This is a genomic window from Protofrankia symbiont of Coriaria ruscifolia (assembly GCF_900634745.1).
Lineage (GTDB): Bacteria > Actinomycetota > Actinomycetes > Frankiales > Frankiaceae > Protofrankia > Protofrankia californiensis.
Genome location: NZ_CAAAFR010000198.1, coordinates 1 through 43,572 on the forward strand (window position 1 = coordinate 1; position 43,572 = coordinate 43,572).

General features: G+C 69.8%; 34 protein-coding genes and 2 pseudogenes. 24 read left to right on the forward strand and 12 right to left on the reverse strand.

Annotation, left to right across the window (positions count from 1 at the left end):
• The 3 genes and pseudogenes from CV1CTNOD_RS22750 to CV1CTNOD_RS22760 form a co-directional block, all read left to right on the forward strand.
• Positions 1-300: pseudogene (locus tag CV1CTNOD_RS22750) on the forward strand (hypothetical protein); the annotation flags it as partial.
• Between the two features lie 234 nt (positions 301-534).
• Positions 535-2,178 carry a replication initiator gene (locus CV1CTNOD_RS22755; RefSeq protein WP_347402975.1) on the forward strand — a complete coding sequence of 548 codons (1,644 nt, stop codon included), beginning with the start codon at positions 535-537 and terminating at the stop codon, positions 2,176-2,178.
• 31 nt (positions 2,179-2,209) lie between these two features.
• A complete protein-coding gene (locus CV1CTNOD_RS22760) occupies positions 2,210-2,404 on the forward strand; it encodes a helix-turn-helix domain-containing protein (RefSeq protein ID WP_131787999.1) in 195 nt (64 codons plus the stop codon).
• A gap of 6 nt (positions 2,405-2,410) precedes the next feature.
• Here the strand turns inward: CV1CTNOD_RS22760 and CV1CTNOD_RS22765 are convergent, their stop codons facing one another.
• On the reverse strand, positions 2,411-2,590 hold the full coding sequence (locus tag CV1CTNOD_RS22765; protein WP_131788000.1) for a helix-turn-helix transcriptional regulator: 180 nt from the start codon (positions 2,588-2,590) through the stop codon (positions 2,411-2,413).
• Between the two features lie 164 nt (positions 2,591-2,754).
• Here CV1CTNOD_RS22765 and CV1CTNOD_RS22770 point away from each other — a divergent pair, with 164 nt between their 5' ends.
• The 4 genes from CV1CTNOD_RS22770 to CV1CTNOD_RS27120 all read left to right on the forward strand — a co-directional run bounded on the left by CV1CTNOD_RS22770 (position 2,755) and on the right by CV1CTNOD_RS27120 (position 4,834).
• Positions 2,755-3,039, forward strand: coding sequence for a hypothetical protein (locus CV1CTNOD_RS22770; protein ID WP_131788001.1), 285 nt, complete (start codon positions 2,755-2,757; stop codon positions 3,037-3,039).
• A gap of 266 nt (positions 3,040-3,305) precedes the next feature.
• Positions 3,306-3,515, forward strand: a complete 210-nt coding sequence (locus CV1CTNOD_RS22775; RefSeq protein WP_131788023.1) for a hypothetical protein — start codon at positions 3,306-3,308, stop codon at positions 3,513-3,515.
• Positions 3,515-4,264, forward strand: coding sequence for a site-specific integrase (locus CV1CTNOD_RS27115; protein WP_242606942.1), 750 nt, complete (start codon positions 3,515-3,517; stop codon positions 4,262-4,264). Before CV1CTNOD_RS22775 ends, CV1CTNOD_RS27115 begins: the two co-directional genes overlap by 1 nt.
• A gap of 87 nt (positions 4,265-4,351) precedes the next feature.
• Positions 4,352-4,834: a tyrosine-type recombinase/integrase gene (locus tag CV1CTNOD_RS27120; protein WP_242606950.1), complete on the forward strand. Its 483-nt coding sequence runs from the start codon at positions 4,352-4,354 to the stop codon at positions 4,832-4,834.
• 289 nt (positions 4,835-5,123) lie between these two features.
• On the opposite strand, the gene CV1CTNOD_RS22785 is transcribed toward CV1CTNOD_RS27120, so the two are convergent.
• Together CV1CTNOD_RS22785 and CV1CTNOD_RS22790 are read right to left on the reverse strand one after the other, a co-directional pair.
• Entirely contained in the window at positions 5,124-7,268 is a 2,145-nt protein-coding gene (locus tag CV1CTNOD_RS22785) for a winged helix-turn-helix domain-containing protein (protein ID WP_165485683.1), read from the reverse strand.
• Positions 7,269-8,059: 791 nt separating this feature from the next.
• Complete coding sequence (locus CV1CTNOD_RS22790; protein WP_131788003.1) at positions 8,060-9,358, reverse strand: ATP-binding protein; 1,299 nt, start codon at positions 9,356-9,358, stop codon at positions 8,060-8,062.
• A gap of 412 nt (positions 9,359-9,770) precedes the next feature.
• Between CV1CTNOD_RS22790 and CV1CTNOD_RS22795 the strand changes: the two genes are divergently transcribed.
• A complete protein-coding gene (locus CV1CTNOD_RS22795) occupies positions 9,771-11,675 on the forward strand; it encodes a DNA cytosine methyltransferase (protein WP_242606943.1) in 1,905 nt (634 codons plus the stop codon).
• Here the strand turns inward: CV1CTNOD_RS22795 and CV1CTNOD_RS22800 are convergent.
• The 6 genes from CV1CTNOD_RS22800 to CV1CTNOD_RS22825 are packed head-to-tail and all read right to left on the reverse strand — an operon-like array spanning position 11,603 to position 23,753.
• On the reverse strand, positions 11,603-12,127 hold the full coding sequence (locus CV1CTNOD_RS22800) for a very short patch repair endonuclease (RefSeq protein WP_207386624.1): 525 nt from the start codon (positions 12,125-12,127) through the stop codon (positions 11,603-11,605). The genes CV1CTNOD_RS22795 and CV1CTNOD_RS22800 overlap by 73 nt on opposite strands.
• Before the next feature lie 18 nt (positions 12,128-12,145).
• Entirely contained in the window at positions 12,146-14,140 is a 1,995-nt protein-coding gene (gene dcm, locus CV1CTNOD_RS22805) for a DNA cytosine methyltransferase (protein ID WP_131788005.1), read from the reverse strand.
• Complete coding sequence (locus CV1CTNOD_RS22810; protein WP_131788006.1) at positions 14,130-15,902, reverse strand: AIPR family protein; 1,773 nt, start codon at positions 15,900-15,902, stop codon at positions 14,130-14,132. Before CV1CTNOD_RS22810 ends, dcm begins: the two co-directional genes overlap by 11 nt.
• Positions 15,899-18,799: a sigma-70 family RNA polymerase sigma factor gene (locus CV1CTNOD_RS22815; RefSeq protein WP_242606944.1), complete on the reverse strand. Its 2,901-nt coding sequence runs from the start codon at positions 18,797-18,799 to the stop codon at positions 15,899-15,901. Before CV1CTNOD_RS22815 ends, CV1CTNOD_RS22810 begins: the two co-directional genes overlap by 4 nt.
• Positions 18,796-20,595, reverse strand: coding sequence for a DUF1998 domain-containing protein (gene drmB, locus CV1CTNOD_RS22820; protein WP_131788007.1), 1,800 nt, complete (start codon positions 20,593-20,595; stop codon positions 18,796-18,798). The genes CV1CTNOD_RS22815 and drmB overlap by 4 nt, the downstream gene beginning before the upstream one ends.
• The gene (locus CV1CTNOD_RS22825; RefSeq protein ID WP_131788008.1) at positions 20,592-23,753 is read right to left on the reverse strand and encodes a helicase; all 3,162 of its coding nucleotides are present in this window, start codon (positions 23,751-23,753) and stop codon (positions 20,592-20,594) included. The genes drmB and CV1CTNOD_RS22825 overlap by 4 nt, the downstream gene beginning before the upstream one ends.
• Positions 23,754-24,157: 404 nt before the next feature.
• Here CV1CTNOD_RS22825 and CV1CTNOD_RS22830 point away from each other — a divergent pair, with 404 nt between their 5' ends.
• A complete protein-coding gene (locus CV1CTNOD_RS22830; RefSeq protein ID WP_242606946.1) occupies positions 24,158-26,317 on the forward strand; it encodes a UvrD-helicase domain-containing protein in 2,160 nt (719 codons plus the stop codon).
• Positions 26,318-26,884: 567 nt separating this feature from the next.
• Here CV1CTNOD_RS22830 and CV1CTNOD_RS22835 read toward each other — a convergent pair.
• The gene (locus tag CV1CTNOD_RS22835; RefSeq protein WP_131788009.1) at positions 26,885-27,121 is read right to left on the reverse strand and encodes a hypothetical protein; all 237 of its coding nucleotides are present in this window, start codon (positions 27,119-27,121) and stop codon (positions 26,885-26,887) included.
• Between the two features lie 312 nt (positions 27,122-27,433).
• On the opposite strand from CV1CTNOD_RS22835, the gene mobF reads away from it, so the two are divergent.
• The 4 genes from mobF to CV1CTNOD_RS22855 all read left to right on the forward strand — a co-directional run bounded on the left by mobF (position 27,434) and on the right by CV1CTNOD_RS22855 (position 33,675).
• Complete coding sequence (gene mobF / locus CV1CTNOD_RS27490) at positions 27,434-31,465, forward strand: MobF family relaxase (RefSeq protein WP_278043974.1); 4,032 nt, start codon at positions 27,434-27,436, stop codon at positions 31,463-31,465.
• A 251-nt stretch (positions 31,466-31,716) separates the two neighbouring features.
• Entirely contained in the window at positions 31,717-32,091 is a 375-nt protein-coding gene (locus CV1CTNOD_RS22845) for a PadR family transcriptional regulator (protein ID WP_047223938.1), read from the forward strand.
• On the forward strand, positions 32,088-33,452 hold the full coding sequence (locus CV1CTNOD_RS22850) for a permease prefix domain 1-containing protein (protein ID WP_131788011.1): 1,365 nt from the start codon (positions 32,088-32,090) through the stop codon (positions 33,450-33,452). The genes CV1CTNOD_RS22845 and CV1CTNOD_RS22850 overlap by 4 nt, the downstream gene beginning before the upstream one ends.
• A 10-nt stretch (positions 33,453-33,462) precedes the next feature.
• Positions 33,463-33,675 carry a hypothetical protein gene (locus CV1CTNOD_RS22855; protein ID WP_131788012.1) on the forward strand — a complete coding sequence of 71 codons (213 nt, stop codon included), beginning with the start codon at positions 33,463-33,465 and terminating at the stop codon, positions 33,673-33,675.
• Positions 33,676-33,764: 89 nt separating this feature from the next.
• On the opposite strand, the gene CV1CTNOD_RS22860 is transcribed toward CV1CTNOD_RS22855, so the two are convergent.
• Positions 33,765-34,640, reverse strand: a complete 876-nt coding sequence (locus CV1CTNOD_RS22860) for a DUF2637 domain-containing protein (RefSeq protein ID WP_131788013.1) — start codon at positions 34,638-34,640, stop codon at positions 33,765-33,767.
• 19 nt (positions 34,641-34,659) lie between these two features.
• Complete coding sequence (locus CV1CTNOD_RS22865; RefSeq protein WP_131788014.1) at positions 34,660-35,343, reverse strand: hypothetical protein; 684 nt, start codon at positions 35,341-35,343, stop codon at positions 34,660-34,662.
• A gap of 440 nt (positions 35,344-35,783) precedes the next feature.
• On the opposite strand from CV1CTNOD_RS22865, the gene CV1CTNOD_RS22870 reads away from it, so the two are divergent.
• The 11 genes and pseudogenes from CV1CTNOD_RS22870 to CV1CTNOD_RS22920 form a co-directional block, all read left to right on the forward strand.
• Entirely contained in the window at positions 35,784-36,431 is a 648-nt protein-coding gene (locus CV1CTNOD_RS22870; RefSeq protein ID WP_131788015.1) for a hypothetical protein, read from the forward strand.
• Positions 36,401-37,282, forward strand: coding sequence for a hypothetical protein (locus tag CV1CTNOD_RS22875; RefSeq protein ID WP_242606947.1), 882 nt, complete (start codon positions 36,401-36,403; stop codon positions 37,280-37,282). The genes CV1CTNOD_RS22870 and CV1CTNOD_RS22875 overlap by 31 nt, the downstream gene beginning before the upstream one ends.
• The gene (locus CV1CTNOD_RS22880; protein WP_131788016.1) at positions 37,279-37,953 is read left to right on the forward strand and encodes an SAF domain-containing protein; all 675 of its coding nucleotides are present in this window, start codon (positions 37,279-37,281) and stop codon (positions 37,951-37,953) included. The genes CV1CTNOD_RS22875 and CV1CTNOD_RS22880 overlap by 4 nt, the downstream gene beginning before the upstream one ends.
• Positions 37,950-39,362, forward strand: coding sequence for an ATPase, T2SS/T4P/T4SS family (locus CV1CTNOD_RS22885; protein WP_242606948.1), 1,413 nt, complete (start codon positions 37,950-37,952; stop codon positions 39,360-39,362). Before CV1CTNOD_RS22880 ends, CV1CTNOD_RS22885 begins: the two co-directional genes overlap by 4 nt.
• Positions 39,359-40,195 carry a type II secretion system F family protein gene (locus tag CV1CTNOD_RS22890; protein ID WP_131788017.1) on the forward strand — a complete coding sequence of 279 codons (837 nt, stop codon included), beginning with the start codon at positions 39,359-39,361 and terminating at the stop codon, positions 40,193-40,195. Before CV1CTNOD_RS22885 ends, CV1CTNOD_RS22890 begins: the two co-directional genes overlap by 4 nt.
• Positions 40,192-41,088, forward strand: a complete 897-nt coding sequence (locus CV1CTNOD_RS22895) for a type II secretion system F family protein (protein WP_131788018.1) — start codon at positions 40,192-40,194, stop codon at positions 41,086-41,088. Before CV1CTNOD_RS22890 ends, CV1CTNOD_RS22895 begins: the two co-directional genes overlap by 4 nt.
• Before the next feature lie 49 nt (positions 41,089-41,137).
• Positions 41,138-41,371 (forward strand): hypothetical protein, encoded by a 234-nt coding sequence (locus CV1CTNOD_RS22900; RefSeq protein WP_131788019.1) that lies wholly within the window; start codon positions 41,138-41,140, stop codon positions 41,369-41,371.
• Between the two features lie 56 nt (positions 41,372-41,427).
• Positions 41,428-41,811 (forward strand): hypothetical protein, encoded by a 384-nt coding sequence (locus CV1CTNOD_RS22905; RefSeq protein ID WP_131788020.1) that lies wholly within the window; start codon positions 41,428-41,430, stop codon positions 41,809-41,811.
• Positions 41,808-42,308 carry a TadE/TadG family type IV pilus assembly protein gene (locus CV1CTNOD_RS25125; protein WP_165485684.1) on the forward strand — a complete coding sequence of 167 codons (501 nt, stop codon included), beginning with the start codon at positions 41,808-41,810 and terminating at the stop codon, positions 42,306-42,308. The genes CV1CTNOD_RS22905 and CV1CTNOD_RS25125 overlap by 4 nt, the downstream gene beginning before the upstream one ends.
• A complete protein-coding gene (locus CV1CTNOD_RS22915; RefSeq protein ID WP_242606949.1) occupies positions 42,305-42,757 on the forward strand; it encodes a pilus assembly protein TadG-related protein in 453 nt (150 codons plus the stop codon). Before CV1CTNOD_RS25125 ends, CV1CTNOD_RS22915 begins: the two co-directional genes overlap by 4 nt.
• A 39-nt stretch (positions 42,758-42,796) precedes the next feature.
• Positions 42,797-43,572 (forward strand): annotated as a pseudogene (locus CV1CTNOD_RS22920) (hypothetical protein); the annotation flags it as partial.

The following is a 43,572-nucleotide window of genomic DNA, read 5'->3' on the forward strand; positions in this document are numbered from 1 at the left end:
CTGCCCGGCGACGACACCCCGACCCCGCTGGGACTCGGCCCGCTCCTCGTCCTCGACGGCGACGGGACGCTGCTCAGCCCCTTCGACCCGGACGCCTGGACCGCCTGCCACGCCTGGGCGCACGCCCAGACCAGCCAGACCGGCATCCGCCTGCCCGTCCAGATCGACGACCCCCGCAACCGCCAGACCTGGCAGATCACCCCCACCCGCTGCACCCACACCCTCTGGCTCCCCGACGATCACCCCAGCACCACCTACCCCTGCCCCCTGCTGCCCAACACCCGGCCGGCGGACGGCTGACACACCCCACCAGCAGCCGCCAGGGCAGGATGTTTCGGCAACCACCCCCACACACCGCAGGACAACCCGCAAACAATTCTGTGAAGATTCTTTTCCGTGAATGCTGGTAAGCAGTGGACACCAGCGGACGACTACGGACACCGGTGGACGTCCATGGACATCAGACGATTCCGGTGATCCGTACACGGGTATGGGAACGGGCATTCTGGACCGGTGACAGACGTTGTGCGGACGATGAACACCACCCGGGCGGAACGCATGCGTTTTCCACTGGCCCGTCACGTCATCGAAGCCGTTGCGACGGAGAATGGAGTGTGCATTCGCCCGCTGGCGATACGCCGGGTTGATACCCACACCGGGGAAACAGCCGTGCTTCCCATGCCGTGCGGAGCCACCCTGGCATCGAAATGCCCGCCGTGCGCAGAACGGGCGCGGAAACTGCGGATGGCGCAGTGCAAGGCCGGCTGGCATCTCGATGATGAACCGTTGCCTGACCCGGACCCGCCTGGCGACGAGGCGAAAACCCTCGTCCAGCTACGGGCGGATCTCGAAGCCGTCCGCACCGACGCCGCTACCGGCCACGACGTGGAGCAGATCACCGAGGTAGACGATCTGATCTCCCAGGTGGACGCGGCGTTGAACGATCTCGGCGTGCGTGGGAAGACCGCGCCGGACACCCGGGACCGGCCCCGGCGGACCCGATCCACCCGGCGGCGCCAGGACGCCCCCGACCTGCCCCGGCTGCCGGTTGACCAGCGCACCGTCGGGCGGACGTTCACCGCCGCGGACGGCACGGTGTGGCGGCCGTCGATGTTCCTGACGTTGACCTGCGACAGCTACGGCCGGGTGAACAGCGACGGCACCCCGGTGGACCCGACGTCGTACGACTACCGGCAGGCGGCCCGCGACGCGATCCACTTCCCCAAGCTCGTCGACCGGTTCTGGCAGAACCTGCGCCGGGCGGTCGGCTGGGACGTGCAGTACTTCGCCTGTCTGGAGCCACAACGGCGCCTGGCTCCGCACCTGCACGCGGCGATACGCGGGACGATCCCGCGGGTGCTGCTGCGGCAGGTGGCGGCGGCCACCTACCACCAGGTGTGGTGGCCCGCCTGTGACCGGGCTGTCTACAGCATCGATCGGCTGCCCGTCTGGGATGAGCAGACCGGCAGCTACCACGACCCGGACTCGGGGGCTGCGCTACCGAGTTGGGATGAGGCGCTGGACGCGCTCGGTGACGATGCCGAACCCGCCCACGTGGTCCGCTTCGGCGTCCAGGTCCGCGCCGATGGGGTGACCGCGAACAACGCCAACACCGGCCGGTTGATCGGCTACCTGACGAAGTATCTGACCAAGTCGTTGGACGCCTGCCACGCGGTGGACACCGACGCGCAGCGGGCGCATGTGGACCGGCTCGCCGACGCGCTGCGCTACGAACCGTGCTCGCCGGGCTGCGCGAACTGGCTGCTCTACGGGGTGCAGCCGAAGAAGCCGCGGGCCGGGCTGGTGCCCGGACTTTGCAAGGGCAAGGTCCACCGGCGGGAAACCCTCGGCTTCGGCGGACGCCGCGTGCTGGTCTCCCGGAAGTGGTCCGACAAGACCCTCGCCGACCACAAAGAAGATCGGAAAACCTGGGTCCGGCAACAGCTCGCCGTGCTCGGCCACACCGGCGACAGCGACCCCGTGGGCGGCTCGTCCGACCGTGTGGTCTGGCAGCTTCTCCGCCCCGGTGATCCGGCCACCCCTCGCCGGGAACACCTGCTGCTGCGCGCGGTCGCCGACCGGCACCGCTGGCGCGCCGAACTCGACGCGGCAAGGGCGGCCCGCGGACATCCCGGAGCGGTTTCGGCAATCGATCCGGGCATGCCCGGCGCGGCCTGAGCCCTACCCCGACGATCACCGGAGAGCGACCGTGCACAAGCTTCTTCTCACGACCACGGAAGCGGCCGAACTGCTCGGCGTCAGCCGCACCACCGTCTACGAACTCCTCAACACCGAACAGATCGAATCCGTCCGCATCGGGCGGGCACGGCGCATACCGCGGACGGCGCTCGTCGCCTATGTCGATCGGCTCCGCGGGCTCTCCGGCGGGGAGGCAGCAGCGTGATCGCGGTCAGGTCCGGCCATCAGACGGCCGGTGTTCGGCAATCCAGGCTTCCACATCTTCGGTGTTCCAGATGTGACCGGCAGCCAGTGTGGCAGCCGGCTTCGGGAAGGTCGGGTCTTCCTTCAACAACTGGTTCACCCGCGTGCGGCCCACCCCGAGCCGTTTCGCGATCTCCGCCGCGCCCATGAGGTGATCCGACATAACCCGACACTACTGGACGACCGTCCAGAAGGCGCGTACCGTCGCCATCGACTGGACGACCGTCCAGTCCGTCAGGCGGTCCCGGTGGGTGCGCCAACACCACACCGGGACCTTGATCCCGACCCTTCACACCAAGGGAGCGAGACCCGATGCCCATCATTCCGCCTGCCCACGGCCCGTGGCGCACCCCGTCCGACCAACCGGCGTTCGTGACCGTTCGACGGTCCCGCTCCGGCGACTACGCGGTCACCGTCCGGCCGGGCGCCGACCCGGCCGACGTGAGCTCGGCGCTCGGCACAGTACCGGTGGACACCGTGTTCACCGAATCCTTCGGCGACGTCGACATCACCCTGATCTTCCGAATCATCCCCGGCACACCGGCGCTGCTGCCAACGGGAATCGGGAACCCGCCAGTCATCCCGGCGATGCGCTGACCCGCGCGGTTCTTTCCTCCATTTCTTTCCTGTTCCTCTGGTAGGCGCTTGACCTGCCGGGGAGCCGGACGGGTCCAGGGTCGGCGAAGCCGATCACGCAGTGACGCGCAGCGCCCTGGACGCGGCCGGTTCCCCGGCAGACCCTCCCGCGCTCCAGAGGAGCGGGACACCCGTGCCACACGATGTGAGTACGCGGCGTTTTCCGGTGCTTCTCCCGCCTCCTTTTCCTCTCCGTTTCATTTTTTGGCAAGGAGTGATCTTTCGTGCTGCCTGAACCCGACGACGGACCGCGGACGGTGTCCGTGGTCGCAGCTCTGCATGAGCATCTCGACCGTGCCAACCGTGGTCAGGGCCGCTGGTTCGAGGACTCGACCGGGCATGAGGTGTTCGCCTGCGACATGGGCGACAGCCGGTACGGCTGCCCGTGGTGCGACCGGATCGCCTGGCCGGACGGCAACCCGTTGGACGGTGCCTGATGGCGAAGAAGCGGCGTAGAGGCCACGGCGAGGGCGCCATTTACAAGGGTTCTGACGGCCGTTGGCGTGCCACGGTGGATCTCGGATGGGTCGGCGGGAAACGGCAACGCAAGTACCTGTCGGGCCGTACCCGCGCCGAGGTCGCGGACAAACTCCGCGCCCTCCACCGCCAGCAGGAAGACGGCGTGAAAATCGTCATCGGTGACAAGCCGCTCACCGTTGAGCAGTGGCTGACGCACTGGGTCGACCACATCGCGCCGGGACGGGTCCGGCCGTCCACTCTCGCGGGCTACCACGGGTACGTACGGAACCGGATCATTCCGGTTCTCGGACGGCACCGCCTCGACCGGCTCGAACCCGAACACGTCGAAGCATGGCGAAACGAACTCCTCGCCGCTGGCCTGGCGGCGGCAACCGTGCTGCAGTGCTTCCGCATCCTGAGCCGGGCACTCAAGGTCGCCGTCCAGCGGGGCAAGGTCACCCGGAACGTCTGCACCCTCGTCGACGCGCCGTCCGTCCACCGGGACGAAGTACAGCCGTTGGCCGCCGGACAGGCGCGGCAGGTGCTCACCCTCGCGGCCACCCGGCCCAACGAGGCGCGCTGGTCGGTGGCGCTGGCAATCGGGCTGCGCCAGGGCGAAGCGCTCGGCCTGCCATGGGACGCGGTCGACCTGGACGCCGGGACGTTGACCGTCCGACAGGCGCTGCAACGCCGGCCCTGGCAACACGGCTGCGCCGACGACCCGTGAGGACGCAAGCGGGGCGGGAACTGCCCGAAACGGCACGACGGCGGCTTCGTCATCGTCCGGCCCAAGAGCCGCGCCGGCCGACGCACGATCACCCTCCCCCCTCCCCTGGTCACGGTCCTTCGCACCCACCGCAAACACCAGGATGCCGAGCAGGACACCGCCGGGGATCTCTGGAACAACGAACACGGGCTCGTGTTCACCCGGCCGGACGGGCGTCCGATCGACCCGGCGGCGGACTGGCGGGAATGGAAAGCCCTCGCCAAGGCTGCCGGTGTGGCTGCCGCACGCCTGCACGACGCCCGCCACACCGCGGCGAGCCTCCTGCTCGCCCAGGGTGTGCCCGCCCGGGTCGCCATGGAAATCCTCGGCCACTCACAGATCAGCCTGACGCTCGGGACCTACAGCCACGTAGCGCCCGAACTGCGCACCGACGCGGCGGCACGCATGGGCGAGGCGCTGTGGGGCTCCGACGACAAGCCGACCGCCGACGAACCCGACAACGGCGACCCGACGAACGACGACCAGGCAGACGACCGAAAGCCCGACGAAGAAGACCAGAGCGCGACATGACACTTTGGCTGCCAACGTGGCTGCCAGCCCTGATCAAAATTGCCGGGCGAAGCCCGGCAGCGGGGGTCCGGGGGTCGCCCCCCGGGCAGACATAACGGCTGGTGGCGAAGCTGATCGCAGATCAGCGAGCAGCCGAAACCAGCGCGTGGGGCGGGTGGGACTCGAACCCACGACCGACGGATTATGAGCGCTGCCCCCGCGATGTTGCAACATGCCATTTACCGTCACGTCGTGTTATCTCAGCTGGTCAGAGCAGATCCACAACCTTGATCAGCGTTTCTCCGTACCGTCACGGTTTGGCCTGATTCAGTCCGTTCGGCAGCACCATGGCAGCACCAGAGATGATCGCAATCATCGAAAACCGTAACGGCAAGCAGCAACGGACAAAAATTGACACGCCGCTTCGCGACCGTTGATATCGCATGCTGCGCTTCTGTCGGCTACTTGCGGCGTATCTGCAACACGAGACGAACCGAACGTTCACGAAGCTCGTCGGGGTACTTCCTGGGAGCGGGCACGACTCGATCCTCAACAGCTCCACCGTCTCCACCAGCCAGTCGTGATCGACCAGTAGCCGCCCGGCCAGCTCCACCGTCGGCACCGGCAGGTCCTCCAACGGCGGGGTCTCTACCACAACCGTGGTCGGCCGCGGCACCACATCAGCCACCGCCAGCTCGGCCGGGATGACATCCGCACCCGCATCAATGAACGGACCGGTGGTGTCCACCGCGCCTGCGGTGTCGATCTCGTCGAGCCCCACCAGGTCGGCGATCTCCCGGGCAACCTCCCCCAGCTCGACGACAACCGCCTGTCCCGACAGCCGGTCCTGGGCGGTGTCGGACAGGTCGGACCGGTGCAGCGCCCCGGTGTCCAGGTCCAGCCAGTGGACGGCACGCCAGTGATGCGCGGGCGTGGCCTCGACACCGGCCACCCACGTCACCTCGCCGGCGAGGACACCGACATGCACCCGGGACTCGTTGACCGTCACCACCAGATCCCCGAGCTTCATCCGGGTGAGGAACCGGTCGAGCAGCGCGACCCGCGTCTTCTCCTGCGCCGGGCTCAGCTCCGGCTCCACCGTCCGGACGATCCCCGCCAGCGCGTTGCGGGACAGCCCCACCTCCACCCGCGGATAGTCAGGCAGCGTGATTGAGCAGTAGCCATCCCGCAGCCATTCCGGGACGAGATTGCGTCCGAATACGTTCGCCCCACGCACCAGCCAGCCGGGACGGTAGGCCGCGGCCCCCGGCTCGGCCGTGGACGCGTCCCGGCCCCACACCTGAACCCACGGCGGGCGCAGAAAGTTGATCGGCCCCTCCCGGGCCTCCAACACCGCCCGGATCGCGGCGAAATCCCGCTCGTCGTCGCCGGTGAGTACGTCCACCTCGTCGGCGAAGGTGTCGACGATGGCACGCAGATGGTCGGCGCGCAGGCTGTCGAGGAACACCCCGGGGAACGCCAGCCGCAGCAGCGTCCGCCGCTGCCCGGCCGCGGTTGTCGTCGGTACCGCGTCGACCAGAGCCCGAAACTCCCACGGATCACCCAGCGCGGTGCGCACCACCGCCTGCGGCTGGGCTTTCACATGGGCGACGACCTGGGCCAGCCAGGTCACCTGCTGAGCCCGGTAGGTCTTGAACGCCACCCCGACCCGCATGAAACCCTCATCGAGCACGGCGTCGAGCCCGGCAGGAAGGGTGACCGGCCGGGAGGCCGCGGCGAGAACGCCCCGCAGCCCAACCCGTTTCGTCGACCCCTTGATGTCGGACGCCGGTAGATAGTGCAGGAACAGGATCTCCGCGGCGAGCTGCACCACCTCGTCCCGGGCACCGGCCAGCTCGGCGCGCAGCTTCTCCAGGAACGTGCCGGACGCGTCGGGGGGCGGGCGCTCCAGCCGGAACGCCAGATCCTCGGCGTTCTCCCGCGTCCACACCGCCCGTCCCGGCGTGAACACCGAATCGTCCGTCCCGAACCCACGCTCCAGCACCTGCCGGGCGGCGGCGTAGACGGCCTCACGACCGACCGCTGCCGGTTCGGCGACACCGTCGGCGGGATCCGCTCCCACGCCGGCCGGTGTAGGTGTCCTCTTCGCCCGCGCGGCGCTCAAAGCGCGTCTGACCTCAAGGTTCATCGCGGGGATGTCCGTTTCGTCGACGGACCATCCCGCTTCCAGCAGCGTCCACACACCACGGCTGCTGTTATCCACCAGACCCATCATCTTCAGATGAGTCCGCGCCCACGCCAGCCGATACTCGATCTCGGTCCGCGGCCCGTCCCCATGCAGCTGGCCCCGCTGCTCCGGAGTGAACCCCTCCTGCTCGAAGACCCGTTCGTCGATCTCCGCGATCGTGCCGGACCCACCAAGCTCCCGCAACGCGCTGACCGCCGGCCAGAGCAGCTGGTCATACGTCGGCACACCGACATCAGGAGTTATCACCCGTCCACTCCCCCGGACCCCCGCGACAACGGGCGTGCGATCTGTGCAGTGAACCACCCGTCGGCCGTAGTCACAGGAGCCGGGCAGCGCCAGGAATCCGGCCGGCCCTTTACCGGGACACCTCTTCGAGCGTGCGAGCATCGATGCTATGACGCTCTGACCAGGATGCCCTGCCGTCCAACACCGACAACTTGATAACTGAAGACCGCACTGCCGGGAGGCACTGGGGTAGGGACGTCGGGAAGCAGGGATACCGGCACCCAGCGATCGACGAAAGATCATTTCACCGACTCGCTGGGGGTGCCCGATCATGAGTCTTTCATCTGCTTCCATCGTTTGCGCTATTGCCGTCGGGCCCGTCACAGTACTGCTTGCTTTCGCGCTGTGGCTACGGTTCAACCGCGAGATAGCCGAGAAGCACGGTGCCGAGGCGTTGAAACTGACGCCGGCCGTCGGCGCGGCCTTCAAGGCCCTGCTTCAGGTACAGTCCACCTGTCTGGAACGTTCGTTGAACTGTGCGACCGGCATGGGGTACGTCGCTCTGTCGCTCACCCGCCGAAAACGCGGCGAGATCGCCAACGCCATCTCCCGCTACCACGTCGATCAGCCCGCCAGCAACCGGTCGCCGCAGTCACGACACCGTTTCCTACCGCATCCAAAAACGGAGCGCGCAGCTCCATCCGTCCAATCCGGGATTTTTCTCACCGAGCAGACAGTCGCCACCCCGGCCTGCCTGACGACCCCTGTATGCGCGGACCGGTCGCTGTACGTAGAGCGAACAGGTACGCGACTCAGCTGGCGAGCCCCAGAGCGGCTGCGATTTCGGGGGCGTCGCGACGGATGATCGTGAAGATGGACTGGAGTGCGTCGTACTGGCCCGCCTGCATGGCCGCCGAGCGCAGCGCCAAGCCCGCGAGAGCCAGGTCCGTGCTTGGGGCGCTGGCGGTCTGGTCTGCGCCGAGATGCAGCGGCATGTTCCCGCGAGCCGAGGCACGGCGGTAGGCAGCGTTGGCTGCCAGGCAAAGCTCGTTTAAGGAAGCCTCGATCATCTGGCGCAGTTGCGGGGGCATCGAGACCCGCATCTTCGACACGTTGATATTGAACACAGAGTCCAGGGACGTGTCGAAGTCGAGGGAGGCTCGGGCGAGCTTGGTGTGCTCGTCGATCCCGCGGATCCCGGCCCAACCACCCCACTGGACGAGGCGGTCGGCCCGGTACACGTAGAGCCCCTGCTGACGGTTCCAGTTCAGCGGGCCGGAAAGACGCTCGAACTCCTCCGGCGACGAGAACTGCGTCCGTGCCGGCAGGACGAAGCGCCGTAGCCGCGCGGTACCCGAGGTCTCGCCGACATTGATTTCGAACTGCTCGGCCGTCAGCTCGCGGCAGTGCTCCTCGTCCACCGCGAACGGGTTCCACTGGCGCACCTTCTCGCCGTTCACGGAGATCGTGATCTTCCGTGCGTCGGGCAGGCCCTCAAGGAACCGGTGGAAGACGACGGCGAGATGCTCGGCGGTCTTGCGAGCGTAGTTGTCAATACGGCGACGCGCCCAGCCGCCTTCGGGCCGCTTCTCGGGTAGCACACGGTCCAACAGCCGCCAGAGGACGACCGTGCCGGTGCTGTCACCGAGGATCTCGCGGGCCCGCGCAATGTCCTTGTCCGGCTTCGGCGCGATGACGAGCCACTCGTCGAGCTCCTCGATGAGGTCGAGGTTGAGTTCGCGGACGAATACACGGTCGGCCGACGCGCTGCGACGGGTCGTGACGGTGACGGACCGGCCCTGCGACAGTGAGGCGGTCTTCAGCCCAAGGCCGTACCGGCCGAGATCGCCCGCGTTGTAGTCCCTGCGAGACCCGAAGCGCAGCGCCTCGACCAGCGCGTTCTCGCTCATACCGTGGCCGTCGTCGGCGATGAAGACCCGCGAGTCGGTGCCGTCGAACTCAATGATCACTTGGATGTGGCTGGCTCGGGCCGAGATGCTGTTGTCCACGAGGTCCGCCACGGCGGTCGGGAAGTCGTAGCCGATGTCCCGCAGGGACCGGGTCAGCCGCGCCGCGGATGGAGTCACCTCGTACGTCCTGCGGCCCGTCACCTGATCCTCCTTGCCCCTGCCCAATGCAGGCGTTGGCCAGGTTCCCACATGCGATCCGGCTGGTGCAGGTGGCCGCGCCGGACATGATAAATTTGTCTTAATCCTTGTGCTGCGGCTGGCGTAGGGGAGCGGCGGGTGCGGCAGACGCTGACCTGCGGCGATGGCGGTTGGCAGGATCTTGATGGTGGGACGCCTCGGATTGTCGGATCCTGCGGCTAGAACACGCGTTCGACGCGGTGGGGTGCGGCCCCTCAGGCGACTCCACCAGCCTGCGGCACAGGTGGTGACGCCAAGCAACGGCACAGCATGTCCCGACATCGGCCCCGGCCGACGGTTGTTAACTACTACCGGGCGTCGATGGCCGAACTGGCTGCGACGGACCGGTCGGAACGCGCGATGGGGGAAGCGGGCAGTGGCAACCTACGGCGTCCAGCTGGAGCGCAGCGATCTGCTGCGGCTCCCTCCACATGAGGGGAGCCCCTCGGACGAGGAGTTCGCAGACTGGTGCCACGCGACGGCCCGTGGCCAGCGTCTGGCTGTCGACCTGTTCAGCGGCGCTGGTGGACTGAGCCTCGGCCTGGAGCAGGCGGGCTGGACGGTCGTCGTCGCTGTCGACCACGACCAGCGCGCCATCGAGACCCATCGGGCCAACTTCCGCGGTCGCGCGCTGCAGCTCGACCTGGCGGATCCCGACGCAAGGGACAGCCTGATGGCGTCCCTGGCCGGACTCGAGATCGACCTGGTAGCCGGCGGTCCGCCCTGCCAGCCATACAGCAGAGCCGGTTCGAGCAAGATCCGCAGTCTGGTCGACCAGGGAGCACGCGACCGCTTCGACCCACGTCGCGAGCTCTGGCGCGCATACCTCGCGCTGGTCCTCGAACTGCGCCCCCGCGCGGTACTGATGGAGAACGTCCCCGACATGGGGCTGGCGGATGATTTCCAGACGGTTCGGCGCATCGTCGGCGATCTGGAGCAGTCTGGCTATCGCACCCAGGTTCGGATCATGGAGACATGGCGGTACCGGGTTCCGCAGCATCGTCGCCGGCTGATCGTCCTGGCCCGGCGTGATGGCGCTGGGTTCACCTGGCCGGAGGACGCCGAGGCCCAGGTGACCATTTACGACGCCATCGCGGATCTGCCCCGGCTGGGCGAGGGCACCGGCTCCCGGGAACTGCCCTACGCCGAGGGCGCCAACCTCAGCGAGTTCGCCCGCGAGATGCGGCGGGGCGCGACCGAGGGGTCCGTCCACGACCACTTCACGCGGCCGGTCCGCGAGGACGACCGCCAGGCGTTCGCGCTCATGGACTCGGACACCCTCTACAAGGATCTTCCGGACGAGTTCAAGCGGTACAGGGACGACTCCTTCGACGACAAGTACAACCGGCTGGGTTGGGACGAGCAGAGCCGCACGATCACCGCGCACATCGCGAAGGACGGCTACTGGTATATCCATCCGGAGGAGTTGCGGACGCTGACGGTCCGCGAGGCCGCCCGGATCCAGACCTTCCCGGACTGGTTTCGCTTCGCGGGCTACCGCAGCGACGCGTTCAAGCAGATCGGCAACGCTGTACCGCCGCTGGCGGGTGCTGCGGCGGCCCGGGCGGTCGCTCCGTCCGAGCCTGGTCAGACGCCGGCGGTGGAGCCGGGCTGGTCGGACGTGTACCAGCGTCTGGAGAAGCTGGCCAGTGACCTGGGCGCCAGCGACTGCTGGACGGCGGTGCCCGGCACGGCGATGACACCGCTTGTCGCCGCGGCCTGTGCGCTGCTCTCCAGACCGCAGCCGATCGGGCCGGACGACCTGCCCGCTCTCCAGGCGTTGTGTGGCTGTGACCGGCTGGACGAGAAGACGCTCGATGCCTGTCTGCACCTCGCCCCGCACAACAGCCGCCGGCGGCTGGAGCGGCTGCGTCGGCTCGTCGACGAGGACCTGCCGGACGACGCGGCCGCCTTCGTGAAGCTTCTCGGGCTACGGCCCGCCGAGGCGAAGATCTTCAGGCTTCTCCGGGGCTACGACGTCCTGATCACCGGTGCCACGGCGGTCCGGGTCGCTGCTCGGTTCCGCGGAAACGAGTCCTACGAGCAGAAGCTGCTGACAGACGGGCGTATCGATCTAGCCCGGCTCGTCGGGACAGGCGAGCAGGCACCGGCTCGTATGGCCGCGATCCGACACCTGGGGATGACCGTGTGCGATCCGGGCGGCTCGCCGAACTGCGCTGCCTGCCCGCTGGCCGGCGCCGGCTGCGTTTATGCCGAGGAACTGGCTGCCCGGCTCGAGGCCGAGCGGGAAGCCGCCATGAGGGTCGGCCTGTTCGCCTGAGCCGCGTCCAGTACCAGGAGCGCGGCGTCCGCCGCGCTCCGCCGCACCTGGCACTCCCAGATTCGGAGCACCTTCCAGCCAGCGGCGGTGAGCGTCGTGTCGTTGCGGCGGTCGCGGTCGAAGTTGGTCTGCATCTTGGCGCGCCAGAGCTCGGCGTTCGGGCCGCGGAACTGCTTCATGCCGTGCTCGGGGCAGCCGTGCCAGAAGCAGCCGTCCACGAACACCGCGAGCCGCCATCGGGAAAGCACGAAGTCAGGCGTGCACCGGGGCGCGATCGTCTGATGTACGCGGAAGCGCAGCCCAAGACCGTGAACCGCCCGGCGCAGCGCGATCTCGGGTTTCGTGTTCTGTGCCTTGCGACCGTGCAGGTGGCTACCAGCCTCGGTCGGAACCCAGCCAGGTCTGGCTGACGCCTTCGGCTCAGCCGTGGTCCCGTCGCCCTTGCCTGTCACGTCTCGATTCTTTCAGCGTCAGGCCGTCTGGCGCGTGGCAGGCTCCTTTGACCTACCGGGCCCCGCCATCGCCATGGTGCAGCCGGCGGAGAGAGGGCACTCGTCGCAGAGCGGGTCGGACGGTCTACAGACCGAGTTCGTGAGGGCTATCAGGGCCAGGTGGGCTTCGCGCGCCGTGCCCGGGCCGCCGACAAGACGGGCGATCGCCATCCGGCCGTCGGACATCCGGTTGTGGTGGTCGACATCGCTGCCGTAGTACCGCGCCGCCAGGCGCAGCACGCCCCTGCCGCCGAGGACTGGCTCGGGACTGCCGTCGACGTCGGTCGTCCGAACCGTGAGAACCGCCAGGTCGAGCACCGACGGCGCGACATGCGGAATCCGGCCGGTCGGGTCCGGCGCGTCGAGTACGTCCGGATGCCCGATCAACCAGCGAGCGACGTCCAGCAGCAGCTCGGCCCGTGGCTTCCGACCGATCCAGCTCGCCGACTCCAGGAAGCTCCCTGCGGCCTCGACGGTTGCCGCCGGCGTCTCCCACGCCGAGACAAGCGGCCACAGCAGCCGGATCTGGTCGGTGGACGCCCGCTCGAATAGGATCTCACCGACGATCACCTGCCAGCGTGTGCGCGCCGCCAGCCACGGGATCGGCAGCGCTGCTTCCTTCTTCTCGTTGAACCAGGCCGTCAACCGGGCTGCGAGCTCGGTTGTGCTCGGCCGTGGCGCGGCGGGCTCCGTCGTGAGGCTCGCGAGCAACGCGCCGCCAAGGTGTTCGCCGAGGCGCGGTGGGACCGCGTTTCCGATCTGCCGGAACGCGGCCGACGGCGGGCCCGCGAACCGGATGTGGTCGGGGAAGGTCTGCAGGCGCGCGGCCTCGCGGATCGTCAGCGTCCGGCTCTGGCGGGGGTGGATGTACCAGTAGCCGTCCTTGGCAATGTGGGCGGTGATCGTCCGGGAGAAGCTGTGCTCGTCGAGCTTCTTGTACTTGTCGTCGAAGATGTCGTCGCGATAGCGCTTCATCTCGTCCGGCAGATCCGAGTACAGCGTCGTCGAGTCCATCAGCTCGAAGACGGCGCGGTCGTCGTCCCTGACCGGTCTGGTGATGTGGTCGTAGACCCGGTTACGCTGCCCCCGCGGAATCCGCGCACGCATGGCCTGCTGGAAGGCCGTCAGCGGCCCGGTCGGCTCGTAGACGGACCAGCCGTCCGCACCGCCCTCAGGACGCCAGCCGCCCTCCACCTCGGGAAGGTCGCCGATCGCGTTCCAGAGCGGGACCCGCTCCGGCGTGCCCTCCGGCCAGACGAAGCGCGCACCGCCACGGACCGCCGCGACGATCAGCCGCTGGCGGAACTGCGGAACGCCATAGGTGGACGTGTCGACGAGCCGTGCCTCGACCGAGTAGCCAAGGTCCTCGAACGTGTGGACGACGGTCCGGAAGATGAACATCTCCCGGTCGAGCGCCATGTCCGGCACGTTCTCCATGAGCACGCAGGTCGGCTCGACCTGGCGCACGACCGCGAGGAACGACTCCCAGAGGTCCCGCCGGCGGTCATGCGCCTCGGCCAGGCCGAGCCGGACCCTGTGCCGGATCTTCGACCGGCCGGCCCGGGAGAACGGCTGGCAGGGTGGCCCGCCAACCAGGACCTCAAGCCGCAGGGAGCGGATCAGTTCGGCGATCGCGTCGACCTTCGCGGGGTCGAAGAGATCCTCCTGAAGCGTCAGCCCACCAAAGTGATGCCGATGCGTCTCGGTCGCCTCGGGATCGTGATCCACCCCGAGCACGACCTGCAACCCGGCATGCTCCAGCCCTAGACTCAGCCCACCGGCGCCGGAGAAGAGATCGGCCGCGAGTAGTTGACGCGGATTCTCAGCGCGCAGGCGCCCGACGTAGGCCGCCAGTTCCCCGGCGTCCGCGCAACTGTCCGCGTGCGGCTCCAGCCGCACGAACGGCCCTCGAACGAGCTTGACCCCGTAGCCGCCCCGCTTCCCTGCGGCCCGGTGCCGAACCTCAGGCGGCATCGGACCTGGTTACCGCAAGATCGGCCACCAGGCTGGCCGGCGGCGCCCACTCGATCTGTTGAACCGCCTGCCAGCTCGCTTCCTTCTTGCACCACTCCGTGACGTTGCCATTGCCAGGCGGGTTCGTGATGACCTCACGCACCTTCGACGCCAGCGGCGGGACCGCCTTCTCAAGGGAGTCCGGAACGGCCTGCATCCGCCAGATCCGGTTGAGGTCGATCTCGCCGTCCAGTCGGTTGACGATCAGTGAGATCGTCGCCGCGGTGATGTTGGCGAGGTAGCCGCCGTAGCCCTGCTGCTGCACGAGCTTGCGTACTCGGTTGTACAGGATCGACTTGGCGACCAGATCGCGGAACTCCGCGTCGCTCGGAGTCTCGTTCCGGCTTGGCTCGCCCACCGTCGACCATGCCTGGAAGCACTTCTGCCCGCCGAGGCTCGCGACGTGCGGCTGCTGGCGGTAGGCGTACTCGTACTTCGCGGCATCGGTCTTCGTGATCTTCTGGGTCCGCGGGTTGTCAGCGTCGAACTGCTTACGCGCGGACTGCGTCGTCAGGCGTGAGCGGTCGACGTCGTACTGGCCGCGCACACGTTCGTAGTACCAATGCGTCTGCTTGGCGGCGACACCTGCGGCCGGGGTCCAGATTGAGCGCGAGTGCTTCTCCATCTCGATGTGGTACGGGCTGTTGCCCTCGAAGTCGGCGGCGGTGATCGCGTTCTGCGAGTTGGCGTACCTCGAGATCTTCGGGACCAGTTCGTCGAGCATGCGGTCGCCGACGACGGTGAACTTGGTCGCGACGTGGACGTCGGACAGTCCGGGGACCTCGGCCTTGAAGGCGACGTGCAGCGACGCCGTGGTCTGGCCGCCGTTCACGATCTGGAGGTCCCGGATCGTTCGGATCACTCGGCGGCCGTCGGCGGTGGTCTCGAACTCCATGGCTGTCGCCGTTGCAGAGATTCCGTTGTTGTAGGCGAGGAAACGCCCCGGAGTCTCCTTGACCGTTTCTGCGATCCCCTTGTTGACCGAGGTACGACCCTGCAGGAAGGCACGGACGTTCCGCTGCAGCAGTCGGCTGTGGAAACGGTCGTACAGCTCCGCGATCAGCGGCGCGGGTAACACCGCCAGCACGCACTGGTATTCCTCCGGCTGCTTGGGCGCCTCGAGGCACGGGATCTCGTAGCCCAGCTCCAGGAGGTCGATGACGATCTCCTCCTGCTGGCGGCCCGAGGTCATGAGCCGGTGGAGCCGGGTGCGGTCCCAGACCTGGACGCTCACCGGCAGGTCGCCGAGAGTGAGATCGGTGGCCCAGGTGCCGGTCGTGCTCACTGTTCCGTCGGTGAGGGCAATAACCTGCACCTTCTCGAACTCGTTCCAGCTGTCCCGGATGCGCTCCGCCATGTCCCGCTGCGCGGACCGCTCAAGCGTCGAGGGCCAGTCCCGCAGGCAGGCCGAGCCGAAGTTGAGGGCGAACTTGACCAACTGGTCGATCTGGCTCTTCTTGACGATCGTGTCGCCGTGGTGCGCGGTCAACAGCCGGAGTACCGAGCCGTCCGTGCTGACGTCGTAGCCGGCGACCTCGAGGTGTCGGTTCTTCCACTCCCTGCGGATGAAGCAGGACTCCGGGTTGTCGAGTGTGCCGTCCTCGGTGAGGGTCTCGGCGACTACCTGGACAAACGCGTCCCGAAGCATGACCTCCTCGGAGGTCGCCTTGTCGTACACCCACTTCTGGAGTTCGGCGACGAACTCGGTGATATCAGTGCTCATTGCCGTCCGTCCTCGGGCGTCGCGGCTTCCTGGTGGCGTCGGAACACATCGGCCGACTGCCGCCTCGTCATCTTCGCAAGTGTGGTGAGACGTGGTTGTAGCGAGACGGGTACGCCCAGTGGCTGGCCGGGTGGCGCGCTCTGCCGCCACGTATCCAGCTGGTCTCGTCCTACCTTGATCTCAAGGCGCGCCAGCGCCGTGCGCTCATCGAGATCGAGATCGGGCAGGCCGAGCCATCCGCCCAGGGACCAGAAGTAGCCGTCGGACACGACATACAGGCCCTGTGCCTGGCGCCAGGTCTCCGGCGCTCCGGCCTCGCTGAAGTCGTCCTCGTCGAGCCTGGTCGGATAGGGCAGGACGTAGGGCGAGACGAGTACGGACAGGCCGTCCTCGTCCATCACCCGCTCGGTCCCGTAGTCCTGCGTCGCCGGGTGAGTCAGCAGGAACGGATCGCAAGAAGCCTCCGGTTCGGGCGAGGGCGCCTCGATGGTCGGCTGGATCGGTTCCTCCTTCGCTCTCGGTCCGGGCACCTGCACGTGCTCGGTCGAGACTGGAAGCTCGGTGGACGGGCCTGGGGTATCGGGCGTCTGAGCCGTGGTGGGAGCGATGACAGGTGGCGAAACTGGATGCACGGGCGCCGTGGCCCCGCCAGAGATGGGCCTGCGTCGAGTCGGCAACGGGCGCCCGGCTGTGGGATTGGCGGGCTTCGCCACGGTGCGTGCTGGTCCGGGTCCGTAGGCATCGTCGCGGACCGCCGTCCTCAGCCGCCGCTTCAGTTGCGGGAGCGCCTTGGACTCAATCTGACGAATGCGTTCCCTGGTCACGCCGAAGATCTTGCCCACCTGCTCGAGAGTCATCGGTTCGCCACCGTCGAAGCCGAATCGCAGCCTGATGACCTTGGCGCTCCGGTCTCCGAGTTCCGTGAACTCCCGCGCGATGGCCTCGCGGAGCCAGGCCCGTTCGACGACGGCGTCCGCGTCGGGGTCGGAGGACGGAAGATCGATAAGGTCGCCGAAAGTCGTCCCGTTCTCATCCCCGACCGGCAGGTAGAGACTGACCACGGGCTGTGTCAGCAGCGGGAGGTACTGCGTGACCTCGCGCTCGGACATGCCTGCCTCGGCCGCCACCTGCGGGATGGGCACGTTGTTGACCGGAATCTGTATCCGGGCCAGGACGCGCCGGAGCTTGTTGACCTTCTCGGCCACGTGCACCGGCAGGCGGATGAGCCGGCCCTCGTCGGCGACTGCGCGAGTGATCGCCTGCCTGATCCACCAGGTGGCGTAGGTCGAGAACTTGTAGCCCTTCGTGGCGTCGAACTTCTCGACCGCGCGCATCAGGCCGAGCATTCCGTGCTGCGCGAGGTCCTCGAGCTCGAGGCCCTGGCCGAGGTATCGTGGCGCGATCGAGTGCACCAGCCGCTGGTTGTGCAGGACCAGGGCGTCGAAGGCCCGGGCGGGTTCGTCCGGGGCGCCGGCCCGGAACCCGTGGCCGAGTTCCTTTTGCAGCAGGCTGCCGGGCCGCATGAGCATCGCGAGCCCGACTTCTTCGGCCGCGCTGAGGATGTACTTCTCCGGCCGGAGACGGAACTTGTCCTCGTGTAGCAGGCGACGTGCCAGGTCTATGGCGTCGAATGGCAGTTCGACGAGCCCGGCACCGCTGTCGACCAGTTCCTTGGCAAGCGCGTCGAGGTCGTCGCTCGGCGCGGACTCCTCGTCATCGTGGGCGGATCCGTCGTCGACATCTCTGTCCTCGGCGTCAGCGGACTCCCCGCCCTCGTCGAAGGAGCGCTCCTCCGCTGGCTTTCCGTCCCGTTCGACCGCCGGCTTCCCGCGCTGGTCGTCCAGAAGATCGAGAGGCAGGCCACGGACGATCGTCGGATCGCCAACGCCGGAGTAGGCGAGGATGACGTCACCGCGGCTACGCGTGACCAGGTACTCCAGCTGACCGGCGAGTGATGCGGACGCGGCGTCCAACGAGATGTCCTGCAGTTCGGGCAGCACGACGGCACCGAACTCGACGCCCCGAGCCGACATCCAGGTCGTGACCTTCAGGCCGGGAACCGTGAGGTTGATCCGGCCGTCAGGATGCTTTCCGCTCTCGCCGTGCTGGAACTCGATCGTCCCCGTCTTCCCGCAGCTGAGCGCCTGGTAGACCGCGTCGACCTGGGTGATCTGCTGAAGGAGCACCCCGACCGTGAGCTTGGGATGCTGATCGCGATAGGCGAGCAGCCGGTCAGCGGATTCGGCGAGAGAGTCGTCGTGCCAGAGCACCGGCAGGTTGCCGGCCCGGGCCGGGAGGGCCGAGGGAGCGTGACCGCCCGCCTGCTGCCGGAAGTGTGCGGCCAGGCTTGCGACCGGGGTCGTGTTCCGCTCGTTGTCCCGCAGCATGGCCACGACCGGCTGCCCGAGCGCCGACTGGATCTCGGCGATGCCAGCGCCTGCCTCCGCCTCGACCAGGACCGTCACGGAGGCGCCCAGGATCCGGAGCAGCCGGTAGAAGTCCGACGGGAACCGGCTGCCATCGACGACGATCACACTGCGGCGCAGGCGGGCCGGCGTGGCGTCTCGCAGCACTCGCTCGAGACATGCGTCGAAGTCGTACTCGAACGGCCCCGACGCCGGAGGCAGGCTGCGGAACAGCTGTCCCCAGAGCTTGCGGACGAAGAGGTGGAAGGCGACGACCTGACACCCCAACCACGGAGCCTCGAGCAGGCGACGGAGATGCCCGGCCAGGAGGCTGCTGGAAATGACGATCGACACCGCCCGACCGGGGCCCGCCAGGTTCTCGGCCACCCGCTTCGCGGCCTTGGCCATGCCCGACCCGGGCGACGCGACGACCAGGCACTGCGGCACGGTCGTCGCATGCCCGCCGGGGCGCTTGACGTGCGTGACCGTCACAGTGAGCTGCTGTCGTAGACGCCCTCGATCGCCGCCTGCACATGCCGGAAGAAGCCGAGCTCCTCGTCGATCACCAGTCGGCGGTCGAGCAGGCGGTTCGAGGCCACGCAGCTCGTCTCCGGGAGCAGCGAGCAGGCGTGGCAGGCAGCCAGTGACAGGCCACCAGGCCCCTGGCCGGACGACTCGCCGCAGACCGGGTCGAACGAGCACCAGCGAGCGGAGGCCAACGCCGCGCACACGAGCGGAACCAGCCGCTCGGGCTCGCCGAGCCGGACCAGCCCACCCAGCGTCCCCTCGGTGTCACCCGCGGCGGTATAGATCAGAACGCCCGCCATCTTCGGGTTGCCGTCCGGCCCGGTGACATACAGCCGCTCGCGCAGCGACGACGACGAGTACCCGGCCTCGAACGCCGTCTGGCGCAGCAGCAGGTGCGCGAAGGTGTGGAGCAGCACGAACCGCGGCGTCGGTTCCGGCAGCCAGCCAAGCTCGACGTGTTGTTCCTTACGCTTCTTCAGCCGGTCGCCTCGGCCGACGACGGCCAGGCCCCGTTCCCAGGAGGCGAGCGCGTTCTCGTTGAACCGGACGAAGAAGCCCTCGCCGAAGACCTCGACCGCGGGCAGGAACTGCGGGTAGGCGTCAAGGTTCGCCGGAACCATCTGCTTGCTGGTGTGCCGCTTGAACCCTCGCAGTGCGCGCACCTCACGCAGCCGCTTGACGAGGGTGACCTCGTAGGCGACGTGCGCGAGCTGGCTCGCCACGTCCTCGAGACGTCCGCTGACCGCCGCCGGGTCGATCGCCTTCTTCTCCCCGATGAAGAAATCCCGCGGGTCCGGGTTCTCCGGCGGGCCGGTCAGCGCCAGCCATTCGCCAGGGGTGATGTCCTCGACCGAGCCGACGCTCGTGGTGGGAGTCTCGTCACCGAGCACCTGCGCGAGCGCGATCTCGGCCTCGTGGAGAGACACACCTGTCGTGTTCGCTGCCTCGGCGAGCATCGTCGGGACGAACGTGTGGCCCGGGTTGCTGAGAACCCACTGGAAGCTCGCGTCGGCCTTCAGCTTTGCGACCGGGCTGTTGACGACGCTCCAGTTCGAGTCCGGCGGGATGTCGATCGCCGAGACGATCTCGGGGAAGTAGACGCTGGACGCGCCGCGCTGGACGGCGTCGACCTCCTCCTCGCACTTCACGGCGTCGGCGTCGATCTGCCATGGCTGTCGGCCTGTGCAGCGCTGCCCGATCCGGCGCAGCGAGTCCTTGTGCGGCAGGCCCTCGAGAGAACGGGACGCGCCGCAGGCTCCGCATTTGACCTCGGTCGACTCGAGGCCACCGCCGACCGCGCCGCTCGTCTCGAAGGTCAGCTTGCTGTCCTTGCAGGTACCGCGTTCCCCCGCCTTGGCGGCCGAGTGCGCCCAGCGCCGCCAGTCGACGTCAGAGAGGTGTCCCCGGCCGCAGACGGCGACGAACCGCATGGGCACCAACTGGGACTTTGCCCGGCAGTTCTCGCAGCGGGGGGTCGCTCCCTTCTTCTCCCGCCCGATGCTCCACCTCTCCATCCGGCGGCACGCCGGGCAGAAGAGCCACTGGGGGAAGCGGTAGTAGGGAACCGAACCACCCGCGGGCGCGGTCCTGAGCTCCTTGACCTTCAGATAGCCGGCAAGCCGAGGCATGGTGATGAACTCACGCTTCCCACCCCACGTGCTCGCATCCTCCGCGACGAAGGACTCACCGACCAGGTCGATGATGGCGCCGACCCCGAGCGGGCTCACGGTCTGTGCGCGTCGGACCTTCCGGACGGTCACTTGGCCCCCCTGACCCTGATGTCGACGGTCACGTCCACGTTGCGCATCGAATCCAGCGTCGGCCAGCCGTCGCCCGCCTGGTCGAACCGGCGGAGAACCGCCGGCTGGTGCCTGTTCGGCTGGTAGGTGAGGCTGAACTCGCTGCCCTCGCTCGCCAGGGCCTTGACCGCCCAGTCGGCGGCCAGCTGCCACAGATGCTTTCCCAGTTCCTCGGCCTCGCTGGGGTCTGCCTCACCGGCGCGGCGCTCCAGCTCGTCCATGAGCTGCTTCATCAGCGCGTCATCCTGATCGAAATGGACCGCGTCGGTGTCGGCGCTCCACCCTCGGGCGTGCCGGGCAAGGATCACCAGGTCGGCGTGCAGCGCCCTCGTCCTGGCCGGCAGCGAGAACGGCGTCACCGACGTCGGCTCGACGGACCGGTAGAGCGTCGAGTGGTCCGAGGCGAACGACTCGTAGTGCGAGCGGTCCCGGGGCTTGGACGGCGAGTAGAGCGTGACGACGAGGCCCGGGCGGTCCTTGCTTCGCCCGACCCGGCTGCTCGCCTGGATGTACTCGGCGATCGTCTTCGGCTGGCCGACGACGACCATCAGCGCGAGGCGGCCGACGTCCACGCCGACGGAGAGCATGTTCGTGCTGGCCGCGAGCGACACCGGGTGCGGTTTGTCGATGGTCCGGCCCAGTCGTTCGAGGACCCGGGGGATCTCGCGGGAGGCGACGTTGCTCGTGAGCTCGACGACCTCGTCGTCGCTCAGCGAACGGACGCGTGCCTTGTCCTCGGCGATCACCTTGATGCGGGCGGGGATGTCGTCATGGGCAAGTGTGATCGTCTTGCCCAGCTCGCGAAGGCTGTTGTGGTATGCGACCAGGGTCGAGTAGGCATCCTGGCCGGTCTTCGTCAATTCGACCTCCTCCGGCGCCTGGAGCAGCGCCGCAGAGAGGTGGACCAGTGCGGTCAACGGTGTGTGGCCCTGTGGCATCACGCCGGCGTACAGCCGGCCCGGGGCCTCGTGGTCGGTCCGGACGAAGTACGAGTCGTCGGCGTCCAGACCCGCGGGCGGGAAGAGCGCGACCTCACGGCCGAAGACCCCGCGGGTCTGCTCCTCCGCGCGCCGGATGGTGGCCGTCGAGGCGACGAACTTCGGCCGGGCCTTGTTGTGCCTGAGCAGCACGTCGAAGGCTGCCTCGTAGATCCCGACGATCGTGCCGAGCGGGCCGGAGATGAGGTGGAACTCGTCCTGGATGATCAAGGAAGGGCCCGGATGGCCGCCAGAGCCGAAGAAGACACCTGAGCGGGCGTCCCAGACCGTGCGCGCGAACTTGTCGACGGTGCCGACGAGGAACGTCGGCGGGTTGGCATAGAGATCTTCGTCGACGGAGGACATCGGCAGCTGCTCGTGGAAGGGGCACCTGCTGTTCGGGCAGAAGACGACGAACTCGTCGTTGGTCGGGCGTAAGCCCCAGACAGGCGCCTTGGCACCTTCCGCGGGTGTGACCCGGGTACCGCACCAGGGGCAGCTCTCGATCTGGAAGCTCTCCTCGACCGACTCGCCCTTCTGGATCTTTTGGAGCAGCCGCCGTGCCTCCGTGTAGGTGTTCGGGCTGTTCCCGCCACCAACCCAGAGGCCGATCGAGATCGGCTCGGTACCCAGCTCCTTCTCGTTGTCCCTCCGCAGGAGCTCGCACGAGCAGATCAGCGTCGAGGCGCGCTGGAACTGCTGGGCGGTGAGCAGCCGCAGGGTGTACCGCGTGATCACGGTGGTGCCGCCCGCCTCGTCACCGCCACGCAGGCGCCTCAGCATGATCACGAAAGCGGTCAGGCCGAGATAGGCCTCGGTCTTGCCACCACCGGTGGGGAACCAGATCAGGTCGACGAGGTCGCGGTCCGGGGACTCCTCGTGCGCGGCGCCATCCAGGGTGAGCAGGAGGAAGCCCAGCTGGAACGGGCGCCACCGGTACTTCCCGGTCGGGTACTCGGGGTTGACCTCGGGTGCCTCGGACGGATCGCGGGGCTGGCCCGCGAGCGTCGGGCCGCTGTGGACCATCTGGCGGTGCATGGCCCGGTTCGCGAGCCCGAAGGCTCGTCGTACGGTCTCGTCGGACTCGAGCAGTCGGACCCCGCGGCGCATCCGTTCCCGGGTCGTGTCCATCCGCGCGACGATCCGCTCCGCTGCCTTGCGCAGGTGGGCGGGGACGTCGCTGTCCAATCGGGCGCGAAGGCTTTCGGCCCAGCTCTCGTAGCTGTCCACGAACGCGTCCAGTTCGCTGACCAGGCCCGGTGCTGGGGCGGCATCGAGGTCCGTGAGGCGGGCAAGATCGAGGATCTGCTCGTGACCGGGAACCTCGAAGGAGATACCGGGAACGATATGGGTCGGCAGGAAGGCCGTCTGGACCCACTCGGGAGTCGCCTGGCCGTCGCCGGACCAGGCGGCCGCGGCGCCGTGCCCGATGGCGAAGGTCGGCACGGTTCGATAGAGGAGTTCCAGCTCGTCGGTCTCGTCGTCGCCGTAGAGGTTCACCGCGCTCGGGTAGCGCCGGATCTCTCCGGCCTCGGGCCGCGCGCGCAGGCCCACCTGGAACAGGCAGCGGGCCGTCTCCTCGGCCTTGGTCTCGCCTTTCGCCCGGTTGACGAGCGAGACGGTGACGATCGCGCCGCCGTCGTTGCGGCGACGCCACACCAGGTCGATGCTCGCCAGCCCTTCGAGAAACGTCTCGCGGGCCGTGAGACGTGTTCCCTCCCCAGCAGGCGGCGCCACTGTCGCCGTATAGGTGATCGGGGAGCGCTTCCAGCGTTTGGCCTCCCGGCCGCCCACGTAGCGCGCCGCCTCGACCTCGACCTCGATCGGCGACCAGGTGCTGGTCACGAAGCTCAGCCCCACCGAGCTTGGCTTGTGCTGGCCGGTGAGCGTCAGCGGGTCGTCGTCCGCCTCCTCGCCGATGTTTCCCACCTGACCGGGAGCCTCGTCGATGATCTCGTCGCCCTGCTCGACTGCGGGCGGGTCGAGATAGCTGGTGGCCTCAGGTTGCGGATACAGCAGGCCCGTCAGGTAGCGGCGGCTCGGGTCCTCCGTGAGGACCTCATCGTCATCGTGTACCGGCCCAACGAGCTGGCGCTCCAGGTACCTGACGATCTTTGCCCGATCGTCCGTGCTGGAACTCACTTACGCCCCCCTGCTTCAGTCTGCTGATCGAACCCGGCCGTCCAGGACAGTCATATGTGGGCAGCGCCCACTTCTGGTCCGCGCCGAGAGCGAGAAGTCGACCACCAAGGGTGGCGTTCGTCGAGACCGTTGGGCGGGCGTCGCGCGACCCCTGTCCCGTGACCCCCGCGCCTTGGTATGCGCACGTTGATCGACGCGGTTTGCGACGATCAACCCCCGGCGCGCTTTTGTTGCCTCCACATGTCGCAGGTAAAGTCGATTTGCCACGGTAGACGTTGGAAACGGCCACAGGGCAACGTCGTGAGACTACTACCTGCTATGTCGCGCGATGGGCGCTTGGTCGGCTGTACGCGTCGCCCTCTGCCCGGGCCCGGTTCGTTCGACCAGCTCCGGGTCCACCTGGCGTGTTGGACCGAGTGCTCGGGGTGTCCATGGCTTCGCTCGGCTTTGCGCAGAGCTTCTTCAAGCGACTTCCTGATCTCCCGAAGGACGTCCAGAAGCGGCTTCCGGAGCTGCTCGGCAAGTTCGAGGCGGGCACACACGCGGGGCTGCACCTTGAGAAGCCCAACGCGACCGCGGACGAACGTGGACGGACGATCCGGATCAACCAGTTCTGGCGGGGCGTGGTGATGGCGCCCGTCCGGGGTGATCACTACGTCCTGTTCGACATCCTTCCGCACGACGACGCGTACGAGTGGCTGGCGAACCACACGTTCGCGATCAACGGCGCGACGCAGGAAGTCGAGATCGTGAACGTGTCCGCGATGAAGGCCGCGGCGGCCAAGCTCCCCGGAGCGGGAGCGGACCCGTCGCCGGGCATGTTCGACGCCTACGAGGATGCCGTGTTGATGGAGCTCGGCATTGAGCCCAGCTATGTGCCGCTCGTGCGCCGGGCCAGGTCGGACGCCGACCTCGACCTGCTTGCCCAGGCAGTGCCGGGCAGTCAGGTGCAGGTGCTCGAGATGCTCGCCGCGGGCTACACCGTGCGGGAGATCCGGGCCGAGCTTGGGCTGACGGTGGCCGCCGGTGCGGCGGCCAAGGCCTCGCCGGGCGTCCTGGCCTCGCCGACCGTGTTCATCCCGAAGGGCGCCAGAGAACTGCAGGACGCCCTGGACAATCCGCTCGAACAGTGGCGGATCTTCCTGCACCCGTCCCAGCGGCGAATCGCCTACCGCGACAGGTATGCCGGATCCGTGCGGGTCACCGGAGGCGCGGGGACCGGAAAGACAGTCGTCGCGCTGCACCGGGCCCATCACCTGGCCCGCCGACTGCCGGTCGGACCGAAGCACCCGGTTCTCGTCACGACGTTCGTGCGCACACTCGCGGATGACCTTCGCGCGAACCTCGCGTCACTGGACTCGGTGACCGGCGTGGACACGAGTGCTCTGATCGAGGTGACCACGGTCGACGCGCTCGCCCGCCGGGTCGTCACGACGGCCGAGGGCGCAAGCCCGAAAGTGACCGACGACGAGGAGACCCTGACCAGTCTGTGGAGCATGGCGGCGGCGTCGAGCCATGTCCCCTTCCCACCGACCATGCTCCGGCAGGAGTGGGAGAACGTCATCCTGGCCAGGGGTGTCAGGACGCTCGCCGACTATCTGACGGTCTCCCGTGCCGGGCGAGGCCAGGCGTTGACCAAGGCACAACGGGCCGAGGTCTGGACCGCTGTCGAGATCTTCCTCGGCCATCTGCGGAGGGCGGGAGAGCGGACATTCCTCCAGCTCGCCGACGACGCCGCCCGGTACGCCCTCGCGCTGCCCGCCAGCGACCTCCACCCGCATGTCGTCGTCGACGAGGCGCAGGACCTGCACCCGGCCCAGTGGCGGCTGCTGCGCGCGGTCGTGCCCGACGCGCCGGACGACCTGTTCATCGTCGGCGACGCGCACCAGCGGATCTACGACCATCGCGTCGCGCTCACGACTATGGGAATCAACGTGCGCGGTCGGTCCCACCGGCTTCGCCTCAACTACCGGACCAGCGAGGAGATCCTCTCCTTCGCCACCGGCCTCATGACCGGCCAGGCCGTGGACGACCTCGATGGCGGCGAGGACAGTCTGGACGGCTACCGGTCCGCGTTCCGCGGAACGCAGCCGCCGACATTGCGTGGGTACCCGACGCTCGCCGACGAGCTTACGGGGCTTGTCAACACCGTCGGAACCTGGATCCACGGCGGGATCGCGCCGTCGGAGATCGGCATCGCGGCCCGTACCCGCAAGGGCGTCGACGCCGTCGTCGAGGTGCTGCGACCCGGGTTCGAGGTCAGCCCCCTCGACCGGAAGAGCCGCGGCGGCATCGAGGTCGGCACCATGCACCGGATGAAGGGCCTGGAGTACCGGGCGATGGCCGTCGTCGACATCTCGGCGCGATCAGTGCCACTGCCGCACGCGATCACGCCGCCAGCAGTGGATACGGCCGCACATGCCAAGGACACCCTCCGCGAGCTCTGCCTCCTCTACGTCGCCTGCACCCGCGCCCGCGAGTTCTTGTCCATCAGCTGGCACGGGGAACCCAGCCCGTTCCTCTCGCGGCCCGGCGACCGAAGTTCAGGAGCCGACCAGAACTGATTCAAGATTCTCCGGTGATCCTGCCGACCGGTGTCGCCCTGGGGTACGCCCTCCGGCGGCAGGTAGGGCGATCGCGGCGCCACGAAACACCTCCGCGATTCACAGCTCCCGCACGATCCGGACCGAGCTGCGGCGACGCAACAGCGGAACCCGGTAGCTCTGCTGTTCATCCGTCCACACGGAATGGGTCTCTACTGCGGATTCGGTTATCTGCCCGTATCGGCGAACACCGGCCAATTTACGAAAGCTCCTCGACGGTGTCGCGCTGTGCGCGACACCGTCATATGTCCCTTACGGATTTCGTGCCATCCGGTGCCGTTTGATGCACCCCGGTTTCGCCATCCGGAAGCTGCGCGATGACGTGTCATCGCGGCCTACAGCGGATGTATGCGAGGGGTGGGCGCGCTGCTCGGACAGCGTGTTCGGCCAGCCCTGACCGGAGAGACCGGCATCGTCTTTGAACGCGCGCGCCACCGATCATCGGAAAATCGCGTGACTCACAGCCGTTCATGATCAATTTACTCGTGACCCCGCGGGCTGACGCGGAGATGCTGCAGCCGCTCGGGCTCAGGGGGTCTGGCCGGGCAGGGCGATCCAGCGGTCGGGGTCGGTGCCGCCGAGCCAGCGGTCGATGTCCGCGCGCCACCACACCCGGGTGCCGCCCCACGCCCGGGTGCGGTTGACCGTCACGGCCGGGGCGGGCGCGCGGGGATCGGTCCGGAGCCGATGGTCGACGGCCTGCCGCGTCAGGCCGAGGACAGCGGCGATGTCGGAGGACCCCACGAGTAGCGGCGGCTCGTCCACAGGACCTGACGATAACCGGCCCGGCCACGGGTTCAATCCCGGATCCGGTATGGCGGCGACATCCCCGCCGGCACGGGTGGCCCACGACATCACGGCGGCTGACCAGCGGCGATGACTGCCGCGATGAGCGTGGCGATGACCTGTCATCGCCGGTTCAACAGACCCCGTTTCCGATGCCGGTTCCGGTTCGGCCGGCCCGATTCACCCAGCGAGGGACGCGGGCTTCTGGTGCGTCGATGCGCTACCGGATTCCGGGCCGCATCGCGGTGCCGGATTCGCATAATGAGGTGTCCATATGACGGACGGCGAATAGTGATTACCACGGTAAAGGTGCTGGGGCTGCGGGCACGAGACTTCGCCGGTGTCGCCGCGGCTGCCCGACGGGTCGTCGACTACGTCCAGGGCGCCCCGGCCGTCCCCGAAACCGCCCGCGGTGGGCCGGCGGGCTACTACAGCGCTGGGACGGCTCGCGGGCGGGCGCGGGGTTCTGGTGCGGATCTGCTCGGGCTGCGCGGCCGGGTCGATCCGGTGCATTTGCAGCGGCTGCTGTGCGGGTTGCACGCTCGCACCGGACAGCCGGTGCTGCCCGCGACCGGTTCGGCGGGCCGGGCCGCCCTCAGCACGCCGTCGAGCGTCGGCGCCTCGTCGACGACGGGGCAGGGGCAGTGGCAGGCCAAGGATGATGTCCTGACTCTGCGGGAGGCGGCGGCGATCCTCGGGGTCGGGCCGTCCTATCTGCGGCGGCTCGCGCAGCGCACCGCCGCATCCGGCACCGGCACCGGCACCGGCGGACAATCCGACGACCCGGCTGACATGCCGGCCGCGTCGAGCGGCGCGGCGGACACGGACCCGGCGGCCAGCACCAGCGCAACCCAGGGTGGGGAACGGCTGGCGGCGGTCAAGGAGCCGGGGTCGGGCCGGTGGCTGGTCTCCCGGGCCGAGGTGGAACGGTTCGCCGCCGACCGCGAACCCCCGACGGTGGTGATCGGGTTTGATGTGACCTGCGCGGTCCCGAAAAGCATCAGCCTGCTGTGGGCGTTCGGTGACGATGACCTGCGCGCGGACATCGCCGCCGCTCTCGACGCCGGGGTGGACGCGGTCCTCCGCTACCTGGAGCGGCACGCCACCGTCGGCACGGTCGACGGGACCGACCGCCCCGGCCTGGGGCTGGCCGCCGCGTCCTACCGGCATGAGGTGGCCCGCAGCGACGAGGCCCACCTGCACCTCCACACCATCGTCGCGAACGCGGTCGCCGTCCCCGTCCTCGACGACAGCGGCCAGCCCGTCACCGATACGTCCGGGGCGGCGCGGGTGGTGTGGCGGGCGTTGGACGGCGAGGTGTTCCTCACCCATGTGAAAACCGCCGGCTACCTCGGCGCCGCCGCGCTACGCCAGGAACTGGCCCGCCGCCGCGGGCTGCGCTGGGGGCCGGTACGCAACGGGGTCGCGGAACTGGCCGACGTCCCCCGCGGCCTGGTGGAGGCGTTCTCCACCCGCACCGGAGAGATCAACGAGGAGTTCGCCGCGCTCGTCCGGGACGGGTTCACCGCCTCGGCCGCGACCAAGGCCGCGGCGCAACGCGGCTCGCGGGCACCGAAGAAGATTCTCGCCGACGGCCAGGTCCGCGCCGCCCAGCTCACCCGGCTGACCGACGCCGGGTGGACACCCGGACAGGTCCATGCCCTCGGCGCCCGCATCGACCGGACCATCGACCCGCCGACCCCGGCGGACGTCGCCGACCTGGCGGACCGGCTGACCGGCGCGACCGGACTGACCGCCCATACCCCCACGTTCACCGCCCGGGAGGTCGTCCAGCAGGTCGCGGCCTGGGCCGGTGACCGGCTCGACCCCGACGCGATCCTCGACCTCGCCGAACAGACGCTCGCCGACCCGCGGATCGTCCTCGTCGACACCGCCGCCGCCCGCCGGCGCCGCCAACCCGAACCGGTCTACACCACCCTCAACCTGCTCGAGGCCGAGGACAGCCTGCTCGCCCTGGCCCGAGAGGGCCGGGTCGACCACGGCGGCCCCGGCCACCGTCTCCTCACCCCGGACAGCGTGGACCGGCTGCTCGCCGCGGCCACCACCGCACCGGACGCCAGCGGCGCGGATGCCGCGCCGAACTCGCTACCCGACGGCGCGCCCGCGCCGGACGCGCGGCGCGAACCCGGCGCGTCCACACCCGCCCACACCAGCCAGGACAGCCCCGGTGATCGTGGCAGTGGACCATCCGCGCCGCAGCTGTCAGCAGAGCCGCAACTGTCAGCCGAGCAGGTGAACCTGGCCCGCCGCATCCTGACCTCCACCGATCTGCTGCGGCCGGTCATCGGCCCGGCCGGCTCCGGGAAAACCGAGGCCATGCGGCTGGTCACCCGCATCCTCACCGACGCCGGCTACCAGGTCCTCGCCGCCGCCCACGGCGGCCGGCAGACCGAGCAGCTCACCGACCGCCTCGCCGTGCCCGCCCGGGTCGTCGCCGGCTGGCTCACCCTGCTCGACCACACCGACGACCCGGCCACCGTCTGGCCGGCCGGCACCGTGCTCATCCTGGACGAGGCCACCCACGTCGACACCCGCCACGCCGAACGGCTCCTGCGCTACGCCACCCGCACCCACACCGTGATCATCGCGCTGGGGGATCCCGCCCAGCTCGGCGCGGTCGGCGCCGGCGGCTGGTTCGCCCACCTGGTCGCCACCACCCCGGACACCCCCGAACTGACCGTGCTGCACCGCCAGGCCGGCCCGGTCATGGCGCCCGTCCGCGCCGCGCTCACCGGCCTGCGCACCCCCACCCCCGGCGCGGCCCGGCACGCTCTGGACCGGCTCGCCGCCGACGGGCGGATCCGCCTGTGCGACAGCCGCGACGAACTGCTCGCCGCCGTGGTCGACGACTGGTACACCGCATGGCACCACCGGCCGCAGCCCGTCGGCGACGGGGGGACGCCCACCCGGCCGCGGCCGGCGGCGATGCCGGTCATGATGGCCGAAACCCACCACGACATCGAACTGCTCAACCAGGCCGCCCGCGCCCGTCTCACCGCCGACGGCACCCTGACCGGCCCCGCCCTGCACGTCGCCGGCCGCACCTTCCAGGCCGGCGACCAGGTCATCACCCTCACCCAGCACGGCCGCACCCTCGTCCCGGTCGGCAGACCCGCGTCGGCCTACATCCGCACCGGCACCCCCGGCCGGGTCGTCGCCGTCCACCCGCACCCCGACCAACCCGACCGCCAGGCCGTCACCGTCGACTTCCCCGGCAAGGGCCGGGTCCGCATCCCCTGGGCCTATCTGACCCACGCGTTTCCCGACGGCCGCGACGGCGGCCTCGCCCACGGCTACGCCATCACCGCGCACAAAGCCCAGGGCGCCACCATGACCACCGCCCGGCCCGTCGTCACCGACCACACGGGCCGCCCCGGCCTGTACGTCATGCTCTCCCGCGCCAAGACCGATCTGCGCGCCTATCTGATCCGCCGCCACGACCTGGAAAGCAGCGTCGACGACGAGAACTGGCTCCCGATCCTGGACGACACCAGCAGCCCCCTGGAACGGCTTGCCGACCATCTCGACCGCTCCCGACCCGAACGAATGGCCGGCGACCTCGACCCCCTCGCCCACACCGCGGAACGCGACCATCTGGGGCGAATCATCGTGCTCACGGCTGCCCGGGCCGCCAGTCCCGCGGCCGGTGACGGAAGCGACGAACAGGCGGACGGCGACGAGAGCGCGCGGCGGGAAGAAGCGGCCCGCCGGCGGTTGCGGCAGGCCACCAACGATCTGGCCACCACTCGCCTTGCCCTCGCCGCGGCCGAGGACCGCCGTCACCTCCTCCGCACCGGCCGGACCGGCGACGACAATTCCGGCGGCGACGCGGCGGCTCTGCGTCGTCGCGTCGCGCACGCCGAAGACGCGGTCATCCTCGCGCGGACCATTCACACAGCGGTACATACCAGGACGAATAGCGCCGACCGGGATGCCCCCCACGCCGCGCTCCGCGACCGACGACGGCTCCTCGACGCCGCCCTGGACCGCCAGGTCGACCACGCCCGCCTGCGCGCCGCCCACGAACCCGCCGGCTACCTGATCGACCTCCTCGGACCCCGCCCCACCGACCCGGCAGACGCCGACACCTGGGACCGCAACGCCCACACCGTCGAGCGCTACCGCCACCACTCCCTGGGTCTCACCTATGGAACCCCCGCCACCCCCGGCGACGGCACACCCCTGCAGCAGGCCGTCGGCCCCCCACCCGACGACCCGATCCGCCACGCCCTCTACCAGCACCTCCGACAGCACCTCCGACAAAACAAGGTCGCTCAACCAGACCTGGAACCTGGCATCTGACTGAGATCCGCCAGTGCCAGGCGATGTTGGGGGTTCGTTACACGCCCTGCCCCCAGCCACCTGTTGGCCGGAGGCAAACGTGCGGGTCACCGACCACATTGGGTTCTGAAGCCCAGCTGGCTCGGGCGGTCGACCATCATCCAGCCGTAGCCGCGACCGATACCTAGTAGTACTATGCAACGCACTGCTAGGGTTTCCCGCTCGAATCCAGTCCAGAGCCCGGGCGGGGAGATCGAACGGAGTGAGGCCTGGTGAAGGTCGCCAAGGATCTGGTGGCCGCCTCGGCGACGCCGATGGTGCTCGGCATCCTGGCCGAGGGGGAAAGCTACGGCTACGCGATCCTCAAACGGATCCACGAGCTGTCCGGCGGCGAGCTGGACTGGACCGAGGGTCTGCTGTACCCGCTGCTGCACCGGCTTGAGCGCCTCGGCTGTGTGGAGGCGACCTGGCGGTCGGCGACCGGCGAGCGGCGGCGCAAGTACTACCGCATCACCGACAAGGGCCGGGCCGAGCTGGCCGAGCAGCGCCGCCAGTGGGACACGGTGGTGGGCGCGCTGCGGGACATCTGGCTCGACCCACACGACCGCGGGACGCTGCCAGCGATCCCGCTGGAGGGCCTGGCATGACCGCGCCGGACAGCTCCGTCGAGCTGGAGTCGCAGTTCGCGCAGTGGCGGCGCTACGTGCAGCGCCGCCGCGAGCTGGCGCAGCCCGACGCCGACGAGCTGGAGGACCACCTGCGCGGCTCCGTCGACGCGCTCGTTGCGGCCGGGCTGAGCACGGACGAGGCGTTCCTGGTCGCGGTGAAACGGATGGGCAGCCTCGACGAGCTGTCGCGCGAGTTCGCCCGGGAGCACTCGGAACGGCTGTGGAAGCAGCTGGTGCTGACCGGTAGCGGGACCGTGGACGCCCGGTCGCGCAGGGACCTGCGGGCGCTGGTCCTCTGCGCGGTTGGCGCCGCGGTGTCGGTCCGGGTGCCGGAGCTGTTCGGGGTGAGCCTGGAGCACGACGGCGCGTTCTACGGGCCGAACGTGGGCGTTCTCGTGCTGCCCTGGCTGGCGGGTTTCCTCGCCTGGCGCCGCCAAGTCCGGCGCTCGCTGGTCGGGGTGCTGGTCGCGCTGTTCGTGCTCGGCGCCGTGGCGGCCAACGTCTACCCGCTGGCCGCCACGTCGCAATCGGTGGTGGTCACCAGCATCCACCTCCCGATCGCGCTGTGGCTCGTGGTCGGTCTGGCCTACGCGGGCGACGAATGGTGCTCGTCGCGCCGGCGGATGGACTTCATCCGGTTCACCGGCGAGTGGTTCGTCTACTTCGTGCTCCTCGCGCTCGGTGGCGGCGTGCTCATCGCATTCACGGCCGGCACCTTCAAGGCGATCGGGATCGACCCGGAGGTGTTCCTCGCGCAGTGGCTCCTCCCCTGCGGCGCAGCGGCCGGTGTCGTTGTCGCCGCGTGGCTCGTCGAGGCGAAGCAGAACGTGGTCGAGAACATCGCGCCGGTGCTCACCCGGCTGTTCACCCCGCTGTTCACCGCCGTGCTGCTCGCCTTCCTCGTCGCCGTCGTCTGGACCAGCTCCGGCATCGACGTCGAGCGGGAGGCGCTGATCCTGTTCGACCTGCTGCTGGTAGTGGTGCTGGGGCTGCTGCTCTACTCGATCTCGGCCCGCGACCCGCTGGCGCCCGCCGGCCCGTTCGACCGGCTGCAGCTGGCCCTTGTGGTGAGCGCGCTGGCCATCGACGTGCTGGTGTTACTGGAGATCACCGGGCGGATCACCGAGTTCGGCACCACCCCGAACAAGGCCGCGGCTCTCGGTGAGAACGTCCTCCTGCTGGCCAACCTCGCCTGGTCGGCGTGGCTGCTGCTGGGGCTGGTCCGCCGGCGCACCCCGTTCGCGGCCCTCGAACGCTGGCAGACCGGCTATCTGCCGGTGTACGCGGCGTGGGCGTGGATCGTGGTCCTCGCCTTCCCGCCCCTGTTCGGCCACGTCTGATCGACTGCGCATGAGCCCGCCCAGGCTGGCTGAGTACGTCCGCCGGGCAATGTTGCGTTCGGAGGAAGCGGCGCATGCCAGCGGTCCGGTGAGCGGCGGCCACATGGCGTGGGCGAGTTTGGTGAACGCGACGGCAGTGACCGTCGCCCTCGCACGGCTACCCGCCCTGCCCCAGCCACCTGACCAGCAGGCTCTTCCCCCCACGACACCATCCAGGCCATGAACCCGGCGCGACAACCGGCTCTGCGCTCACCCACCGAAGGAGAGTACCGGCCGGTGAGGAAACAGGGTCGCGGTGGAGGCACGGCAAGATCAAAGCTGGGATGAAGTCCGGGTGAGTGGCCCGCGGCGGTCGGTGGCGCGGATTTCGGCGATGTAGCGGCGGGCGGTTCCCTCGTGGAGGCCGATGCGGGAAGCGAACTCGCGGGCGAGAGCGTAGGCGCTGCGGGGGTCGTCAGGCGGGACGTCAGCGACGAGCGCGCACAGCCGTTCACGTTTGGCGCCCCTTCGACGAGGTCGATCGTCCCGATGGATGGGTATGACATCCGAATCCCGGACTTCGTCTGGATCTCGGGTTTCGGCGGTCACCTGACCGCCGCTCGACGCGTCGGCTGCATCCGCGCCCTGCCTGGTATCAGATGTGTCCCGGCCGCTGTCGGCGTCCGTCGTCGCGGACGGCGGTGTCTCGAGCGGGCCTGCGTCCTTCCCGTCCATGTCTGCTTCGGCTGCGCCGACCTGGTTGGGGACGTCCTGGGTTGCGGGATGTCCGCTGTCGCGGATCTGCCGGATCAGTAGCTCGTAGGCGCCGATCAGCGCGGCGGACGGCCAGGCCGCGATGATCCGGGCGGTGAGCTGTGGCTCGGCGTGGATGACGTTCGCCGCGAGGCTCGCCACCGAGCCGAGAACCAGGAGGGCGTACGCCAGCCGCGGGGGTTTCCGCCCCGAGCGGCTGGCGCTGAGCATGCTCATGGACGCGGCCACGATGAGTCCGTCGACGGACAACGGGATGACCGCCGCGTTCAACGCGTCCTCGCCGTGTTCCAGCGCGACCGCGCGCATGTGCCGGTAGCTGACAAGGGCGGCGATGCCGGCGACGGCGACCACGGCCGTGATCGTCGCCCAGCGGATCCGCCGCTCGCCCCGGTCGGCCTGACCGGGCGCCGGTGAGGGCTGTGTCTCGGACCTCATGTCGCGTTGCACGGTGGGCCTACCAGGCGAGGAAGTCGGACAGGGCCAGGAGCCGGCGGCCGTACCAGCCGTCCTCGGGGGGCGCGAAGCGCATCAGCGCACCGAGTTCGGTGGACAGCCGGGCGTCCAGGGTGGTGAACCGCTGGTCAGCGTTGTAGTCCACGCTCGCCAGCGGTTGTCCGCCGCGGTCGAGCACGGCGAGCAGGGTGGTGTAGCCCGGGGCACCCTCAGGATCCTGGACGCAGTCGATCTCGATCAACACCGCCTGCGGATAGGCGCGGATCACCGCACGGGTGGCGCGGTGGGCGTAGATGTTGATCAGCCGGCGTCGACCGCGGTCGTAGGCTGCCTGGGCCTCCCGCAGCCGCAGATCGTCGGCCGGCGGGGTGAGCGGCGGCAGCCCCGTGGACAGCCACGGGTCCACGGCCGCTGGATCGGCCGTCGGAGCGGCCGGTGGGTGCTCGTCACCGGGGTGAGCGGGCTGGCTGCCGGGGATCGAGGAGGCGGGCAGGTTCCGGGTGACGCGGCTCAGGGCGTCGGCGAGCGTCAGGGCGTCCTGTCGGGTGAGGAACGCCGCGGACACGCCGGTCCGGAGCGGGTCGATGCGCAGCAGCAGCGTCGCGCCGTTCCCCGCCACCGGCTGCCGGCGGACGAGAACCTGGGTGTCGTCGTGGCTGGTGCGCAGGACGAAATTGTCGGACATCGTCGGCTCCCTCGGGTGCGTGAGCGGTGGGAGCGGTCCGCGCGGCCGCGCGATGCTCCCCTACTCATCAGGGCGCTCGCGCGCCAGCTGACGGTCCCCCACGGGTTTCCGTGCCGCGTGGTGTCGACGTATACCGGCTGATCTCGCTCATCCGGTGCGTAATACCCAAGAACCCAGAAAACCCTACAATCGCGGAGCGCGGTGTGGTACGAACAGTGGCGTACCGATAGCTCTCCCGCGATGGTGGCCAGCATGATGGTGATCGAATTTTCCTGTCCGTCCCCACCGGCTCCCACAATCAGGATCTTCTTCGTGGTATGACAAACCGTCCCGGCCTGTCGGGTCTCTGAACACGGGCGCTTTCTCGCGGATCAAGATGGTCACGGACGGGTCCCGGCGGCTCGATGACGGGGTTCGTTCTCGTCGTGTGGAGTTGCGTAATGCCCTGCCCTCGCTTTCTGCTCTCCCGGCTGCCGCTAATAGGTGTGACGATTGCCTGTCTGTTCCTCGGGTCGATGGGATGCGGGGGTGGAACCTCGACGCCCGGCCCGGTGGCCAGCGGCCTTCCGGCGACGTCCGTATCCCGGGCGAGTACTCCCAGCCCCGATCCCGCATCACAGATTCGGACACAGATCGCCGCGGCGCAGGAGGGTTTCTACCGCTCCTATCTCGCGGCGGTCGCTGCTCCTGGCGACCGGTCCCGGGTCGACGACCTGCTCGCCCGCTACACCCCGCAGGCACCGGCCCGGGCGGATGTGGCGAGCTGGATGGCGGGGCTGGCCAGCCGGCGCGTTGCCGGCCGGGCCGGCCCGGAGAGCTATTACGTGATCGAGAAATTCGCGATCGAAAACCCATCGCCGCAGGGCCGGGTGATTGCAACGGTCTGCGGATACGACGACGGTGTCCTGTATGACGCGGTGAACAGAGCACCGGACGGACACGAGATCGTCATCAGCGACAAACCGGTGAGCGAGCGCACCCGGGTTACCTGGGTCGAACAGGACACCTGGAAGATCGACAGCGTTCAGACCGTGGACACCTGGGAGGGGGTGAACCGGTGTCCCCCACGCGGTTCGGGCTCCTCGTGACCGGAGCATCTATTACCTTGTGGTTACTCCTGTCAGCGACCACCGCGACGGCCGGAATCGGCTGGACCAACGATCGTGGCATTACGACCGGCAAGGTATCCGCCGATCAGGCATTGCAGGAACTGCTGAGTTCGATCACGACCGCGGGCCAGGACGACGTGCCGCGATCGTCCGGGGCGGCACCGGTATGCCGATGGGTGCCGGGGTACGAAGCGGCACGCAACCTGCGGCCGGAAAGCGTGAAACTGATCCCGGTGATGGACCGGGTGGACCCCGACGGGACCCGCTCGCGGTTCTACGGGCGGGTGTGTGACGGCGGGGTGGCGGCCTGGCAGTGGCTGCGGGTACCGGACGCGGCTGATCTGGTCGCGGGCGCGTCAGCGGAGATCCGTCGTAAGCTGACCCTCCCCCACGGCGTGTTCTCTCCCGCCGTGACGGCGGGATCGGTGGTGGCGAACGTCCCGGTCTGGTTCGCCGTTCCCGGCCAGTGGGCGCCGGTGGTGGCGACCGCGGCGATCCCGGGTGCCGCCGTCACCGTGACCGCCACCCCGCAGAGGCTGGAGTTCAAGCCCGGTGACGGCACCCCGCCGGTGTCGTGTGTCGGGCCGGGGCCGGTGTTCACCACCGGGATGCCCGAGCCGGATCGTCCGCCGGCCTGCTCCTACACCTATCGGGACGCGTCCACCGCCGCGCCGGACGGGCGGGCCTGGCCGGCCGCACTGACGATCCACTGGCAGGTCGGCTGGGCGGCGTCGAACGGAGAGACCGGCACGCTCGCACCGTTGACGACCACCACGAACGTCCCGGTCGTGGTCGGGCAGATCCAGGCGATCGAACGGGCCGGCCGATGACCGTGACCAGGACGGGAACCGGATGGCGGCCGGATCTTCCCCTGAACGACACGCCCCGGCCCCAGCGGGCACACGGGCCGCGGTCCCGCCGGTCGATGAACGCGGCGTTCGCTCTCCTCCTGATGGTCGTCGGTGCGGGTGGGGCGGTGTGGTTCGCCACGGACGATCGGCCGCAGGTGGACGTGGTGACGCTGGCCCGGCCGCTGCCGCGCGGGCATGTGGTGACCCCGTCGGATCTGGCCGTGCTGCGGGTCACCGTGGACGGCGGCACCGTCCGGCTGACCACCCCGCAGGTCGCCCGCCAGGCCCTCGTCGGTAAACCGCTGCTGCTGGACCTGCCGGCGGGGACGCTGGTGGCCCCGGAGATGGTCGGCTCGACCGCCCCGTCCGCTGGCCTGGTCACTCTCGGGGTCAAGGTTCCCGAGGATGGGCTGCCGTCTTCGGCGCTGCGCCCGGGCGAACCGGTGGACGTCCTCGGTTTCGACCCGGCCACCGGAACGGCGGAAATCCTGGTCCGCGGGGTCACCGTCACCGAGATCAGCCGACCAGCGACCGACGACCGTGGCGGGGACACCGTGGTGTACCTGGCGGTGCCGGAGCAGGCGGCCGGCGCGGTGGCTGCGGCGGCCGGCGGCGAGCGGGGTGTGCGCCTGCTCGGTGGCGGCCGATGACCCGCCCACCCGCCACGAGCTGGACACCGGGCCAGCATGTTCCCGCCGGCCCGGTGGGCCTGCTCCCGGCCGGTCAGCAGCACGGCTATCAGGACGCGATGGCCGTTCACGACCTTGTCTCGACCATCACCGCGGAAGTGAACCGGCGGCTGGCCGAGGCCCGCCGGGACGGGAACCGGCCGAGTTCCGCGGACCAGGCCGCGATCGTCGAGCAGGTCATCGCCGAGCATCTCGCGCTGGCCCGGCACCGCGGCGCGATCGACGGCCGGCCCCCGCTCGATCCCGGATCGGAAGAGGAGGTCCGGCTGCGGGCCCGGCAGGCACACTCCCCGCTCGGGCCGCTCGGCCCGCATCTGGCCGGCCGGCAGTGGAGCGACGTCGAGGTCAACGGCGCCGTCAACATGATCTGTACCGAGCGGGTCGGCGGCACGCGCGCCGAGTTCCCGTCCCCGTTCGCCACCGACGGCGAGGCGTTCGAATGGGTCGCCGAACAGGCCGCCCTGGCCGGCCGGCGGTTCGACGAGTCCAACCCGTCGGTGCGCTTCCGGACCGCCGGTGGCGTGCGCATCCACGCGATCAGCCGGGTCACCAGCATCACCCACATCGACTGCCGGATCTACCTGCCCGGCCTCGACCGGCTCGACGGCCTGGCGGCCGCCGGAATGTTCAACGCGGACGTCCACGCCGTGCTGGAGGGCAGCGCGGCGCTGCGGGAACCCGTCGGGCTGGTCATCTCCGGGGGCACCGGGGCGGGCAAGACCACCCTGCTGCGGGCGTGGGCGAACGCCCACCCCGACCCGCTCGTCCTGGACCGGGTCGTCACCGTCGAGGACGAGCAGGAGCTGTTCCTGCCCCCGGCGCGCTTCCGCAACCTGGTGGCCTTCGAGGCCCGGGAGGCCAACGTCGACGGCAAGGGCGAGTACTCCATGGAGCGCTACCTCACCGAGAACCTGCGCCGCCAGACCCCATATCGGGTCCTGCTCGGTGAACTCAAACCGGACGGCGGGGTGCTGCCGCTGCTGCTCGCGGTCGGCCAGGGCATCGCGCAGGGGGTGGCCACCACCGTGCACGCGCCCAGCGCCGAGGACGTCATCCACCGGCTGCGCACCTACGCGGCCCTCGGCACCCGCCACGTTCCGGACACCACCGTGCTGGAGACGATCGCGGCCACCGTCGACCTGGTCGTGCACGTCGCCCGCGTGGGCGGCCGACGGGTGGTCACCGCGATCCGGGAGTACGTCGACTACCGGGACAGTGTGGTGACCTCCACGGAACTGTGGCGCTGGCATCCGGCCGCCGGCCAGGCGGTCCGTACCGACCGGGAGATGAGCGAACGGCTCACCGCCAAACTGCTCACCGCCGGGGTCGATCCGGCCGTCCTGCACCGCCGGACGGGGGATTTCTGGTGAGCCCCGGCCTGCGATTCGCCGCGCTCGTGCTGTCCGGGGCCACGGTCGGCGCCGGGGCATGGCTGCTGATCACCGCCCCGCAGGGCGGGCCGCTGCCTATCCGTGCCTTCGTCCGGAGAATGCCGGCGGGCGCCTGGCGGCCGGTGGCGCTCGGCACCGGGATGGGTCTGGTCGGCGGGACGGCGGTCGGGATGCCCGTCCTCGCGCTGCTGACCGGCGGAGCGGTCTGGGTCGCCCTGGAGATCCGCCGCGGGCCGAACATACCCGCGCAGAACGCCCTCGGGGACGCGGTCGCGACCTGGTGCGAAACCGTCCGGCAGGAACTCGGCGCCGGCCAGCCGCTACGCGCCGCGGTCGCCGCCTCCTGTGCCCTGCCGCCTCCTGCGCTTGCCCACCCGTTGCGGCGGTTGGCCGCCGCGCTGGACGGCGCCCCGCTGCCCGATGCGCTGCAGAGGTTCCGCGCCGAGGTCGACCATCCCGCGGTCGGCGCGGTCGTGACCGCGCTCACCCTCGCCTACCGGCACGGCGCCGGCGACCTGGCCCAGCTCATGGCCGAACAGGTCGACAGCACCCGGCACCGGGTCGCGGTCCTGCGCGACACTCACGCCGCCCGGGCGAAATACCGCCGGTCCATGGTGCTGCTGCTCGCCCTGTTCGCCGTGTCCGTACTCGGCCTGCTCGCCGCCTGGCCCGCGCTGCTCGACCCCTACCGCACCGCCGTCGGCCAACTCGTCCTCGCCGGGATCATCACTCTGGTGCTGGGCGCCGTCCGCACCCTGATCCGGCTGTCCCAGCCGCCGCCGATACCCGACTTCTTCACCGCCCGCCCATGAGCAGCCTGCCGACCACCGTGCTGCCCGCGCTGTGCGGGGCGTTGGCCGGCGCGGGTGTCTTCCTCACCGTCCGCACGCTGCTCCCAGCCCCCAGCGGCGGTGAGAGTCGGGCTGATCGGGCGGGTAGCACTCCGGCCGCCGCGGCCGGGTGGGCGGCCTGGATCATCGCAGCCCTCACCCGGTTGGCGGGTCAGACCCGGACCCGCCGCCTCCTACTCGCTGATGATCTGGCCTTGGCCGATCGGGATCAAGTCGCTCACACCGCCGTGCGGATCGGCCGTGGCCTTGCCGGCAGCACGGTTATGGCGGCCTTGGCTGCGGGCGCTGCCGCCGCCGGCCTCGGCCTGCCGTTCCTGCTGCTCCCCGCCGGCTGCCTGTTCGGCGGGCTGCTCGGTGTCCTGTCCGCCGACCGGCCCGTCCGCCGGCTCGCCGCGGCCCGCCGGCAGGAAACCCGGCTCGCGGTCGCCGCGTTCATCGATCTGCTCCGCATCCTGCTCGTCGGTGGCCTCCCGCTGCACGCGGCCCTGACCGCCGCCGTCGACAGCGGTGGGGGCTGGGCCTTCGAGCAGATCCGTGACGCTCTGGACTGGGCCCGCACGCACCGGGTTGCCCCCGACGCGGGCCTGGACCGGCTCGCCACCCGCATTCCCGCCCCGGAGTTCACCGACCTGCGCCTGACCATCAGCTCGGCGCTGCGGGGCGCCTCCCCGGTGCAGGCGCTCCAGTCCAAGGCGGTGCACATGCGCGCGGCCGAAGCCGCCCAGGCCCGCACCGAATCCGCGACCGCGGACGCCGAGATGGAACTGCCCGCCGCCGTGGTCGCCCTGGCGTTCGTCGCGTTCCTGACCTTCCCCCTACTGATGATCCTTACCAGGACCGGAACCGGCCTCTGACCCCCCGCTGCCCTGCTGCCACCGCGGACGCCTCCCCCAAGGAGTGATCATGATAGGACGGATCGGGCTCTGGCTGGCCCTGACCCGGCTGTGGCTGTCCACCTTCCTGCACCAGCTCGCCACGACCCGCCGGGACGACCGCGGTGACAGCCCGGTGTCCACCGCGGTCATCGTCGTCGGTCTCGTTCTCATCGCCGGCATCGTCGTCGCGATCATCCGGGAGAAAGCCATCGACACCGCGAACAACATCTGCACCAACGCCGACCCCACCACCTGCAAATAGCACCCCTGCGACGATGCGCACGCGCACCTCAGGCGGAAGCCGGCGCAGCCGCCGGTATGACGACCGGCACGGCCGGACGCCGACGCGACGACGCCGGCAGCGCGACCGAACTCGCCATCGTGATGATCGGCGTGTTCGGCCTGCTCACCCTCATCCTGCTGTTCGGGGTGCGCTGGCTGGCCCTCCAGGCAGCCGACGCCGCGGCCACGCGCAGCCTGGAGATCGCCCAGTCCGTGGACGGCACCACCGAGGACGCCCGCGCGGTCGCCGTCACCCTGGCCACCTCCAGCCGTGTCGTCACCGGCGTCGACGTCGACGTCACCGGCACGACCAGCAGCGTGACCGTGGCCGTGACCGCCCGCACCGTGCTCGGAGACACCGTCCACCGCGCCGCCACCGGCCCCCGGCTGCGCTACATCCCCGACGACACCCGCCGATGAACCGCCAGGCGACAACCCGCTCCAGGAGCCACGGGCTCAGGGGCCGCGGGTTCAGGGAGCCCGGGTTCAGGGGCCGCGGGCGATTCGGGGAACACGGTAGGGACGACCGGGGGTCGTTCGCGGTCGAACTCGCCACCGGCGCCGGCATCTTCATACTCGCGATGGCGATCCTCGCCGTCGCCGTCCAGACCCGTCAGGCCAGCGACGCGGTGGGCCAGGCCGTCCGGGAGGCCGCCCGCGCCGTCTCCCTGGCCGCCAGCCCCACCGACGCCGCCCAGCAGGCCGACGTCACCGCCCGCACCACCCTGGCCGGCAGCGGATGCGCACCCGACAGCATCAGCCTGCGCACCGACACCGCCGACTTCCGCCCCGGCGGATGGGTCACCGTCACCGCCCGCTGCCGCGTCGACCTGCTCCTGGGTCCCTCCCGCTGGGTCGACAGCACCGCCGACGAGATCATCGACCGGTTCCGCGGCGGGATCGGCAGCCGCCCATGAACCCTCCAGCCAGCCCCCTCCCCGACGCGACGGACCGCCGGACCACCAGACGGCGCGGGACATCCGACGAAGGCGCGATCAGCCTGATGCTCGCGGTCCTGTTCCTCGGCGCGGTCATCCTCGCCGGACTCATCACCGACGCCGGCCGTGTCCTGCACGCCACCACCAGCGCGTCCGACCTCGCCGGCAAAGCCGCCCGCGTCGGCGCCCAGCAGATCACCCTCACCAGCATCCGCGCCGGACAGCCCCGGCTCGACCCGGCCGCCGCCGACACCGCTGCCCGCGCCTACCTCACCCGTCACCAGGCCACCGGCGAGGTCACCACCGCCGACGACACCGTCACGGTCACCGTGACCCTCCACGTCCCCTACCTGTTCCTGACCATGTCCGGACGCACCGGCGAGACCGTCACCCAGACCCGGTCCGCCGTCGCCGTCCATGGCCCCTGACCCGTCCCGGGGATGATCCGTCGACAGGAGCCAACCGCCATGAACACCCGCACCGCTCACCCCTCCCGGCAGCGTCCCGGCCGCTCCTACACGCCGCGGTCGGCCACGGTCCGGCCGCGGCCGGGTGCGGCCCTGCGCGGTGTCGTCGCGCTGCTCGGCCTTGTCGCGTTCCTCGTCGCGGTCCCGCTCCTGCTGTGGATGTGGCGGCACAACCCGCTGCCCACCACCTTCGAGCCGCACCGCTGGTGGGAGCTGACCACCCGCGGATTCGTCCACCCCGACGTCCCCCCGAACGTCATCGCCGCCGCCGGATGGATCACCTGGGCGTGGCTCACCCTGTGCATCCTCTGGGAAATCGCCATCCACGCGGCCGGTCGCCGGTCGCGCCACGCCCCCGACGAGCCGGACTGGACGCGCGGCGCGCCCACGCGCCGCGCGTCCGTCCCTGGTGCGGCGCGAATCCGGCGCGCCGCGCCGGCACCCGCGCCGCTACGTCACCTCGCCAGCCACTGGGTCGCCAGCGCGGCGGTCGCGTTGACCCTGCTGTCCTCGCGCACGGCGGCGGTGACCCCGACGTCCACGACCACCACCCAGCCGGCGGTCACCATCACCGCAGCCGCCACATCGGCTGATCCGGCGGCCGGGTCGACCGCTTCCGGATGGACGCCGGTGGCTGTCACGGACGATCAGCCGGAGCTTTACCGCTGCGGCCCCTACGACACCCTGCGCTCCCTCGCCGACGAGCATCTCGGCGACCCCGACCGCTGGACCGACATCCGCGACGCCAGCATCGGCGTCCCCCAACCCGACGGCAC

What these genes read in the sequence shown, in the direction of transcription:
- CV1CTNOD_RS22755 (WP_347402975.1), top strand. Translation starts at nt 535, where the DNA reads ATGAACACCACCCGGGCGGAACGCATGCGTTTTCCACTGGCCCGTCAC.
- CV1CTNOD_RS22765 (WP_131788000.1), bottom strand. Translation starts at nt 2,590, where the DNA reads ATGGGCGCGGCGGAGATCGCGAAACGGCTCGGGGTGGGCCGCACGCGG.
- CV1CTNOD_RS22770 (WP_131788001.1), top strand. Translation starts at nt 2,755, where the DNA reads ATGCCCATCATTCCGCCTGCCCACGGCCCGTGGCGCACCCCGTCCGAC.
- CV1CTNOD_RS27115 (WP_242606942.1), top strand. Translation starts at nt 3,515, where the DNA reads ATGGCGAAGAAGCGGCGTAGAGGCCACGGCGAGGGCGCCATTTACAAG.
- dcm (WP_131788005.1), bottom strand. Translation starts at nt 14,140, where the DNA reads ATGCCGCCTGAGGTTCGGCACCGGGCCGCAGGGAAGCGGGGCGGCTAC.
- CV1CTNOD_RS22810 (WP_131788006.1), bottom strand. Translation starts at nt 15,902, where the DNA reads ATGAGCACTGATATCACCGAGTTCGTCGCCGAACTCCAGAAGTGGGTG.
- CV1CTNOD_RS22850 (WP_131788011.1), top strand. Translation starts at nt 32,088, where the DNA reads ATGACCGCGCCGGACAGCTCCGTCGAGCTGGAGTCGCAGTTCGCGCAG.
- CV1CTNOD_RS22855 (WP_131788012.1), top strand. Translation starts at nt 33,463, where the DNA reads ATGAGCCCGCCCAGGCTGGCTGAGTACGTCCGCCGGGCAATGTTGCGT.
- CV1CTNOD_RS22860 (WP_131788013.1), bottom strand. Translation starts at nt 34,640, where the DNA reads ATGAGGTCCGAGACACAGCCCTCACCGGCGCCCGGTCAGGCCGACCGG.
- CV1CTNOD_RS22865 (WP_131788014.1), bottom strand. Translation starts at nt 35,343, where the DNA reads ATGTCCGACAATTTCGTCCTGCGCACCAGCCACGACGACACCCAGGTT.
- CV1CTNOD_RS22870 (WP_131788015.1), top strand. Translation starts at nt 35,784, where the DNA reads ATGCCCTGCCCTCGCTTTCTGCTCTCCCGGCTGCCGCTAATAGGTGTG.
- CV1CTNOD_RS22880 (WP_131788016.1), top strand. Translation starts at nt 37,279, where the DNA reads ATGACCGTGACCAGGACGGGAACCGGATGGCGGCCGGATCTTCCCCTG.
- CV1CTNOD_RS22885 (WP_242606948.1), top strand. Translation starts at nt 37,950, where the DNA reads ATGACCCGCCCACCCGCCACGAGCTGGACACCGGGCCAGCATGTTCCC.
- CV1CTNOD_RS22895 (WP_131788018.1), top strand. Translation starts at nt 40,192, where the DNA reads ATGAGCAGCCTGCCGACCACCGTGCTGCCCGCGCTGTGCGGGGCGTTG.
- CV1CTNOD_RS22900 (WP_131788019.1), top strand. Translation starts at nt 41,138, where the DNA reads ATGATAGGACGGATCGGGCTCTGGCTGGCCCTGACCCGGCTGTGGCTG.
- CV1CTNOD_RS22905 (WP_131788020.1), top strand. Translation starts at nt 41,428, where the DNA reads ATGACGACCGGCACGGCCGGACGCCGACGCGACGACGCCGGCAGCGCG.
- CV1CTNOD_RS25125 (WP_165485684.1), top strand. Translation starts at nt 41,808, where the DNA reads ATGAACCGCCAGGCGACAACCCGCTCCAGGAGCCACGGGCTCAGGGGC.
- CV1CTNOD_RS22915 (WP_242606949.1), top strand. Translation starts at nt 42,305, where the DNA reads ATGAACCCTCCAGCCAGCCCCCTCCCCGACGCGACGGACCGCCGGACC.